General features: G+C 70.3%; 44 protein-coding genes. 18 read left to right on the forward strand and 26 right to left on the reverse strand.

Features of this window, described 5'->3' with window-relative positions; translation table 11 throughout:
* Window positions 1–124: 124 nt before the first annotated feature.
* The 5 genes from FM051_RS44820 to FM051_RS44840 form a co-directional block, all read right to left on the reverse strand.
* A complete protein-coding gene (locus FM051_RS44820; protein WP_158853185.1) occupies window positions 125–742 on the reverse strand; it encodes a response regulator in 618 nt (205 codons plus the stop codon).
* Window positions 739–1935, reverse strand: a complete 1197-nt coding sequence (locus tag FM051_RS44825) for a sensor histidine kinase (protein WP_158853186.1) — start codon at window positions 1933–1935, stop codon at window positions 739–741. The genes FM051_RS44820 and FM051_RS44825 overlap by 4 nt, the downstream gene beginning before the upstream one ends.
* Before the next feature lie 12 nt (window positions 1936–1947).
* The gene (locus FM051_RS44830; protein WP_238413128.1) at window positions 1948–2673 is read right to left on the reverse strand and encodes an ABC transporter permease; all 726 of its coding nucleotides are present in this window, start codon (window positions 2671–2673) and stop codon (window positions 1948–1950) included.
* 5 nt (window positions 2674–2678) lie between these two features.
* Window positions 2679–3587 (reverse strand): ABC transporter ATP-binding protein, encoded by a 909-nt coding sequence (locus tag FM051_RS44835; RefSeq protein WP_158853188.1) that lies wholly within the window; start codon window positions 3585–3587, stop codon window positions 2679–2681.
* 243 nt (window positions 3588–3830) lie between these two features.
* On the reverse strand, window positions 3831–4412 hold the full coding sequence (locus FM051_RS44840; protein ID WP_158853189.1) for a TetR/AcrR family transcriptional regulator: 582 nt from the start codon (window positions 4410–4412) through the stop codon (window positions 3831–3833).
* A gap of 81 nt (window positions 4413–4493) precedes the next feature.
* Between FM051_RS44840 and FM051_RS44845 the strand changes: the two genes are divergently transcribed.
* The gene (locus FM051_RS44845) at window positions 4494–4808 is read left to right on the forward strand and encodes an antibiotic biosynthesis monooxygenase family protein (protein WP_158853190.1); all 315 of its coding nucleotides are present in this window, start codon (window positions 4494–4496) and stop codon (window positions 4806–4808) included.
* A gap of 18 nt (window positions 4809–4826) precedes the next feature.
* Here the strand turns inward: FM051_RS44845 and FM051_RS44850 are convergent, their stop codons facing one another.
* Window positions 4827–5450 carry a DUF305 domain-containing protein gene (locus FM051_RS44850; protein ID WP_158853191.1) on the reverse strand — a complete coding sequence of 208 codons (624 nt, stop codon included), beginning with the start codon at window positions 5448–5450 and terminating at the stop codon, window positions 4827–4829.
* A 153-nt stretch (window positions 5451–5603) separates the two neighbouring features.
* Here FM051_RS44850 and FM051_RS44855 point away from each other — a divergent pair, with 153 nt between their 5' ends.
* Both FM051_RS44855 and FM051_RS44860 read left to right on the forward strand, forming a co-directional pair.
* Window positions 5604–7103 carry an LVIVD repeat-containing protein gene (locus FM051_RS44855; RefSeq protein WP_158853192.1) on the forward strand — a complete coding sequence of 500 codons (1500 nt, stop codon included), beginning with the start codon at window positions 5604–5606 and terminating at the stop codon, window positions 7101–7103.
* A gap of 242 nt (window positions 7104–7345) precedes the next feature.
* Window positions 7346–7960, forward strand: coding sequence for a hypothetical protein (locus FM051_RS44860; RefSeq protein WP_158853193.1), 615 nt, complete (start codon window positions 7346–7348; stop codon window positions 7958–7960).
* A 42-nt stretch (window positions 7961–8002) separates the two neighbouring features.
* Here the strand turns inward: FM051_RS44860 and FM051_RS44865 are convergent, their stop codons facing one another.
* From FM051_RS44865 to FM051_RS44880, 4 genes are read right to left on the reverse strand one after another with little or no spacing between them, the layout of a single operon-like run.
* Window positions 8003–9046: an ABC transporter ATP-binding protein gene (locus FM051_RS44865; RefSeq protein WP_158853194.1), complete on the reverse strand. Its 1044-nt coding sequence runs from the start codon at window positions 9044–9046 to the stop codon at window positions 8003–8005.
* 2 nt (window positions 9047–9048) lie between these two features.
* A complete protein-coding gene (locus FM051_RS44870; RefSeq protein ID WP_158853195.1) occupies window positions 9049–9852 on the reverse strand; it encodes an ABC transporter permease in 804 nt (267 codons plus the stop codon).
* Window positions 9840–10751 (reverse strand): ABC transporter permease, encoded by a 912-nt coding sequence (locus FM051_RS44875; RefSeq protein ID WP_158853196.1) that lies wholly within the window; start codon window positions 10749–10751, stop codon window positions 9840–9842. The genes FM051_RS44870 and FM051_RS44875 overlap by 13 nt, the downstream gene beginning before the upstream one ends.
* A gap of 3 nt (window positions 10752–10754) precedes the next feature.
* Window positions 10755–11885: an ABC transporter substrate-binding protein gene (locus FM051_RS44880; protein ID WP_158853197.1), complete on the reverse strand. Its 1131-nt coding sequence runs from the start codon at window positions 11883–11885 to the stop codon at window positions 10755–10757.
* A 312-nt stretch (window positions 11886–12197) separates the two neighbouring features.
* On the opposite strand from FM051_RS44880, the gene FM051_RS44885 reads away from it, so the two are divergent.
* The 3 genes from FM051_RS44885 to FM051_RS44895 are packed head-to-tail and all read left to right on the forward strand — an operon-like array spanning window position 12198 to window position 13667.
* Window positions 12198–12725 carry a hypothetical protein gene (locus tag FM051_RS44885; RefSeq protein ID WP_202919383.1) on the forward strand — a complete coding sequence of 176 codons (528 nt, stop codon included), beginning with the start codon at window positions 12198–12200 and terminating at the stop codon, window positions 12723–12725.
* Window positions 12695–13000 (forward strand): choice-of-anchor P family protein, encoded by a 306-nt coding sequence (locus FM051_RS44890; RefSeq protein WP_158853198.1) that lies wholly within the window; start codon window positions 12695–12697, stop codon window positions 12998–13000. The genes FM051_RS44885 and FM051_RS44890 overlap by 31 nt, the downstream gene beginning before the upstream one ends.
* 58 nt (window positions 13001–13058) lie before the next feature.
* On the forward strand, window positions 13059–13667 hold the full coding sequence (locus FM051_RS44895; RefSeq protein ID WP_158853199.1) for a hypothetical protein: 609 nt from the start codon (window positions 13059–13061) through the stop codon (window positions 13665–13667).
* Here the strand turns inward: FM051_RS44895 and FM051_RS44900 are convergent.
* The 8 genes from FM051_RS44900 to FM051_RS44935 form a co-directional block, all read right to left on the reverse strand.
* Entirely contained in the window at window positions 13664–16153 is a 2490-nt protein-coding gene (locus tag FM051_RS44900) for a polynucleotide kinase-phosphatase (RefSeq protein ID WP_158853200.1), read from the reverse strand. The two genes, FM051_RS44895 and FM051_RS44900, sit on opposite strands and share 4 nt — an antisense overlap.
* Window positions 16153–17547 carry a 3' terminal RNA ribose 2'-O-methyltransferase Hen1 gene (locus FM051_RS44905; RefSeq protein WP_158853202.1) on the reverse strand — a complete coding sequence of 465 codons (1395 nt, stop codon included), beginning with the start codon at window positions 17545–17547 and terminating at the stop codon, window positions 16153–16155. Before FM051_RS44905 ends, FM051_RS44900 begins: the two co-directional genes overlap by 1 nt.
* Before the next feature lie 142 nt (window positions 17548–17689).
* Complete coding sequence (locus tag FM051_RS44910) at window positions 17690–18910, reverse strand: cytochrome P450 (protein ID WP_158853204.1); 1221 nt, start codon at window positions 18908–18910, stop codon at window positions 17690–17692.
* Window positions 18911–19023: 113 nt separating this feature from the next.
* Window positions 19024–20244 carry a cytochrome P450 gene (locus FM051_RS44915; RefSeq protein WP_158853206.1) on the reverse strand — a complete coding sequence of 407 codons (1221 nt, stop codon included), beginning with the start codon at window positions 20242–20244 and terminating at the stop codon, window positions 19024–19026.
* 81 nt (window positions 20245–20325) lie between these two features.
* Entirely contained in the window at window positions 20326–21546 is a 1221-nt protein-coding gene (locus FM051_RS44920) for an NAD(P)/FAD-dependent oxidoreductase (RefSeq protein WP_158853208.1), read from the reverse strand.
* Window positions 21543–21743 (reverse strand): ferredoxin, encoded by a 201-nt coding sequence (locus FM051_RS44925; RefSeq protein ID WP_158853210.1) that lies wholly within the window; start codon window positions 21741–21743, stop codon window positions 21543–21545. Before FM051_RS44925 ends, FM051_RS44920 begins: the two co-directional genes overlap by 4 nt.
* Window positions 21744–21773: 30 nt before the next feature.
* Window positions 21774–22427, reverse strand: a complete 654-nt coding sequence (locus FM051_RS44930; RefSeq protein WP_158853212.1) for a TetR/AcrR family transcriptional regulator — start codon at window positions 22425–22427, stop codon at window positions 21774–21776.
* 368 nt (window positions 22428–22795) lie between these two features.
* Complete coding sequence (locus tag FM051_RS44935; RefSeq protein WP_420803665.1) at window positions 22796–23470, reverse strand: TetR/AcrR family transcriptional regulator; 675 nt, start codon at window positions 23468–23470, stop codon at window positions 22796–22798.
* 200 nt (window positions 23471–23670) lie between these two features.
* On the opposite strand from FM051_RS44935, the gene FM051_RS44940 reads away from it, so the two are divergent.
* The 3 genes from FM051_RS44940 (at window position 23671) to FM051_RS44950 (ending at window position 27550) form a co-directional block, all read left to right on the forward strand.
* Window positions 23671–25134, forward strand: coding sequence for an MFS transporter (locus FM051_RS44940; RefSeq protein WP_158853216.1), 1464 nt, complete (start codon window positions 23671–23673; stop codon window positions 25132–25134).
* A gap of 66 nt (window positions 25135–25200) precedes the next feature.
* Window positions 25201–26241: an NAD(P)/FAD-dependent oxidoreductase gene (locus tag FM051_RS44945; protein ID WP_202919384.1), complete on the forward strand. Its 1041-nt coding sequence runs from the start codon at window positions 25201–25203 to the stop codon at window positions 26239–26241.
* Between the two features lie 118 nt (window positions 26242–26359).
* Window positions 26360–27550, forward strand: a complete 1191-nt coding sequence (locus FM051_RS44950) for a glycoside hydrolase family 64 protein (protein WP_158853220.1) — start codon at window positions 26360–26362, stop codon at window positions 27548–27550.
* A gap of 45 nt (window positions 27551–27595) precedes the next feature.
* On the opposite strand, the gene FM051_RS44955 is transcribed toward FM051_RS44950, so the two are convergent.
* Window positions 27596–28558: an aldo/keto reductase gene (locus FM051_RS44955; RefSeq protein WP_158853222.1), complete on the reverse strand. Its 963-nt coding sequence runs from the start codon at window positions 28556–28558 to the stop codon at window positions 27596–27598.
* A gap of 92 nt (window positions 28559–28650) precedes the next feature.
* On the opposite strand from FM051_RS44955, the gene FM051_RS44960 reads away from it, so the two are divergent.
* A complete protein-coding gene (locus FM051_RS44960) occupies window positions 28651–29472 on the forward strand; it encodes a helix-turn-helix transcriptional regulator (RefSeq protein ID WP_158853224.1) in 822 nt (273 codons plus the stop codon).
* 3 nt (window positions 29473–29475) lie between these two features.
* Here FM051_RS44960 and FM051_RS44965 read toward each other — a convergent pair whose 3' ends face one another.
* From FM051_RS44965 to FM051_RS44975, 3 genes are all read right to left on the reverse strand, one after another.
* Window positions 29476–30432, reverse strand: a complete 957-nt coding sequence (locus tag FM051_RS44965; RefSeq protein WP_238413125.1) for an LLM class flavin-dependent oxidoreductase — start codon at window positions 30430–30432, stop codon at window positions 29476–29478.
* A gap of 131 nt (window positions 30433–30563) precedes the next feature.
* Window positions 30564–31046: a GNAT family N-acetyltransferase gene (locus FM051_RS44970; protein WP_238413126.1), complete on the reverse strand. Its 483-nt coding sequence runs from the start codon at window positions 31044–31046 to the stop codon at window positions 30564–30566.
* 299 nt (window positions 31047–31345) lie between these two features.
* The gene (locus FM051_RS44975) at window positions 31346–32653 is read right to left on the reverse strand and encodes a S1 RNA-binding domain-containing protein (RefSeq protein ID WP_158853228.1); all 1308 of its coding nucleotides are present in this window, start codon (window positions 32651–32653) and stop codon (window positions 31346–31348) included.
* A gap of 250 nt (window positions 32654–32903) precedes the next feature.
* On the opposite strand from FM051_RS44975, the gene FM051_RS44980 reads away from it, so the two are divergent.
* The 3 genes from FM051_RS44980 to FM051_RS44990 are packed head-to-tail and all read left to right on the forward strand — an operon-like array spanning window position 32904 to window position 42683.
* Entirely contained in the window at window positions 32904–36587 is a 3684-nt protein-coding gene (locus FM051_RS44980; protein WP_158853230.1) for an AAA domain-containing protein, read from the forward strand.
* Window positions 36584–40072 carry a hypothetical protein gene (locus FM051_RS44985; RefSeq protein ID WP_158853232.1) on the forward strand — a complete coding sequence of 1163 codons (3489 nt, stop codon included), beginning with the start codon at window positions 36584–36586 and terminating at the stop codon, window positions 40070–40072. Before FM051_RS44980 ends, FM051_RS44985 begins: the two co-directional genes overlap by 4 nt.
* Window positions 40065–42683: an ATP-binding protein gene (locus tag FM051_RS44990; protein ID WP_158853234.1), complete on the forward strand. Its 2619-nt coding sequence runs from the start codon at window positions 40065–40067 to the stop codon at window positions 42681–42683. Before FM051_RS44985 ends, FM051_RS44990 begins: the two co-directional genes overlap by 8 nt.
* Here the strand turns inward: FM051_RS44990 and FM051_RS44995 are convergent.
* Window positions 42631–43857, reverse strand: a complete 1227-nt coding sequence (locus tag FM051_RS44995; protein ID WP_158853236.1) for an AfsR/SARP family transcriptional regulator — start codon at window positions 43855–43857, stop codon at window positions 42631–42633. The genes FM051_RS44990 and FM051_RS44995 overlap by 53 nt on opposite strands.
* An 842-nt stretch (window positions 43858–44699) precedes the next feature.
* Between FM051_RS44995 and FM051_RS45000 the strand changes: the two genes are divergently transcribed.
* Window positions 44700–45383, forward strand: a complete 684-nt coding sequence (locus FM051_RS45000; protein WP_202919386.1) for a hypothetical protein — start codon at window positions 44700–44702, stop codon at window positions 45381–45383.
* Window positions 45384–45654: 271 nt separating this feature from the next.
* Here the strand turns inward: FM051_RS45000 and FM051_RS45005 are convergent, their stop codons facing one another.
* The 3 genes from FM051_RS45005 to FM051_RS45010 all read right to left on the reverse strand — a co-directional run bounded on the left by FM051_RS45005 (window position 45655) and on the right by FM051_RS45010 (window position 47020).
* A complete protein-coding gene (locus FM051_RS45005; protein WP_158853238.1) occupies window positions 45655–46188 on the reverse strand; it encodes a cupin domain-containing protein in 534 nt (177 codons plus the stop codon).
* Window positions 46189–46244: 56 nt separating this feature from the next.
* The gene (locus FM051_RS53465) at window positions 46245–46373 is read right to left on the reverse strand and encodes a hypothetical protein (RefSeq protein ID WP_274383883.1); all 129 of its coding nucleotides are present in this window, start codon (window positions 46371–46373) and stop codon (window positions 46245–46247) included.
* 110 nt (window positions 46374–46483) lie between these two features.
* On the reverse strand, window positions 46484–47020 hold the full coding sequence (locus tag FM051_RS45010; protein ID WP_338019534.1) for a DUF1360 domain-containing protein: 537 nt from the start codon (window positions 47018–47020) through the stop codon (window positions 46484–46486).
* A 235-nt stretch (window positions 47021–47255) separates the two neighbouring features.
* Between FM051_RS45010 and FM051_RS45015 the strand changes: the two genes are divergently transcribed.
* The 4 genes from FM051_RS45015 to FM051_RS45030 all read left to right on the forward strand — a co-directional run bounded on the left by FM051_RS45015 (window position 47256) and on the right by FM051_RS45030 (window position 50318).
* A complete protein-coding gene (locus FM051_RS45015; RefSeq protein ID WP_158853240.1) occupies window positions 47256–47429 on the forward strand; it encodes a hypothetical protein in 174 nt (57 codons plus the stop codon).
* Window positions 47430–47635: 206 nt separating this feature from the next.
* Entirely contained in the window at window positions 47636–48184 is a 549-nt protein-coding gene (locus FM051_RS45020) for a hypothetical protein (protein ID WP_238413127.1), read from the forward strand.
* A 43-nt stretch (window positions 48185–48227) separates the two neighbouring features.
* A complete protein-coding gene (locus FM051_RS45025) occupies window positions 48228–48773 on the forward strand; it encodes a DUF2231 domain-containing protein (protein WP_158853242.1) in 546 nt (181 codons plus the stop codon).
* A gap of 321 nt (window positions 48774–49094) precedes the next feature.
* Window positions 49095–50318, forward strand: coding sequence for a dienelactone hydrolase family protein (locus tag FM051_RS45030; protein ID WP_158853244.1), 1224 nt, complete (start codon window positions 49095–49097; stop codon window positions 50316–50318).
* Window positions 50319–50495 lie beyond the last annotated feature (177 nt).

A 50495-nucleotide genomic window follows, 5' to 3' on the forward strand; every position in this document is an offset into this window, starting at 1 on the left:
ACACGCTTGGACTTCCGGGCCCGATCAGGCTCGCCCGGGGATCGTGGAGGCTTCGGCACGCCCCGATTGTCCCGCCCCGCAAGAGAGAACACCCGCAACGACTCACCCTATTGCCGAAAGATCTTTAAGCGCCTAGCAGACCCCGTTCGTAGGCCACCGCCACGGCGGCGGCGCGGTCCTTCACGCCCAGCTTGGCGTAGACGTGCACCAGGTGCGTCTTCACGGTCGCCTCGCTGATGAAGAGCTTCGCCGCCGCCTCGCGGTTCGTGCACCCGCGTGCGATCAGGCCCAACACCTCCACCTCGCGGTCGCTCAACGGCTCCGCCGCGGGCGTGCGGACCTGACCCACCAGCCGGGTCGCCACCGACGGCGACAGCACCGCCTCTCCCCTGGCCGCCGAACGCACCGCCCGGAACAGCTCCTCGCGCGGCGTGTCCTTCAAGAGGTACCCGGTGGCACCGGCCTTGATCGCGGGCAGCACGTCGCTGTCCGTGTCGTACGTGGTCAGCACCAGCACGCGGGTCGGGAAGTCACGCAGCCGCTCGATCGCCGTGACGCCGTCCACGCCGGGCATCCGCAGGTCCATCAGCACGACGTCCGGCCGCGCGGCCCGCACCACGGCCACCGCCTCCGCGCCGTCCGCCGCCTCACCCACCACCTCGACGTCACCGGCGCCCGCGAGCATCCCGCGCAGCCCGTCGCGCACCACCGGGTGGTCGTCCACGATCACCACGCGGATCACCGGGCAACCTCCGCCGGGATCGCGGGCACCGACGCGGACACCGCCGTGCCGCCGCCCGGCTCCGACTCCACGACCAGCGCACCCGCCAGGCGGGACACCCGCTGCCGCATGCCGACCAGCCCGAAACCGTCCGTGTGCGCCGCCGGGTCGAACCCGGCGCCGTCGTCGCGCACGTCCAGCGTCACCACGTCCTCCATGTACGACAACGTCAACCCGACACGTGAAGCGCGGGCGTGCTTGGCCACGTTCGTCAACGCCTCCTGCGCGGTGCGCAGCAACGTCACCTCCACCTCGGGGTGCAGAGCGCGCGCTGCACCCGTCGTGTGCACCGACGCGGCCACCCCGGTCTGGTCGGTCCACCCCGTGACGACCTCGGCCAGCGCGTCCGGCAGGTTCGCGTCCTCCAACGCCGGCGGGCTGAGGGCGTGCACCGAACGACGGGCCTCGGCCAGGTTCTCCCGCGCCAGCCGCAACGCCGTTTCAACGTGACGAGGCGGGTTCTCGTCGGCCTGGAGCTGGGTGATGATGCCGGTGAACCCCTGGGCGAGCGTGTCGTGGATCTCCCGCGCCAACCGCTGCCGCTCGTCCAGCACACCCGCCTCACGGGCCTGGATGAGCAGCTGGGCGTGCAGGCCCGCGTTCTCCTCCATCATCGCCGCCAGCTCGGCCACCATCTCCTTGCGGCGCCTGGACTGCTCCGTGGTGACGTGCCCCAGCATGGTGAACGTGGAGGCGATCGTCACGATGAACACGACGATGAGCGCGTAGACCACGATCGGTCCGGGCTCGGCCGGCGGGAGGCCGCCGAACAGGGACGTCGCCGCCAGCACCCCGTTGACCGCCACCCCGGCGAACTTCCACCCGCCGGGCAGGACCTCGATCGCGTAGATGTACCCGGCGAAGGAGTAGAACCCGAACATCGGGTCACTCAGCCCCAGCACCCCGTACGCCACCAGGACACCGACGAAGAACACCGCCATCAGGCCGGGTCGGGAGCGCCAGCCCGGGTGCAGGGTGAACCACCACAGCATCCACAGAGCGGTCGCCACCGCGATGCCGACGTTGACGGCCTTGGTCTGCCCCTGGTCCGGCGTCATCACCAGGTACATCACCGTCGACAGCACCAGCACGAAGTACGGGATGGCGTGCCCGGCGACGTTCAACCGCCGTTCCCAGCTGTCGAGCGCGTCCATCACGCCCACCCCCTACTCCCAGCGGAACGACTTCGCCGCGACCGTACCGGCCACCAGCGTGATCAGGGCCGGCACACCGACCTGCACCGGATCCGGCGCGACGCCCAGCCACGACTCCTGCAACGCCTCCACGCCCGGCGGCAGGTACTCGCCGACGCGGATCAGGAACTCCGGCATCAGGAACCGGGGCAGGTACGCCCCGCCGAAGAACATGACCAGCATGAACACCACCGTCGCCCAGCCACCGGCGGACCGCGCGTTCGGCGCCCAGGCCGCGATCAGCAGGCCCAGGGCGGACAGCGACAGCATGCCCAGCAGGCACGTCACCAGGAACCCGACCGGGTGGTGCGGCAGGTCGATGTCGAACACCAACCGGCACACCAGCATGAGCAGCACCAGGGAGGTCGCGCCCGCGATCACGTTGACGACGACCTGGGCGATCAGCAGGCGTGCGGGGTGGACGGGGGTGGTGGAGAAGCGGCGCAGCACGCCCTTCTCGCGGTAGGTGGCGACGGTGGCGGGCAGCTTGTTCAGGCCCAGGAACGCCAACGCGATCACCACCAGCGTGGACACGTAGGCGTCGATGAACCGCAGGTTGCCGAACTGGGGGTCGGGGGTGCGCAACGCGGGGATCGCGCCGAGCACCAGCAGCAGGATGGTCGGGAAGAGGATGGCGAACACCACCATGCTCGGCTCGCGCAGGAACAGCTTCCACTCGGTGTTGACGATCTTCAGCATGGTGCTCACTCCGTGAACGTGCGGCCGGTGAGGCGGATGAAGGCGTCGTCCAGGCCCGCCTGCTCGATGCGCAGGTCGGCGGCGACGACGTGGTTGCGGGCGAGCATGGACGTGACGGCGTGCAGCAGGTTGCCGGTGCCGGTCACGACGAGCTGCGGTCCGTGCTCCTCGACCTTCGAGACCTCGGGCAGCTCTTCGAGCAGCGCGACGTCGAACGGCGTGGCCGGACGGAACCGGACCCGCTGCTCACCGTCCACTCGTGACACCAGCCCGGCCGGGCTGTCCACCGCGACGAGCCTGCCCGCGTCGATCAGCGCGATCCGGTCGCACAGCCGCTCGGCTTCTTCCATGAAGTGGGTGACCAGGACGACCGTGACGCCGGAGTCGCGGATCTGCTCGACCAGGCTCCACGTGTCGCGGCGGGCCTGCGGGTCCAGGCCCGTGGTCAGCTCGTCCAGCACCGCGACCTTGGGCTTGCCGATCAGCGCCAACGCGATGGAGACGCGTTGCTTCTGGCCGCCGGAGAGCTTGCGGTACTCCGTCCTGACCCGATCGGCCAGGTCCAGTCGGGCCAGCAGCTCCCGCCAGTCGGCGGAGTCGCGGTAGAAGGAGGCGTAGAGGTCCAGCGCCTCGCCGACCCGGATGCGGTCGGGCAGTTCACTCTGCTGCAACTGAACACCCAACCGGGTGCGCAGTTTCACCCGATCGCGTTGCGGGTCCAGCCCGTCGACACGGATCGTGCCGCCGTCCGGCGAGCGCAGCCCCTCGACGCACTCGACGGTCGTGGTCTTCCCCGCCCCGTTCGGGCCGAGGATCCCGAAGATCTCCCCCTCGTCGACGGTGAACGACACACCGTCCACCGCGACCTTCCGGTCGTACCTCTTGACGAGGTCGACCACCTCGATGATTGCCATGCCTCAAGCGTGGTCGCGGCGGCGTTCGTCCGGATCACTCGGCGGGCCAGACCTCGGATCAACCGATCGGTTGATCGCCCGTAGACCACCCTGAACCCCCTCAGGGGTACGTGAGCGTTGAATTCAGGGGTCCTGAACGTAGGACTCTCGCGTTCCCAACGTAGGACTCTCGCGCTCTGAACGTAGGACACACCCGACGCGAACGTAGGACACACCGCACGCGAATGTAGGACTCTCGGGTGGTCAGGGGGTTAGGCCGTGTAGGACTTGGGTGAGCAGGGCGGTTACCACCTGCTCGTTGTGGTCCTTGTCGCCTGGGCGGAAGGTGCGGGCGGCGGCTTCTACGGCGCCGTGGATCAGGACGGCTCGCAGGCCCGGTTCGGGGACGTGGGCTTCCGCTAGGACGCCGACCAGGGGTGCCAGGAGTTTTTCGTGCTCGGCGCGGATCTGGGTGCGGGCGGCCTCGGGCAGCGCGTGGGCGGAGAGGGCGACGACGGCGCTGTGGCTGCCGTCGGCGATGATCTCCAGCTCGGTGCGGAGGTAGGCCTCGACCTTGGCCTCGACGCCCTCCACCGAGTGAACGGCGTCGACCAGCTTGCGCGCCCACTCCGGCAACTCGTCGGACACGATCGCGGCGACCAGCTCCTCGCGGGAGCGGAAGTACTCGTACAGGCTCGGCCGCGACAGACCGACGCGGCGGGCCAGCGACGCGAGGGTCAGTGCGTCCGCACCCTCCGACGCGACGATGTCGCGCCCCGCGTCCAGCAGGTCCCGCAGCCGGTTCGCGCGGTGCTGCGCGAGGGTGTCGGCGCTGATCCTGGGCACGCGCCAGATCCTAGCCCTTGCTTTACCGACGCACCGTTGGAATAGTTCCCTACACAGCGTCGGGAACCACGGAGGTGTCGGATGTTCGTCGCGACCAACCGATTGTTCGTCCCCGCCGAGCGCGCCGAGGAGTTCGAGGCGCACTTCCGCGACAACATGCGCACCTACCTGCCCGGCGTTCCCGGCCTGCGCCGCAGCACGCTGCTCCGCCCCACCCGCCCGGACCAGCCGTACGTGTCGGTCAACGAGTTCGACACCGAGGACGACTTCCGCGCCTGGGTCGCGTCGGACTCCTTCAAAGAGGCGCACAAGCGCAACGCCGGCATCGCCCGCCACGTGACGGGCAACGCCGTGGAGACCTTCCAGCCGTCGGAAGACCTCGTGCTCCTCACCTGATCAGGAGCGTGACCACGGTCACGGGATGGTGATCGCCTTCATCCGGTTGATCTCGTCGGTCTGGGTCGCCACCACGTCGTTGGCCATCTCCTCGACCCGCACGTCGGAGCCGGTGGACAGCACTTCGACCGCCATCTGCAACGCGCCCTCGTGGTGGGCGGTCATCAGCTGGAGGTAGAGCCGGTCGAAGTCCGCGCCACGGGCCGCCTTCAACGCGGCCAGCTGCGCTTCGGTGGCCATGCCGGGCATGGACTCGTGGTCCACGTCCGGCAGGTCGGCGCTGTGGCCGTGCGCGGACGCGTTCTCGGCGAACTGCCGCTGCCACTGCTCCATGGCACCGATCTCCGGCCCCTGCGTGTCGTAAATCCGCGACGCCAGGCCGCGCACTGTCTCGTTCTGCGCGCGTTCCGGTGCCAGCGCGGACATGTCCAACGCCTGCTTGTGGTGCACGATCATGCGGGCCACGTACTTCAGGTCCGCCTCACTCGGCGCGACCCACCGGTCGGTGCCGATGTCGTCGGGCGACAACGTCTGCGCCTGCTCACCGGGGCCCTGCGGCACGATGATCGGCGGCTGGTCCTCCGCCTGCGCGGTGCACCCCGCCAGAACGGCGATCAGCACCGCGACGAACACGATCCGCATCCCACTCCCCCTAGTAACTCCGGTCGGCCGCCAAGGTACCCGGCGGCCCCGACGGCCGGAAGTCGAAAAGATTCCCGACGATTGGCTCTGGTTCTTAGCGTTGCGAACGGGCGATACTGCGAACCCTGCACTGGGTTGGAAGGGGAACCTGAAGTGGAAGCACGCGATTCGACGCGGCGGCGCAGAACGCCGACCGCGGTCTTGGGGGCGTTCGCGCTGAGCCTGTCGGTCCTGACCTGGGCGCCTCAGGCGACCGCGGCTCCGGACGACGCCGACTTGGCCGGGCTGTCCGAGGCACAGCTCTCGAGCCAGGAGCAGCCGGCCGCCGGCATTCCCGGCGTCGACGAGATCCGCAACAGCCGTAACGTCAAGCACCTGGCGAACCTGCCGAAGCCCGCGCCGTTCACCGCGTCCTCGACGTGGTCGGACCTGGCTTTCCAGAACGGCTACGCGTTCGACGGCAACTACGACGGCTTCGTCATCTACGACGTGCGCAACCCGCACAAGCCGTCGATCGTGAGCACGGTGCTGTGCCCCGGCTCACAGAACGACATCTCGGTCAAGGACAACCTGCTGTTCCTGTCCACCGACTCGTCGCGCAGCGACAACTCCTGCTCCAGCACGCCTCTCCCCGCGACCAACAAGGACGCGTGGGAAGGCATCAAGGTCTTCGACATCAGCGACAAGAAGAACCCGAAGTACGTCGCCGCGGTCGAGACGAAGTGCGGTTCGCACACCCACACGCTGGTGCCGGACAAGAAGGGCAAGGACGTCTACCTGTACATCTCGTCCTACGGGCCCAACGCGACCTTCCCGGACTGCCAGCCGCCGCACGACCTGATCTCCATCGTGAAGGTGCCGCTGAAGAACCCGGCGGCGGCCTCGCTGCTCTCCGAGCCGGTGCTGTTCCCGGACGGCGGCAACCCCGGTCGTGACGGCACGATCGAGGACGGCTACGTCCGCGCCACCTCGGGCTGCCACGACATCACCGTGTACCCGTCGAAGGACCTCGCGGCCGGCGCCTGCATGGGTGACGGCGTGCTGTGGGACATCTCGGACCGCGAGCACCTGCGTGAGATCAGCCGTGTGCAGGACAACGTGAACTTCGCGTTCTGGCACTCGGCCACCTTCAACAACGCCGGCACCAAGGTCGTCTTCACCGACGAGCTCGGCGGCGGCAGCGCGGCCACCTGCAACGAGAAGATCGGCCCGCTGCGCGGTGCGGACGGCATCTACGACATCACCGGTCGCGGTGACGGTCGCAAGCTGGAGTTCCGCTCGTACTACAAGATCTCCCGGACCCAGGCCGACACCGAGAACTGCGTCGCGCACAACGGTTCGCTGATCCCCGTGCAGGGTCGCGACATCATGGTGCAGGCGTGGTACCAGGGCGGCATCTCGATCTGGGACTTCACCGACTCCAGCAACCCCAAGGAGATCGGCTGGTTCGAGCGCGGCCCGCTGCCCAACGGCGCCGGCGGCGGCTCGTGGTCGGCGTACTACTACAACGGCTACATCTTCTCGTCCGACATGGCCAAGGGCTTCGACGTGCTGGACATCCGCGACCCGCGGACGGCGACGGCGAAGTTCGTCCGCGTCGGCGAGTTGAACGTGCAGACGCAGGGCGCCTACCGGGACCTGTTCCCGCGGTAGCCCGGACGGCCTAGCCGTTCAGACGCACCAGGAGGGGCCCGCCGCACACCAGCGGCGGGCCCCTTCGTCTGCACGGCCCCACGCGGTCTCGCACGACCCTGTGAACATTGCATATTCCCCCTTTAACACCGCGGTGTCGCGCACAGGTACTCCTTGGCGGTGAATTCGCCCGCAATTCGGCCCTGCCGAGAGTAGAATCGAAGGTGATTCCTCTTCACGAATTCCTCGCGAGGAGTATTCCCATGCCGGACATGACCCTCTACCGGGGTGAGCGCAACAATGTCTGGCCGGACCCTGCCGTGCGCCTCATCTGGGGTGGCATGACGATTCGGGACCCGTGGCCGGGCGCGCGCCTGCCGAACCAGACGGCCACCGGCGCGTTGCCCGCGCTCTCGCGGGCGATCAGCACCGGTGGCGGCGACCTGGCGGCGTTCTCCCGCACCCTGCGCACGGCGGGCGTCTCGTACGGGCTGACCTTCGCCCGCACGCCCATCCCCGTCGACTCGGAATCCCACCACCACTACGTGGTCACGATCCACCACGCCCGCACGTTCCTGTTGCGCTACGGCGGCGTCGGCGGCTGGACTCTGGGCGACGAAGTGCCGTGGGTGACCGATCCGACCCTGGCCGACCAGGATTACGTGGTGCTGAACGGACCGGGCGTGAGCCGGTCGACGGTATTGGGTTACGGCCATTTCGCCGACGCGCCGGAAGTCACCTTGTTCACCGACGTGCCGACCGGGTGGGTGACTTCCGTGAACGGTCAGCCGATCGGCGCACGCGGTGTGCGCGTGCTGACCGATTCGGCGTTGTCCGAAGCCGAACGGCTCAGGTTGACGAAATTGCGCCGGCCGTAGCGCCGGGCCGTCATGGGCCGGTACCACGTCGTCATGCCGGGATCACGCCTCCACGACCATGAGCCTGCCGACCGCGAGGTCGAGCGCGACGGTCGTGCCGGGCGGGAAGTCGGCCGCCCGGCTGGCCGGCTGGTCCACCCGCACGATCTGCTCGTCGCCGTCGAGCCGGACGGACAGCCTGGTCACCGGCCCGAGGAAGCTCTGCGTGAGCACGTTGCCGACCAGCGCGCCGTTGGCCTGACCGCTGTGCTGCGCGATGCCGATGTCCTCCGGCCGCACGATCACCTTCACGTCACCGGACAGTCCGTCGGCCGCGTCCGTGGCCAGCCGGAACGCGCCCAGCCGCACACAGCCCGCCTCGGCGGTGCCGTACACCGCGTTGGTGACGCCGACGAACTGCGCGACGAACGCGGACGCGGGCTCGCGGTACACGACCGCGGGCGTGTCCAGCTGCTCCAACCTGCCCTGCGACATCACGCCGACGCGGTCGGAGACGGCCAGCGCCTCCTCCTGGTCGTGCGTGACGAACAGCGTGGTCATGCCCAACTCGGTCTGGATGCGCCGGATCTCGTCACGCAGGTTCACCCGCACCTTGGCGTCCAGCGCGGACAGCGGCTCGTCCAGCAGCAGCACGCGCGGCTGGATCGCCAACGCGCGGGCCAGCGCCACGCGCTGCTGCTGGCCGCCGGACAGCTGGTGCGGGTACCGCTTGCCCAGGTGCCCGAGCCCGACCAGCTCCAGCAGTTCGGCGACCCGCCCGGCCCGGTCCGGCGCCTTGCGCAGCCGCAGGCCGAACGCGACGTTCTGCGTCACGGTCATGTTCGGGAACAGGCTGTAGGCCTGGAACACCATGCCCATGTCCCGCTTGTTCGCGGGCACACCGGTGATGTCGCGGCCGTCCACCCGGACCGTGCCCGAGTCCGCGATCTCGAACCCGGCGACGATGCGCAACGCCGTCGTCTTGCCGCAGCCGCTCGGTCCGAGCAGGCTGACCAGCTCGCCCTCGGCGAGTTCCAGGTCGAGCCCGTCGAGCGCGGTCTGGCCGCCGAACGACTTGCGAAGCCCGTCCAGTCGCAGGTACCCCATGATCAGCCTTCCTCGACGGCGGTGTCCCGCCGCCGCCTGCCGATGAACGAGAGCAGGAACAGCAGCACGAACGCGAACAGCAGGCTCAGCAGCGACACCGCGATCGACACGCCCGCGTCGCGCTTGCCGAGCAGGTTGACCTGGACCTGCAACGTGTCGAAGTTCAGCAGCGACGCGATGGTGAACTCCCCGAGCACCAACGCCACCGACAGCAGCGACGCGCCGATCAGCGCGGTGCGGATGTTGGGCACCACGATCCGCAGCAGCACCGTGCCCCAGGACGCGCCCAGCCCGCGGGCCGCCTCCGCCAACGTCTTCAGGTCGATCGCGGACAGGCCCGCGTCGATCGCCCGGTAGGCGAACGGCAGCACCAGCACCGCGTAGGCGAACGTCAGCGTCAACGGCGAGTCGCCGAGGAAGTAGTTCACCCACGCGTACAGCGGCGCCATGCCCACCACCAGCACGATCGCCGGGATGGCCACCGGCAGCAGGCACAGGAACTCCACCAGCCGGCGCAGTTTCGGCAGCCGCAGCCGGATCCACGTCATGGTCGGCACCAGCAGCACCAGCATGACCAGCGAACTGGCCACCGCCAGCTGCACCGACACCAGGATCGACTCGACCAGGTCCGGGTCGTCCACGATCCCCGACCACGACGCGAGGCTGCGCGCGCCGCCGACACCCCGGGTGGAGAACTCCGCCATCGCGAACAGCGGCAGCAGGAAGAACACGCCGAGCACCAGCAGGATCACGAACCGGACGACAGCACGCCCGGTCGATCCGGACGGTTTGGTCACCGCTGCCATCGGGCGAACCTCCGCTGCAACAACGCGTACAGACCCATCGCCACGCCGACCACCACGACCATGCCCAGACCGAGCGCCTTGCCCAGGTTCTCCTGCCCCAGCAGCACCTCGCCGGTCAGGAAGCCCCGGATCTGCAACGGCACGATCGGGCTGCCCTGCGACACCAGCGCCGCCGCCGTGGCGTAGGCGGAGAACGCGTTGGCGAACAGCAGCAACAACGAGCCGAGGAACGCGGGCAGCAGGATCGGGCCGCCGACGTGCCGCCAGTACGTCCACGACGAGCCGCCGAGGCTGTCCACCGCCTCACGCCACTGCGGGCGCAGACCGTCCAGCGCGGGCAGGAACACGATGACCATCAGCGGGATCTGGAAGAACGTGTAGACCAGGGTCAGGCCGGGCAGTTCGAACAGCCACGCGCCGGTGGCGAACAGGTCGACGCCGAACGAGTCCCTGAGGAACTGCGTGACGAAGCCCTGGAAGCCGATCGTGGCCAGGAACGCGAACGCCAGCGGCACGCCGCCGAACTGGGCGAGCACACCGGCACCGGCCACCACCACCCGGCGCAGCAGCCCTTCCGGCTTGCCAACAGCCACGGCCCACGACAGCAGCGCGCCGAACACCGCGCCCAGCAGGGCGGTGACCGCGGAAAGCTCCACGCTGCGCAGGAACGCCTGGAGGTACACGCCGCGGGTCAGGTCGGCCAGGTTGTCCAGCGTGAACGCGCCGTCCGAGTCCTGGAACGACCCGGCGAGCACCAGCACCGTCGGGTAGAGCAGGAACGTGCCGACGTAGGCCAGGAACGGCACCACGACCAGCCACGCCAACCACGTCCGACCGGGCCCGCGGCCGGGGGAGGCTTTCTCAGAACCCCCGACCGCGGTCGTGACGGGTGCGACCACCGGTCAGCCCACCGCCTGCGCCCACGTGGAGGACAGCACCTGCTTTGCCTTGTCCGACTGCTCCTGGGTCAGGAACACCTGCTCGCCCTCGGTCTTCGGCAGCTTCGCCGCCGCGTCCGCGTCGACCGTGCCGGCCGCCGTCATCGCGTCCATCCGCACCGGCCGCGACAGGCCCTTGAGGAAGATGTTCTGGCCCTCGTCGGAGTACAGGAACTCCTGCCACAGGCGCGCGGCGGCCGGGTGCGGCGCGTCCTTGTTGATCGCCTGGTTGTAGTACGCGCCGACCTGCGCGCCCGGCGGCACGACGACCTTCCAGTCCGCCTTGCCCGCGAGCTTCGCGGTCTGCGCGGCGTTGGTGTAGTCCCAGTCGATCACGACCGGCGTCTGGCCGGACTCGATGGTCGCGGGCGACGGGTCGACCGGCAGGAAGTTGCCGGCGGCCTTGAGCCGCTTGAAGAACTCGACGCCGGGCGCGATGTCGTCGGCCGAGCCGCCGTTGTCGAGCGAGGCCATCACCACGCCGGAGAACGCGGCGCCGGCCTGCGTCGGGTCGCCGTTGAGCGCGACCTTGCCCTGGTACTCGGGCTTGAGCAGGTCCTTGACCGACGCCGGGGCGGGCACCTTGGCGGCGTCGTAGCCGATGGACATGAAGCCGCCGTAGTCGGCGTAGTAGAGCCCGGACGGCTCCTTCAGCTCGCCGGGGATGTCCGACCACTTCTCCACCTGGTACGGCGCGAACAAGTCCGTGTTCGCCAACGCCACGTTCAGGCCGAGGTCGAACACGTCCGGCGCGCGGTCGCCGCCCTTGAGCTGCTTGGCGGCGTTGATCTCGTCCTGGCTGGAGGCGTCCGGCTGCGCGGAGTCGACCTCGATGCCGTACTCCGCCTCGAAGGCCTTGATCATCTCGCCGTAGTTCGCCCAGTCCGGCGGCAGCGCGATGACGTTGAGCTTGCCCTCCTTCTTGGCGGCCTCGACGAGCTTGTCCAGCCCGCCGAAATCGGCGGCGGACTTCGCGGTGGCGGCGGGGGTGTCGCTCGCGGCGCCGTTCTGGGGCGGTGGCGTGCCGCAGGCCGCGACCAGTGCCAGCGCGGTGACGCCGATGCCTGCCGACCGCAGGACTCGGATGTGGTTCACGGTCGAACCTTTCTCGGGGTGACGAGGTTTCGCGCACGACCAACGGGCGGATGCTACCGGCCGGATCGGCCCGGATGAGACCACTGCGCTGGGCCATTTGACGCCACCGCGACGCCGACACCCACTCTCCGGTTCCCGCGGGTGGGCCGATGGTGTTGTTCCCTCTCGGAAAGGGCTGACCTGCCACCACCATTTCCGCCGATAGGCCTACTCATGTTTTCCACCGGTCGTAACGCATTCACACCCTGTTCGACATCTGGTTGTCACGTGACGGAATGCCCTAACCCGAGTCCCCTTAGAAGGGCGAGGTTCATGCGTCACCCACGAAGATTCACCGCGTTGGCCGCCGTCAGCGCGCTCCTGCTCCCCGTCGGACTGCCGTCGACCGCGTCGGCCGCACCTGTCCCCGGCGAAGACGTGCTCGCGGACTTCGACCAGGGTGTGCTCCAGGACGTCAACCACGACTCCCCGGACAACGACCAACTCCAACTCGACCGGCGGAGCGCGTTCTTCCCGTTCGTCAACGTCGCCGCGTCCGCGCGCGGCACGATGCTGCGCATCGACGTGAACACCGGCGCGATCGTCGGCGAATGGCTGTCCGCGCCGGACGGGCGCGGGCGCAACCCGTCCCGCACCACCGTGGACAAGCTCGGGAACACCTGGCTGTCCAACCGGAACGAGGCAACCGGCGGGCAGGGCTCGGTCACCCGCGTCGGCGTGATCCTCGGCGGCACGAGGGCGAACGCCGACGGCACGGACAACCCGACGGGCGACCACCTGAAGGGCCCGTTCGCCTACAACACATCGAGGTGGGCGTCATCCAGTCGAACGCGTCGGTGACCTGCGACGCCGACCTGAACCCGCGGTTCGCCGGGTCGTCGCAGATAGCGAGCCTGCGGATCAACGGGGTCGCGGTGAACGTGGGCAGCGCGCCGCTGACCATCCCGCTGCTGATCGGCTCGTTGCAGCTCAACAGCACCACGACCACGTCGACGAGCGTGGTGCAGCGGGCCTTCGCGCTGGACACCGCGTTGACCGACGTGGTGCTCGGTGAGGCGAAGGCGAACGTGGAGACGTTGCCGGGCGAGCCCGGCGGCAGCCCCTGCCGGGTCTGAGCGGGCACCCCACTAGTAGCCGTACTATACGTAGGAAGGCTACTAATGGGGGTTGTTCATGAGCCGGAAGTTGCTGGTCTGGTTGCACGTCATCACGTCCACGGGCTGGATGTTCATGGCGTTGGCGCTGTTCGTGGTGGTGAACTTCGCGCTGTCCGCGCCCGGCCGCGGTTCGGCGTTCGACGCGGCTCTGCTCATCGACGTCGAAGTGCTCCAGTTCATGGCCACCACGTCGGCGTTCAGCGGGCTGATGCTGTCCGGGCTCACCGTGTGGGGCTACTTCCGGCACTGGTGGGTGCTGGCGAAGTTCGTGATCACGTTCACCCAGCTGTACGTGGGGATCTTCGTGCTCAGCCCGAACCTGCACCCGGACGGCTCGCCGCTGCTGATGCGGGTCGGATCGCTGCTGATGGCCTCGGCGCTGGCGTGCCAGGTGTGGCTGTCGGTGGCCAAGCCGTTCAAGCGGACGCCGTGGGCCGCGCCGACCAAGCCGAAGACCGCTCCGCCGTGGGGTTTCGCGCTGTGCCTGGCCGTGCCCGCGTTCGACTACGCGTTCGGCCAACTCCTGCTGGGCACGGGGGTTCCGGCGGCGTCCCTGCTGGTCGCGGTCGTGTACCCGGTCGTCCGTGCCGCGCGCACCAAGGCGCGCGGCACGGTCCGCGTCTAAAGCCGGGGGTCGACCGGCTCCGACTCCAGCGCGAGCACGGCGAACACGCACTCGTGCACCCGCCACAGCGGCTCGTCGCGCGCCACGCGCTCCAACGCCTCCAGGCCCAGCGCGTACTCGCGCAACGCGAGCGACCGTTTGGCGCCCAGACCGCGCTTGCGCAGGCGTTCCAGGTTCTCCGGCTCGGTGTAGTCCGGGCCGTAGATGATCCGCAGGTACTCGCGCCCGCGCACCTTCACACCCGGCTGCACCAGGCCGCGATCGCCGCGCACCAGGTTCGCCAACGGTTTCACCACCATGCCCTCGCCGCCGGCCGCGGTCAGGTCCTTCCACCAGCGGATACCCGCCGCGACCTGCTCCTCGTCGGTCGTGTCGACCACCAGGTGCCGGGTGCGGGTGAACAGGTCGCCCTTGAGCCGCCCGAGCACGTCGAGGTGCCACAGGTGGTCCCGGTCGTGGAACGTCCGGCCGCGTGCGGCGAGCAGCTGGAACGGCGCGATGCCGATCCCGTCCAGCCCTTCGGTCGGCCGGCAGTACCGCTGGTAGGCGTCGCGGTAGCCGGTGGCGTTCGCCAGCCTGCTCTCGGTGCGGCGCAGCAGTTCGGTGACGTCGATGCCCCGCTCGGCGGTCCGCGCGAGCACGTCCACCGCCACGCCGAGGGCACCCGTGGCCGCCGCGCCGACCGAGGCGTACTGCTCCTTGATCAGCCCGGCCGCCTTGGCGTTCCACGGCAGCAGCTCGGTGTCGAGCAGCAGCCAGTCGGTGTCGAACTCGTCCCACAGACCGGCCCTCGTCACCTCCTCGCGCACGCGTGCCAGCAGCTCGTCGCCCAACGGCTGGTCGAAGAACGCACGACCGGTCCGCGTGTGGATCACGCCTCCGCGCTCCTTGCGCACCAGGACCACCGCGCGCGAGCCCATGTGCTTCTCCTCGCAGATCACCTCGCGCACGCCCGCGTTCCGGTACTCGGCGAAGGCGTCCTCGGGGTGCTCCAGCACGTCCGGCCGCTGCGAGGTCGCCGTCGGCGCCATCGTCGGCGGCAGGTACAGCAGCGCGTGCGGGTCGATCGCGAAGCGGCTCATCACCTCCAACGCCGACGCGGCCTGCTCCGGCCGCACGCCGATCCGACCCCGGTGGGCCGTCTCGACGAACCGGCGACCGGTGACGTCGGACAGCGCGAGCACGTCCGGATCGCGTTCCGCCTCGGGCGCGACGAGTGGGCGCACCGGCTCGTACCAGACCTCGTGCGCGTCGACCGACACGACCTCGCGCTCCGGGTAGCGCAACGCGGTCAGCTTGCCGCCGAACACCACACCCGTGTCCAGGCACATGGTGTTGTTGATCCACTCCGCCTCCGGCGTCGGCGTGTGCCCGTAGAGCACGGTCGCCTTGCCCCGGTACTCGGTCGCCCACGGGTAGCGCACCGGCAGGCCGTACTCGTCGGTCTCGCCGGTGGTGTCGCCGTAGAGCGCGAAGCTGCGCACCCGCGAGGACGCGCGGCCGTGGTAGCGCTCCGGCAGGCCCGCGTGCGCGATGACGAGATCGCCGCCATCCAGCACGTAGTGCGCGATCAGACCGTCGCAGAACCGCTCGACGCGCTTGCGGAACTCCTCCGGTTCGGCCGCGAGCTGCGCCAGCGACTCGGCCAGCCCGTGCTTGACCTGCACGTTCCGGCCCCGCAGCGCGCGCACCAGCTTCTGCTCGTGGTTACCGCACACGGCGAACGCGTGGCCTTCCTCGACCATGCCCATGACCAGGCGCAACACACCCGGCGTGTCCGGACCGCGGTCGACCAGGTCGCCGACGAACGCCGCACGCCTGCCCGTCGGCGGCACGGCGTCCACCGGACGTCCCTCGTCGTCGCGCACCAGCGCGTAGCCCAGCTTGGTGAGCAACTCCTCCAACTCCGCGCGGCAACCGTGCACGTCACCGATCACGTCGAACGGGCCGGTCTCGTGGCGGAGGTCGTTGAACAGCCGCTCCGGCACGATGACCGCTTCGTCCACTTCGGACTGCGTGCGCAGCACGTGCACGCGCTTGAAGCCCTCCTTGCCGAGGAACTTCAACGACTTTCGCAACGCGGTGCGGTGCCGTCGCACGACGTGCGCGCCGAAGTCGCGGTCCGGGCGGGAGGCGTTGCGCGCAACGCAGACCTCCTCCGGCGTGTCCAGCACGATCGCGACCGGCAGCACGTTGTGCTCGTGGGCCAGCTCGACCAGGTGCGCGCGGTCGGCCCGCTGCACGTTCGTCGCGTCGATGACGGTCGTGCGGCCGGCGTCCAGGCGCTTGCCCGCGACGAAGTGCAGCACCTCGAACGCGGCGGCGGACGCCGACTGGTCGTTCTCGTCGTCGGCGACCAGACCGCGGAAGTAGTCGCTGGACAGGATCTGCGTCGGCGCGAAGTGCCTGCGCGCGAACGTGGACTTGCCCGAGCCGGACGCGCCGACCAGCACCACCAGGCACAGGTCCGGGATCTTGAGTTCCATCAGTTGTCGTCCCTCAGAGTGCTGTTGTCGTCCCGCAAGACGCTGTTGTCGTCCCGCAGGGCGAAGGCAGCGAGCTGGGTCGGCGCGCCGCGCTCGTCGTCCACCGGTCCGATCGGCAGGTGGCGCACGGTGTAGCCGCGCCGCTGCGCGACGCCGTTCGTCCAGTCCTCGAACTCGGCCCGGGTCCACTCGAAGCGGTGATCCGAGTGCCGGTGCTGGTTCTCGGGCAGCGTCTCGAACAGCGCGTTGTACTCGACGTTCGGCGTGGTGACCAGGACCGTGCGCGGGCGTGCGACGACGAACACCGAGTGTTCCAACGCGGGCAGTCGGTCCGGGTCGAGGTGTTCCACGACCTCCATCAGCACGGCGGCGTCGTACCCCTTCAGCTCCGGGTCGGCGTAGGTCAGGGACGACTGGCGCAACGTGAGCCGAGCGCGCTGGCGGTCCGACATCCTGGCCACGTGGAGCTTGCGCTCGGCGGTGGCGAGGGCGCGCGAGGACACGTCCACGCCGTGGATGTCGGTGAACTCCGGGTGTTCGAGGAGGACGCGCAACAGCGCACCGCCACCGCAGCCCAGATCCAGGACCTTGCGCGCGCCTGCCTGCTTGAGCTGGTCGAGGATCGCCTCCCGGCGCTGCACGGCCAGCGAGACCTTGGGCTCGGTGAGCGCGTTGTCCAGTTCCTCCGGCTCGACCTCCTCCACATCGGCCAGGCGGGACAGCGCGGACTGCACCAGCGGACGGCTGCGCATCAGGTAGCGGGTGGTGATCAGCTCCCGGTCCGGGTGCGTGCCGAGCCACCCCTCCCCCGCGCGCAGCAGCTTGTCCACCTCGTCCTCCGCGACCCAGTAGTGCTTGTTGCCGTCGAGGACGGGGAGCAGGACGTAGAGGTGCTTCAGGGCGTCGGACAGGGTGAGCGTGCCGGTGAGGGTGACGTCGGCGTACCGCGAGTCTTCGCCGTCCCCGAGCGGGATGGGAGTGATGTGCGTGGTCCAGCCGAGGGGTGTGAAGAGGCGTTCCACCAGGCGGTGCGGCAGGACCGGGACGCGGACGGTGAGCGGGATCGGGGTGGCGGCCACGTCCTGGTGGCTCTTGCTGCGGCCGTTCATGGCGGTGCGGAAGACGGAACCGAGTGCGACCGTCAGCAGCGACCCGGCGACGTAAGGGCGGTCGTTGACGTACTGGGTGAGCGTGCTGCCGGGCCCGCGCACCAGCGCGACCGGGTCGACCTCCAGCAGGAGCGCGACCGTGCACTCCTCTTCGTCCGCGCGCGGGTAGAAGACGTGCGCGGTGCCGGAGGACGTGGTGAACGACTGCGCCCGTTCGGGATGTTTGTGCAGCAGGTGGCTGAGATCGGTGGCCGGGCGGTGGGTCGTGGTCAGGGTGAGCAGCACGCGGTCGAGTGTGACCGAGCGGTTCTCCCGACGCCGCCGAATTACGCCAGGCGCCGATGCGTGTCCGGTGCTCCGGCGGCCACCTCGTGCAGGTCGGAGCATGGCCGAACGGGTGCCCGGCCCGGGGGCCGGGCACCCTCTGTCACCAAGCCACCGGGAGTTCCCGCAGCCCGCCGACGAGAAGCCCTTCCACGCGCCGCAGCTCGTCCGCCGGGACGGCGAGCTCCAGCGACGGCAACCGGCGCAGCAGCACGTCGAGCACGACCTGGAGTTCGGTGCGGGCCAACGCCTGGCCCAGGCACGAGTGCGCACCGGCGCCGAACGACAGGTGCGGGTTCGGGGTGCGGGCGAGGTCCATCTCGTCCGCGCGCTCGAACGCGTTCTCGTCGCGGTTCGCGGCGGCCATGCTGCACACCACGGTCGTCCCGGCGGGCACCACGGTGTCGCCGACCTCGAAGTCGGCGTCGATGTACCGCAGCATCCCGAACCCGGCGTTGACGTCCAGCCGCAACGCCTCCTCCGTCGCCGAGCGGATCAGCGACCGGTCCTCCAGCAGGCGCTCCCAGCGGGACCGGTCGGACAGCAGCATCGCCATCATCTTCGCGATCATGTTCGCGGTGGTCTCGTGCCCGGCGACGAGCAGGCCCTGGCCTGTCGCCACCAGGATGGCGTCGGACAGCGGCTGCCCCTCGGCGTCGGTGTACGTGATGAGCTCGCTGAGCAGGTCATCGCCCGGTTCCGCGCGCTTGGCCGCGACGTGGCCCGCCAGGTACGCGCCGAACTCGGCCTGCGCCTTGCCGATCTCCTCCCGCGTGTACCGGGTCATGCTGAGCAGGGTGTCCGACCAGTAGGCGAACTTGTCCCGATCCGAGTCCGGCACGCCGAGGATGGAGCAGATCACCCACACCGGCAGCGGGAACGCGAGGCCCGCCTTGAGGTCCGCCGGGTGGCCCTGCTCCAGCATCCCGTCGATGAGCTGGTCGGCCATCGCCTCGATCCGGGGCCGCAGCGCGGCCATCCGCTTGGCGGTGAAGTACCTGTTGAGCAGGCGCCGCCACTGCCGGTGCCCCTCGCCGCTCTGCGGGAGCACCGTCGCCATCTCGCTGTTGAACACCCCGCCGGACTCGTCCTCCGAGACCCTCGCCCCTTCGTTCGCGGCGGACGGCCGGGTGAACCGCGGATCGGCCAGCACGTTCTTCACGTCCTCGTAGCGGGTGACCAGCGACGCCTCGTCGCCGCTCGCCAGCTTCACCCGCGCGACCGGGCACTTCTGCCGCAGCTCCGCCCACTCGGTCGGCGGTTCGAGCACCGTGGGGTTGTCGATCGGGTAGTTCAGCGGCTGCTCGTCAGTGATGTAGCCCATCGTCCACTCTCTTCCGGGTCGATCTCGCGGATAACAGCAGTCAGTCGGACAGAACTAAGTCAGACACTTGCTTTAAACGATGCCCATCGGTCTCGCAGCGGAACGTCGGCGGACTACCAGGCGACGGGCAGTTGGTGGACCCCGTAGACGAACCCGTCGTGCTTGAACGGGAGGTCCTCGAAGTCGGTGGCCAGGCGCAGACCGGGCAGACGTCGGTACAGGGTGCGGTAGACGATCTCCAACTCCAGGCGGGCCAGGGGCTGGCCGAGGCACTGGTGCACACCGAACCCGAAGGCGACGTGGTGGCGGGCCGGGCGGGTGATGTCGAGGCGGTCGGGGTCGGGGAAGGCCTCCGGGTCGCGGTTGGCGATCTCGTTGGGCATCACCAGTCCCTCGCCGGCACGGACGAGCTGCCCGGCGACCTCGATGTCCTCCATGGCGAAGCGACGACGTCCGCCGTGCGTGATGTTGAGGTAGCGCAGCAGTTCGTCGACCGCGCTGGTGGCGATCGCCGGGTCGTCGGTGTCGCGCAGCAACGCGAGCTGGTCTGGGTTGCGCAACAGCGCCACCGTGCTCAACGCGATCATGTTGGCGGTCGTCTCGTGACCGGCGATGAGCAGCAGCACGGCCATCTCGGTCGCGGCCTGGACGGTCAACTCGCCCGACTTGATCCGCTCGCCGAGCCGCGAGATCAGGTCGTCGCCGGGCTTGTCCAGCTTCGCCACGACCAGACCACCGAGGTACTGCCCGAGCGCGGTCGTGCCGGCGGTGCGCTCCTCGGGGGTCGAGTTGCGGCTGATGATCGTCTTGCTGTTCTGCTGGAAGAAGTCGTGGTCGCTGTAGGGCACGTCGAGCAGGTCGCAGATCACCAGCGACGGCACGGGCAGCGCGAACGCCTCGACCAGGTCCACCGGGTTCGGCCCGGCGAGCATCTCGTCGAGCGCGTCGTCGACGATCTTCTGCACCGCGGGCCGCATGGCCGCGACGTTCTTCACGGTGAACGCCGAGCCGACCATGCGCCGCAGCCGCGCGTGCTCGGGGTCGTCCATGCCGATGAAGCTCAGGGTCCCGTTGCCCGGCGCCGACCGCGGGTAGTCGGGATGGGTCATGTCGGCGCTGACACGCCGGTCGCCCAGCACGGCGCGCTGGTCGGCGTAACGGGTCACCAGCCAAGGGGTCGAGCCGTCCCACAGCCGGACGCGGGTCAGCGGCGTCTCCTCTTGCAGCGTCCGCAATTCCGGGGCCGGGTCGAACGGACACCCCTCCGCCCTGGGCATCGGGTACTCCGGGACCTCGGCCGTGTTCCGGTCGGCGGGGTCCAACGTGCTCGTCATCGCTTTCCTTCCGGTGGGAGACACACCTGCCACCGCACGGGTCGCGCACGATGACCGGTGGGAGTGGAGGGCGTGCAACCGCTAGAAGTCCGCCTTCTCGACTTCCACGGCGGTCACGTGCGCCCCGGTGAAGTCGCGCAGTTGTCCCAGCACGCGCTGCCGGAGCTGACGTGCCTGCTTGGGCATGTTCCAGCCGAGAACGCCGACGGCCTCGCCGTCACGCTCGTAGAGCGCGACGAACCGCCGCGCCGCGACGTCACCGTCCACGACGGACACCTCGGCGTCGGCGGGCAGCACGCCGTGGATCTGCAGCTTGACGTCGAACTGGTCGGTCCAGAAGTAGGGCACGGGCACGTAGGACCGCCGCACGCCCAGGATGTTGTCGGCCACGACCGCGGCCTGCTCGGTGGCGTTGGTCCGGTTCTCCAGGCGCAGCAGGGTCCCCAGGCCCTCGTGGTGCCAGCGCGCCACGTCACCGACCGCGTAGACCCCGTCGGCGGCACGACACCCCGCGTCGCACACCACGCCGTTGTCCACCTTGAGACCGCTGTCCACCAGCCAGTCGGTGTTTGGGATGGCGCCCAGGGCTACCACGACCACGTCGGCAGGCAGCACCTCGCCGGTGTCCAGGCGCACGCCGGTGACCCGGCCGTCCCGCCCGGCCAGACCGAGCACCGCGGCACCCAGCCGCAACCGCACGCCGCGCTCGGCGTGGACCTGGCCGAGCAGGTCCGACACCAACGGCCCGAACTGGGCCGCCAGAGGCGCCTGCTGCGGTCCGGCGAGGGTGACGTCCAAGCCAAGGCCGCAGGCGGTGGAGGCGACCTCCGCGCCGAGCACGCCGTCGCCCACGACCACCAGTCGGGTGGCGGTGAGCAGGTCGGCCCGCAACGCCAGGGCATCGCCGAGGCTGCGCAGCACGTGCACACCGCTCAGACCCGCCTGGTCGGGCAGGACCCTCGGCCGCACCCCCGTCGCCACGACCACGGCGTCGGCCCGCAGCACCTTCCCGGACGCGGTGCGCACGCTGCGCGTCGCCACGTCGAGAGACGCCGCCGGATCACCGAGGACGAACCCCGCGTCCAACGCGTCCAGCACCTCTTGGCCGCGCAGCAGGGCGCGTTCGGGCTCCCACGCTCCGGCGAGGACCTGCTTGGACAGCGGCGGCCGGTCGTAGGGCGCGTGCAGTTCGTCGCCCAGCAGGGTCAGCCCACCGGTGAACCCCTTGCGCCGCAACGCCTCCGCGGTGGCGAGACCGGCGGCGGAGGCTCCGACGACCAGGACGTCGGACGGCGTGCTCACGTCCGGTCCGCCAGCATGATCGCCGCCGCGGGGCACACGTCGGCGGCTTCCCGGACGGCGGTGTGCAGGTGCTCACCCGGTTCGGCGTCGAGCAGCACCACGATGCCGTCCTCGTCCCGCTGGTCGAACACGTCCGGCGCGGCCAGCACGCACGAGCCCGCGCCGCAGCACTTGTCCTCGTCCACGGAGACCTTCATCTGTCGCACTCCTTCGATCTGTTCTCGTTGTCACACGCCGGTCGGGGTGACCGGCGCCGGCCACAGCCCCACGATCGCGTCGATCAGGCCCGTGGCGGTGGCGTCCCATGTGGACTTGGTGGTGGGTTTGCCGACGGCCAGAGCGGCTTCCCGCTCGGCCAGCGTGTGGGACATGAGGTTGCGGGCCATCGCGCTGCGCTCCAGGTGCACCGGCAGCGGCAACGCGGGCAGGCAGCGGTTGAGCCCGTCGACGATCCGCTGGATCGGCTCCGTGCTCAGCGCCTCGTCGATGATGATCTCCCGCAGACCGGGGTCGGTCATCACCTGGGCGCCGAAGCGGGCGAACCAGGTGGGGTTGCCCAACGCGGCCAGGTGCTCGGTGAACGGCCGCACCATGCAGGTCACCCAGTCCCGCACCTCGCGACTGCCCTCGACCTCGACCAGCATCCGCTCGCGCACCCGCTCGATCGGCACGGAGTGGCGGCGCACGATCGCACGCACCAGATCGGCCTTGGAGCCGAAGTGGTAGCCGACCGCGAAGTTGTTGCCCTGCCCCGCCGCCTCACCGACCTGCCGGTTGGACACCGCGGACACCCCGTGCTCGGCGAACAGCCGCTCGGCGGCCGTGAGGATCAACTCCCGGGTCCCCGCCGCCCGTTCCGCCCGGTTGCCCGTGGCCACCACCGCAACCTCCTCCGTGTCGGCGTCGACGACCCGACCTGTTCCGAAAATTTTGAGTCAATCGACTGACTTAAGTATGCCCGACCATCGGCGGCGACGCAACGTGATGAAACGACTCCTAACGGAACTAACTTCACGTTGCGGTCGAAACGGTCGAACCCCGCATCCGCGGCCGGTTTGACGAGGCGTTCGCGGGGCACTGGGCGACCGGCTCACGTCCCCGACCCGGTCGCTGCGCGTGCGCAACGCCCGGTTCCGCACCGCCACCGGCCGGGCGCCTCGCTACCCCAGTGCCCGTGAAGGGTGGATCGCCACCGCGGCCGAACTCGGCCACGCCGCACAGCGGTCACCCCCGAGGTGCCACCGGTCGGTCAACGCCCGGAGTCGCCGGTGCACGGGGCCGTCCACAGCCCCGTGATCGCGTCGATGAGCCCCGTGGCGGCCTCGTCCCAAGTGGACCTCGGCGTCGCGGCGCCCTCGGCGAGGGAACGCTCGCGCTCGGCGCAGACGTGCACGATGAGGTGGCGGATCATGTTGCCGCGATCCTCCCGAACGTCGGCGGGCATGTCGGGCGCGAACTCGTAGAGGTTGACCAGCACCTCGCGCAACGACGGCTCGGCGAGCGCTTCCTCGGCCATGATCTCGCGGAAGGCGGGATCGGTCATGATCTGCGCGCTGAACCTGGCGAACCAGGTGGGGTCGCCCAGTGACGCCAGGTGCGCGGTGACCGGGCGCACCAGGCAGGCCACCCAGTCCCGGACGTCGCGCGACCCGGCGGCGGCGGTCACCATCTCCTGCCGCAGCGACTCGATCCGGGGGGTGCGCCTGCGCACGATGGCCCGCACCAGGTCGGCCTTGGTGCCGAAGTGGTAGCCGACGGCCGCGTTGTTCCCCTGTCCGGCGGCGGCGCTGATCTGGCGGTTGGACACCGCGTACAGCCCCTGCTCGGCGAACAGCCGTTCCGCCGTGGTGAGGATCTGCAGCCGCGTGGCTCCTACCTGCTCCGCCCTCGGGGTTCTGCCGACGTCCGTCACCACGGCCACCACCGTACAGGCAGCTCGCGCGAGTCACAGGTCGCGGCACACGGGCGCGGGCGAGCGGGCGGCCTCCCGTCCGCGGTCTTCCTCACGGGTGACCTCCTCCACATCGGCCTCGTCGCACTCCCCCGGCGACACCGGGATGATTAGCCTAAGTCAATCAACTGATTTAATTCTAGTCCGCCGCTCCTTCCGACGGAGGCCCCGCCATGTCCAGTGCACGTGTCCGCACCGCCGACCCGTCCGCCCCACCGGGCGCGAACACCGTCGTGGTGGTGCTCGCCTTCGCGGGCATCGTCGTGGCGCTCATGCAGACGATCGTGATCCCCCTGATCCCCCAGCTGCCCCGGCTGCTGAACGCCTCGGTGTCGGACACGGCGTGGGCGATCACCGCCACGCTGCTCGCCGCCTCCGTCGCCACGCCGACCGTCTGCCGCCTGGGCGACATGTACGGCAAGCGCCGGATGCTCCTGATCAGCCTGGCGCTACTGGTCGTCGGTTCGGTCGTCGGCGCGCTGAGCGACAGCCTGGGGCCCATGGTCGTGGGGCGGGTCCTGCAAGGCATGGCCGCGGGCGTCATCCCGTTGGGGATCAGCATCATGCGCGACGAGCTGCCCCCGGAACGGCTCGGTTCCGCCACCGCCGTGATGAGCGCGTCGCTCGGCGTGGGTGGCGCGCTGGGCCTACCGGCGGCGGCGCTGCTGGCGGAGCAGGTGGACTGGCACATGCTGTTCTGGGCCGCCGACGGTCTCGGCGCGGTCGCCGCCGTGCTGGTGGTGGTGCTGGTCCCGGAGTCGAGCGTGCGTTCCGGCGGCCGGTTCGACATCGTCGGCGCACTCGGCCTGTCGGCCGCGCTGATCTGCCTGCTGCTGGTGATCTCCAAGGGCTCGACCTGGGGGTGGACCAGCGGGCTCACCCTGGGCCTGGTGGGCGCCGCCCTGGTGGTCTTGGCGCTCTGGGGCTGGTGGGAACTGCGCACGCCCGGTCCGCTGGTGGACCTGCGCGTCACCGCCCGCCGCCAGGTCCTGCTGACCAACCTCGCCTCGGCCGTGTTCGGCTTCGCGATGTTCGCCATGTCGCTGGTCCTGCCGCAGCTGCTGCAACTGCCCTCCGCCACCGGCTACGGCCTGGGACAGCCCATGGTCGCGGTCGGCCTGGTGCTCGCGCCGTCCGGCCTGGTCATGATGGCCATGGCCCCGGTCTCCGCCCGCATCTCCAGGGCCAAGGGACCCAAGACGACCCTCATCGCGGGCGCACTCGTCGTCGCGGCCGGCTACAGCCTGAACCTGGTGCTGATGACCGAGATCTGGCACCTCGTGCTGGTCTCCAGCACGATCGGCGCCGGCATCGGCCTCGCCTACGGCGCCATGCCCTCGCTGGTCATGGCCGCCGTCCCGATCACCGAGACCGCCGCCGCCAACAGCCTCAACACCCTGATGCGCTCGATCGGCACGTCCGTGTCCAGCGCGGTGGCCGGCGTGGTGCTGGCACAGATGACCACCCTGTTCGGGTCCACGGCCCTGCCGTCGCAGAACGGTTTCCGCGTGGTCCTGGCGGTCGGCGCGGGCGCCGCCCTCACGGCCGCCGCCGTGGCCGCCCTGCTCCCCCGCCGGCCGGCCGACGCGGTGACCGAGCGCGACACAGCGGATACACCCGCGGCGGTCGCACACTAGACCACGGCATCCCGGGCAAGTTGCCAGATCGGCAACAAGGTTTGCCGATTTGGCCGCTGGGCTCGCATGGTGGCCGTGGAGGTGGTCACGGTGACCGATCAACTGGATGACAGCTATGACGTGGTGGTGGTCGGCGGTGGTGCCGCCGGGTTGAGCGGGGCGCTGATGCTCGCCCGGTCGCGGCGGTCCGTGGTGGTGATCGACGCGGGCGAGCCGCGCAACGCCCCGGCCGCGGAGGTGCACGGGTTGCTGGCCCGGGACGGGACGCCGCCGACCGAGCTGCTGGCACGCGGCCGGGCGGAAGTCCGCGGCTACGGCGGGCACGTGGTGCCCGGTGACGTCGACGCCGTGGTTCGCGGGAGAACCGGGTTCGCGGTGGCGCTGACCGACGGCCGGACGGTCCGCGCGCGCCGGTTGCTGGTGGCCACCGGGCTGGTCGACGAGCTGCCGGACGTGCCGGGACTGCGGGACCGGTGGGGCCGGGACGTGGTGCACTGCCCGTACTGCCACGGTTGGGAGGTCCGCGACCAGGCCATCGGCGTGCTGGCCAGGAGTCCCATGTCGGTGCACCAGGCGTTGCTGTTCCGGCAGTTGAGCGCCGATGTCACGTTCTTCTCGCACACCGTGCCGCCGACCGACGAGCAGGCGGAGCAACTGGCCGCGCGCGGCATCAAGATCGTGGACGGCGAGGTGGCGTCCCTGGTGGTGGACGACGACCGCCTGGTCGGCGTGCGGCTCGTCGACGGCACGGTGGTCGCCCGCGAGGCGGTGGCGGTCTCAGCGCGGATGGTGGCGCGCGCCGGCTTCCTGGCGACGCTGGGACTGCGGCCGGCCGAGCACCCGTCCGGCATGGGTGAGCACATCCCCGCCGACGCGACCGGCCGCGCCGACGTGCCGGGGGTGTGGCTGGCGGGCAACGTCACCGATCTGACCGCACAGGTCGGCGCCGCCGCGGCGGCGGGTGCTGCCGCCGGGGCCCAGATCAACGCCGACCTGATCGCGGAGGAGACCCGCCAGGCGGTCGCCGTCCACCGGGACCCGTTCTCCGCCGAGTCCGAAGCACGGCTCTGCGAACTCGTGATGGGCGACCGCCGCCACGGCCTGTGACCACGCCGGTGCCGGGCGGCGTTGACAGCACGGCGTCGCCCGGTCAATTATGAGAGCGCTCTCACGCAAATGGCCGCCGCTCCTCGTCCTCTCACCCCTGCTCGAAGAGGAGAGCCAGTTGCGCTTCACACGGAAGATGCTCGCGTTGTCCACCGCCGTCCTGTCGTTCGCGGCAGGCGCGGTGGTCGCGGCGGCGCCGGTCGCGAACGCCGTGCCCGCCACGATCCCCCTGACGTTCAAGAACAACTCCGGTCGCGGCGACCAGATCCACATCTACACCCTGGGCACCCTGCTCTCCACCGGGCAGCAGGGCTGGTCGGACGCCGGCGGCACGTTCCACCCGTGGCCGGCGGGCGGCAACCCGCCCACCCCGGCGCCCGACGCGTCGTTCGCGGGCCCGGCCAACGGGCAGTCGCTGACGTTCCGCATCCCGAAGATGTCCGGCCGCATCTACTTCTCCTACGGCCGCAAGCTGGTGTTCCGGCTGACCACCGGCGGTCTCGTGCAGCCGGCCGTGCAGAACCCGACCGATCCCAACGCCGACATCCTGTTCAACTGGACCGAGTACACGCTCAACGACTCCGGGCTGTGGATCAACAGCACGCAGGTCGACATGTTCTCCGCGCCGTACGCCGTGGGCGTCAAGCGCGCCGACGGCTCGGTGCCGACCACCGGGCGGCTCAAGCCGGGTGGCTACAACGGGTTCTTCAACGCCCTGCGCGGCCAACCGGGCGGCTGGGCCAACCTGATCCGGACCCGCTCCGACGGCACCGTGCTGCGCGCCCTGTCCCCGTCGCACGGCCTCGGCGTCGGCCTGCTCCCGGCCAACACCATGAACGACTACGTGAACCGGGTGTGGCAGAAGTACAGCACCTCCACGTTGACCGTGACGCCGTTCAGCAACCAGCCGAACGTCAAGTACTACGGCCGGGTGTCGGGTGGCGTCATGAACTTCACCAACGGCGCCGGCGCGGTCGTCACCTCGTTCCGGAAACCGGACTCCGACAGCGTCTTCGGCTGCCACAAGCTGCTGGACGCGCCGAACGACCAGGTGCGCGGCCCGATCTCGCGGACGCTGTGCGCCGGCTACAACCGCTCGACGCTGTTGACCAACCCGAACCAGCCGGACACCGGCAGCGGCGGCTTCTACCAGGACGTGGTCACCAACCACTACTCGCGCAAGATCCACGCCCAGATGGCCGACGGCAAGGCGTACGGCTTCGCGTTCGACGACGTCGGCGCGCACGAATCGCTGGTCCACGACGGCAACCCGCAGCAGGCCTACATCACGCTCGACCCGTTCAACTGAGGCCGGGACCGCCGCCCGGGACGAGTGACCCGGGCGGCGGCCCGTTCAGCGGGGGTCGACCCTGGTGGCGGTGTCGCCGAAGACGAACGGCGAGGGCTCGCACTCGGCGATGAAGTCGCCGGGGAACCCGAGCTGGAACTCCACCGCCGCCTCCAGCCGCCGGATCGCGTCGTCGGGCAGGGTGAGGCCGAGCGCGCCGAGGTTCTCGTCGAGCTGCGCGACGCTGCTCACGCCGACCAGCGGCAGCACCGACCGGAACTTGCTGCGCGTCCACGCGAGCGCCACCTGGGCCGGGCGGACCCCCAACTCGTCGGCCACCTCCTGGACGGCCTTGCCCGCCGCACGTTCACGCGCCGTGAGCGACGCGGGGTCGACCCGCTTCGACGCGGACAGCTTCCCGGCCGCGAGCGGCGCCCAGGCGGTCACGCTCAGCCCGAGCGCCTCGGCCATCGGCAGCAGTTCGCGCTCGGCGTCCCGGTTCAGCAGGTTGTAGGGCACCTGGAGGCCGGCGAACGGTGTCCAGTCGCGCCACTGCGCGAGGGTGTTCGCGCGGGATACGACCCAGGCCGGGGCGTCGGAGACGCCGGTGTAGAGGATCTTCCCCGCGCGGACGGCGTCGTCGAGCGCGCGCATGGTCTCCTCGACCGGGGTGTGCCGGTCCCAGATGTGCACCCAGTAGACGTCGATGTAGTCGGTGCGCAGCCGGCGCAGGCTCCGGTCCAGGGACAGCGCCAGGTTCTTGCGGTGGTTGCCCGAGGCGTTCGGGTCGGCGGCGTCGCGCGACAGCGTGTACTTCGTGCTGATGACGAACCGGTCGCGGCGCTCGACGATCGAGCCGAGCAGTTCCTCGCCGTCACCGTAGGCCGAGGCCGTGTCGAGGACGTTGCCGCCCGCGTCGGCGTAGGCGTCGATGATGCGTCGTGACTCGTCGGGGTCGCCGAAACGCATGGTGCCCAGCAGCAGTTCCGAAACGCGCAACCCGGTCTGACCGAAGAGCCGGTACCTCATGTCCATGTCCACAGCCTGGAACGGCGGGTCGACCGGAGGGAGGCCCCGGCAGGGACCCTCTACGCGCGCGGCACGACCTAGACTCACCGATCATGAACGCGTTGGGTGGATTCCTGCGTGCCCGGAGGGAGGCGATCACCCCGTCCGAGGTGGGGTTCCCGACCGGCACGCGCCGCCGCACACCGGGACTGCGCCGGGGTGAGCTGGCCGTGCTCGCGGGTATCAGCGTCGAGTACCTGACCCGCCTCGAACGCGGACGTGACCGCCACCCGTCGGCGCAGGTCCTCGGGGCGCTGGCCGATGCGTTGCGCCTCTCGTCCCACGAACGCGCGCACCTGCACCGCCTGGTGAAGGCGGGGGGCGGTGTGCTCTGCCCGGCGGCGACCGCTCCGCGTCCGGTGCGTCCCACGATGCTGGCGCTGCTCGACCGGCTGGAGCCCACGCCCGCGTTCGTCTCCGACGCGCAGGGCGACGTGCTCGCCGAGACCGCCGGTTTCCGCCGGCTCGCCGCACCGGTGGGTCTGTTCGACGCCGACCGGCCCAACCTCGCGCGCTTCGTGTTCGGCGACGCCAGGGCGCGCACGGCGTTCCCGGACTGGGAACGGGTGGCCGACGAACGGGCCGCCGCCCTCCGTGCCGCGGCCGACCTGGGCGACGGCGCGGCCGCCGTGCTCGCCGAGGAGTTGTCGATCACCGCGGGCACCGAGTTCGGCCGCCGCTACACCGCCTCGGCCGTCCTGCCCGCCGGGACCGGGGTCGAGCAGTGGCAGCACCCCGAGGCGGGCACGCTGCGGCTGGCCTACGAGAGCCTGACCGTGCCCGGCGACGAGGACCACCGACTGGTCGTCTACCTGCCCGCCGACGCCGCCACGTCCCACGCCCTCTCGGCGCATGCCCTGGCTTCCGCGCGGTAAGCCCTACAGCACCGCCGCCAGCCGTTCCACGGCCTGCACCGGATCCGCGCCGATGGGGAAGAGCACGGCGCTGTCCACACCCGCCGCGAACAGCTCGTCCAGCCGCGCCCGCGCGTCCTCGGGCGTGCCGGTCACCGCGAGCTGCCGCACCCACTCCTCCGGCAGCCGGCGCACGAACTCCTCCCGGCTCCCGGACTCCCGGCGCAGCGCCGCGAACTCGTCCGCGAACGGCAGCGGAGCCAGGTGCGGAACCCAATCGGGCTCACCGATCCACTCCAGCCCGGCCCGCACCGCCTCGACCGCCACACCCGCGTCCGAGTCAACGGCGGCAACGTTGTAGCCCACGAGCCGGTGAGGGCGCTGCGCGTCGACGTACTTGAGCGCCGCACGCGCGTACTCCGGCGTCGTCGGCTCGGCCAGGATCGTCCCGTCCGCCACCCGCCCGGACAGGGCGAGCGACTTCGGCCCCCGCACCCCGGCCAGGATTCGCGGCGCGTCCCCGGGCACACACGCGTCCTCCAGCCTCACGGCGTCCAACGCGACGTATTCACCCGGCTCGACCACGTCCCCGCGCACCAGCGCGATCACCGCGCGGAGGTACTCGTCCAACAACGTCAGCGGGCTGGCGGGCCACTCACCCACCGACCGCATCCACCCGGGCATGCCGTGCCCGATGCCCACGTCGACACGCCCCGGGAACAACTGACCGAGCGTCGCCACCTCCATGGCCGCGAACGCCGCGTTGCGCGCACCCACCGGCAACAACCCGATGCCGACCCGGATCCGCCCCGTGGCCGCCAACACGGCCGCCGCCTGCGCGACCCCGCCGCGGAACCCCAGGTCCTCCACCACCCACAGCTCGTCGAACCCGAGCTCGTCCGCACGTCGTGCGAACGGCAACACCTGGGAGGGGGCGAGGTCGCGGGGGAGCATCACCCCGACCGATCCGGAACGACTCAAGACAGATCCTTTCAGCAGGCCAGAACTTGATCGTAAGACCGCCCGAGGTGATCCCCAACCACGACGGGAACCCCGACGCCGAGGCGACGCGGGATCGGCAGCGGCGCACCACTGCCGATCCCGCGGGGTGGCTACCGCCGGACCGGTGCCGTGACGCCGTACCGGACGGTGTTCTGGCCGGTGCCGGTGTCCGATCGCTGGAAGCCGGCCTTTTCGAGAACCCGGATCGAGGCGGGGTTCGACAGCTCCACCTCGGCACGGACCATGTGGACGCCCGGTGCGGTGAACGCGAACCCGGTCAGGGCACGCGTGGCCTCGGAGGCATGACCGAGCCCCCGCCGTGAGGCCACGATCCCGTACCCGATCTCGAGGGTGCCGTCACTGGGCGGCCAGAACAGACCGATCGAACCGATCAACAGGCCGCTGTCGCGCTCGGTGATCAGCCGGTGCCCGTAGAGACCCAGCCACGCGGGCTGCTCGGCGAGAAGCCCGGCGATGACCTGATCGCCCTCTGCGGGGAAGTCCTCGGCCCAGTGCGGCAGCCGGACACCGTCCACGACGGCAGCGGCCTCGCCGGCGGTCCACGACCGCAGCACAAGCCGGTCGGTGGTCACATCAGTACCGGTAACGGAAAAGGAGGAAGACACGTGAAAACTCCTGGTCATCGGGATGACCCGGACCGCGCGTCAGACCCGCGCGGACCGGACGAGGGCACGCTGAAGACGGCTGCCGACAGCCATATCCATCAACCCCCTCGTCAGTGAGCGACCAGGTGATCCTCACTCGGCCGGGACGCTAGCAACCTCACGCGGGCCCGACAAACCGTTTCCACCTCCGGTAGTCGGACCACAGCGCAAGGCGCCCTGCGGGACCTGGTGTGGCCCGCAGGGCGCCTCGGCCTTGCTCGGACAGCTCAGCTCGTGGCCGCCCGGTCCGTCGCCAGTTCGGTCGCCAGTTCGGTCGTCAGCTCGGTCTCGTCGAGTTCGCGGACGGTGATCCTGTCCCTGACGGTGTCGACGGTGTCGATCTCCACGTCGAGGACGTCGCCGATCTCGATCTGGCCCACGTTGAGGTCCGCGCGCGTGCCCTCGGTCATCGCCGTGCAGTGCAGCATGACCGGGCGGGAGCGGTTGGCGAGGCGGAGCAGGATGTAGCCACCCTTGCCCTCCGGCAGGGCCTTCGTGACCTCGCCCTCCAGCCGCTGCCCCTTGACGAACCCGTTGTCCTCCGCGGACTTGCGCTGGACGGGGATGAACCCGCCCTTCGCCTTGGGCGAGGCGACCGCGCCCAGCGGCTGCAGCGCGATCAGTCGCTTGTCCTTCTCCATGCGCGTCACCATCACCTCGACCTCGTCGCCGATCCCCAGCTGCCTGCCCGCCAGGACCGAGTTGTGGACCAGGCCCGAGATCCCGTGGTCGAGCAGGACGAACGCGCCGAGCTTCTCCGAGCGGCGCTGCACCACCCCGGTGAACTTCCGGCCCACCGGGAACTCGGCGCTCAGCTGGTGCCACGGGTTGGTCGTGCCCGGCAGGAGCGTGTACTTCACGCCGCCCGCGATGTCGACCTCGAACGCACCGCTGAGCGGGTCCCCGACGGCGAACAGGCGACCCATGTCCGGGATGATCCGCTGGTAGTCCACGTCGGCGTTGCCGAGCACCCCGCGACGGCCGTCGAGCGCCTCGACCACCACGAACTCCTTGGTGACCGTGACGACCCTCGCCTGCACCGGGTCGGTGCCGCCGGAGGCCATCGGCAGCAGCGCCATCTCGACGCTGCGCTCGGCGCGGATGGAGGTGAGCTGGTTGGCCAGGGCGATCTTCATCTCGTCGATCGCCAGGTAGTGGTCGCTGTACTTGATGACGCGCACCCGGCCGCGGATGTCGGTCGGGATGTCGTCCTCGTCCTGGGTGAGGTAGATCATCCGCTTGCCGATCATCGCGGCCATCATGAACTCCATCGCCACGTTCGCGTTGCGGCCGGTGAAGTCGATGAGCACCACCTCGGCCTGCTCGATGCCGCGGTAGACGGCGCCCATGATGGTCTGCGGCCCGTAGATCGAGTCCGCGCGCACCGGCGTCATCCCCACCCCGGAGATCACCGGCACGAGGGCGTTGCGGTGGAACTCGTCGTGGTCGAAGCCGTTCCGCACGCCGTACGGGCTGGCCACGAACGCGTTGCCGTCGATCGTCCGCTCACGGCGGGTGAAGTCGAGGTCGCTCATTGTCGGTCCCTTCGGATGGGGTCTCGCTGTCGTGCTCGACCCGATGGGGACCATGTTTGTCGGGCCGATCTGAGACTTCATTGGATGTCCCGCTGAGTTGTGCGGCAACACCGACACGAGCACTCAGCGCAGACTCAGTCGGCCATTCAGGTGCCTTTCACCGCGGTTATCTCCCCTTTCTCGGAGAACAGGTACCCTGGCGCGGGTGATCGGGTCACACTCAGCGCCACACGGTTCGGACTCCGCCGACATGGCGGTTCGGCTCGTCGAGCACTTCCTCTGCTCCGATGCCACCGCGGAGTTCGGCCCGTACTTCCCACTGGGCGAAGAACGCCCGGTCGCCGAACCGCTGCTGCCGGGCAGGCACTACCGGCTGCAGATGCTGGACCGGACCGACCAGCGGGTTGACGTGCAGGTCTTCCTCGGCATCGGTGAGCTCGGCGGCCTGATGTGGGAGCAGGACATCCGCGCACTGCTGAGGATCGCCGGGTCGGCCCACCCCGCGTTGCCCGAGGTCTTCGACGGCGGCTACCGCTCCGCGGAACAGACCGCCGCGGTCGGGATCGAATCCGAGGGCATGGCATTCGTGGTCACCCGCGGTGCCCGCAAAAATGCGGGTCCGGCGGATGTTACTTATTTCAGGTCACGAAAGGAAGACGCTGTCCGGAAGTTTCGGTCATTGGTCGACGGACTCGCCACGCTGCATGGCCTCGGAATGACCCACCGCAGTCTCAGCCCGGCCGCGATCGACGTTTACCGGAGCCAGAGCGAGGAAGACAAGGTCCCGAACTACCGATTCGCCAGGTTCGAGCTGAGCGCACTCGTGACGGACCTGTTCCGGCAGCAGACCTTCGACTCGGTGGTCGACCAGGGCCGGCTCCGGGAGCTGTACATCACGCACAGCCGCGGCACCATGGCCTACGCGCCACCCGAACGCCTCGCCTTCGTCCTGGCGGACGACGACTCGAACCTGGTGGAAGACGAGAGCGTGGACGTCTACGGCCTCGCCGCGATCATGTGGGAGTGGTTCCTCGGCGAGTTCCCGGACGACCAACGCCCGCCCGAGATCGTCGAGCCGCCCACCGCGCGGGAGGCGGTCGAACTGGCCGCGGCCTACCGGCGTTTCCGCGACTACCTGCGCAAGAGGTTGCGGGAGGACGAGGAGGTCCCGCCGGAACTCGCCACGATCCTCGGCGACATGCTGTCCGAAAACCCCGCGGACCGCCCCGCCGCGGCCGACGTGGTGATGATGCTGACCGCGGGGTACGACCGGATCATGTCGGCGTGGAGCGGGGGCGCGGACACCAGACCCCACACCATCCTCTTCATGCCCAAGCAGTCCGCGTCCACGATCCACCTGTGGAACTGGATCAGCCAGCACCCCTCGACACCGACGGGCGCCGGGCAACTGGTCGACTTCATCACCGACGACCTGCACCGCGCCCGGATGGCCTACTCGCCCCACGGGGCCGACTCGTTCGTCGGCGGCGGCGAGCGCGAGGCCAAGCGCGCGGCGACGATCGTGCTCCGGGGCGAGCAGGCCGTCTGGTTCTGCGAGTTCTACCGGTTCGAGGACGAGTACGGGAACCCGACCGAGGTGACCGACCGCGCGCTGGTGATCAAGTACGTGGCCAAGCGCTCGCAGCCGTGGGTGGAGGAGAAGGTCCGCAAGCTGAACTGGGGCGATTCCCGCGCGGTGCCGCCGGTGAAGCTGGAGTCCACGTTGACCGACCAGGAGGTCCTCCGCGGCAGGGTGCGCGACCAGCCGTCCTGGAAGCGGTTGACCGAATCGCTGCGCCCCAGCGTCGAGCGGTCCGAGGAGGACCTCGCCTACCAGCGGGCGATCGACTGGCTCATCGACTACCAGGACGTGGAGCTCAAGGCCCGGACCTACCCGTACGAGGTCGTCTCACGGGAGGTGGAGACGGGCGAGGTCCTCGTCCGCTACGACGGCGAGCGGGACCAGAAGCGGATCGTCTCGTCCCCGCTGTTCGTCAAGTACGCCGCGTCCCCGTACCTGCGCGACGAGTTCGGCGCGTTCTTCGGGGCGTTGCAGAACGACGACGGCGGCGCGGGCGCCGACCTGCTCGGCGACGAGAACGGCAGGCCCAAGGGGTTCCAGGGCACGACCGACGTGCTGCGCCGGGAAGGACCCGACCGCATCGTGCTGCGCTGGAACCGCCACACCCGCATCCCGGACCAGGGGTGGTTGCGGCCGAGCGACGACCGGGGCGCGATGGTGGCGCTGGAACGGCAGCGCGACGCGCGCTACGAGCTGTTCGACTTCGCCACGCTGCGCGGCCAGATCCGCCAACCGCACACGATCCGCACGCTGGAGCACCACTGGGCCGCGGCCGGTGAGGGCCTGCTCGGCGACGGGCCGAAAGCCGTGCGCGAGATCCTCGTCTGCGAGCCGTTCATGGCTCTCCAAGGGCCGCCCGGGACGGGCAAGACCACGGTCGCCGCCGCCGCGATCGCCGCCTACCTGCGCAGGTCGCCGACCGCGCGGCTGCTCGTGTCGGCCCAGTCGAACTTCGCGCTCGACAACCTCGCGGACCGGGTGCTCGCCGCGATCGGCGCCCTGGACGACCGAGGCCGCCCGGTGGACGTCGCCGACGCGTCGTCGGGCCTGATGCCGCTGCGCGTCACGTCACGCGGCCCCGACGCCGAGGGCAGGGTCGCCCCGAGCCTGCGCCTCTGGATGCGCCACGCCTCGGCGGAGCGCCTGGCGAAGGGCGTGCACCGCCACGTCACCCGGGTCATGGACGACCGGACCATCTCGATGTCCGCCGAACTCGCCGACGTGCTCACCGAGTGGCGGGACCTGGTCGGCACGGAGGGCGAGTCGGTGCTCCCCGAACTGTCGGACCGCGTCCACCGCGGCGCGAACCTGGTCTTCGCCACCTGCGCCACCTCAACGCCCGAGCTGCTCTCGCCGACGGCCGACGCCGTGTTCGACTGGGTCGTGGTGGAGGAGGCGGCCAAGGCCTGGCCGACGGAACTGGCGATCCCGCTGGTGCGCGGCAGGCGGTGGACGCTGGTCGGCGACCAGTCCCAGCTCCCCGCGCACCGCCGCCAGGACATCGCCCGGTTCCTCCGGGCCTGCGTCGACGACCCCCACCAGGAGATGGCGGCGCTGGGCGTCGACCTCGACCGGTACCTGGAGGCCTTCGACCTGTTCGGCTCGCTGTTCAAGCAGACCGGCACGTCGGGTTCCCGGCAGGCCCCTCCCCTGCTGCGCATGGGCACGCAGTTCCGGATGCGCGAGCCGATCGCCGAAGTCGTCAGCCGGGTCTTCTACCCGGCCGAGGAGCAACCGGAACTGCCGTCGGCCGACGGGCTCCCGGTGGGCGGCCTGGTCACGAACACCGCGTCGCAGGCTCCGCCGATCCGGTTCCAACGCCCCGGCGTGCTCGACGGGGAGTCGCTCGTCTGGCTCGACACCGACGGCATCCCCGACTGCAAGGACGAGCCGCACTGGTCGAACCCCGGCGAGGTGGCCGTGGTGCACAAGCTTCTCGAACGGCTGCAACCGTTCCCGCGCAGGCTGGAGGGGGATTTCGGCGAACAGCCGATCGCCGTGCTGAGCCCCTACCGGGAACAGGTGAAGCTGCTCCGCGGCAGCAGCCTGATCCGCGACCACGTGAACACGATCCACGGCTTCCAGGGCCGAGAAGCGGACATGGTGATCGTCTCGCTCGTCAGGGACACCTCCCGCCCCGGCCGCACGCTGCACCAACTCGGCCACCTCGCCCAGCGGGAGTTGGTGAACGTGCTCTTCTCACGGGCACGCCGCCAGCTGGTGATCGTCGGCAACTTCGGGCACTTCTCGTCCATCAGCGGCGCGGGCGGGCTGTGGCAGCAGGTCTGCACGGCGGTGCGGCTGTACGGCAAGGTGGTACCGGCCGCCGAGTTCGCGGGTGGTGCGCGATGAGCAACGCCGAACGGGTCACCATCTACATCCCGTGCGACGTCGTCGCGATCCGGGTCAAGCTGGGGTTCGCCGACACCCTCACCCCGACCGAGAAGATCGTCCTGAAGGCGGTCCACGCGGGTACGACGACCCTCGGCGACCTCGCCGCCGTGCTCGGGCTGCCGCAGCGGATGCTCGTGGACATCGCCCAGGACCTGTGGAAAGCCGGGTACCTCCTGGTCGTCCGCTCGAAAGCGGGCGTGCGGGTCTCGAAGGAAGTCGCCGACCACATCGGCAAAGGGACGCTGGACACGCTGGCGAGCGCGGAGGTGGTCGACACCACCAGGAACCTCATGGTGGACAAGCTGACCAACGAGATCCGCTCGGTCACCGGACGGGACACACCGGGCCAGCGCCGCTTCGCGGTCCCGGTGGAGAACAGCCCGACGCGCCTGGCCGATCTGACGACCACGGACCTGCTCGCCGCGATGGAACGCGACGTGGCCCGCGAGGCGCGGTTGCGGCGGGAGCGCGAGGACGGCTCGGAGAACAAGGAGCAGTCCGGGTTCGCCCGCGAGCAGCGGGTGATCAGCGCCCACCTCTCCCCCGCCGGCCTGGAGTCGGTCGGACGGCGGTGGCTGCCGGTGGAGGTGCGCCCCGCCGTCGACCCGATGGACGACGCGCTCACCGTGACGGTGGTCGACCCCGCGTTCTCCCAAGCGCAGCGGACCGCGATCGAGGAACAGCTCGGCCGGCTGGCGGCGGTGCGCCCGCAGGACGACTTCTTCCGCGCCCTGCGCGGGCAGGCGCCGCCCGGCCTGGTGGAGGCGCCGAGCCTGGCGGAGGCGGCGGTGCGGCTGCGCGAGCAGGCCGTGGTCGCCGCGACCATCCCGGCCGGCCAGCGCCGGAACTGGCACCTCTCGCTGCTCGACCTGGACCGGCGGCTCGACGCGCAGCTGAACGAACTCGCCAGTCGGGAGGTCACCGCGACCGCGGTGGTCGGCGACCGGCACACCGACGCCCTGGTGGAGCTCATCGGCGAGGCACGCGCGCAACTGGTGATCACCGCGCCCTGGATCAGCTACGCCGGGTTGTCCGCGGTCCTCCCGGCGTTGCGCCTGGCTCTCAAACGGGGTGTCGACGTCTTCCTGTTGTGGGGCATCAGCCACGACCAGGTGCTCGAGGGGCGGGTCTCCGGCCTGCTGTACGACACGACCCTGCGCAGCGCGACCGGCCCGTCCGCGGGCAGGCTGCACGTGCCCGGCACGGGATCGCACAACCGGGTCCTGTCCGCCTCGGGCGACGACACGATCGCCGGCTCCTCGCGCACCCACGCCAAGGTCGCCGTCGCCGACGCCGAACTCGCGTTGGTGACCAGTTGGAACATGCTGAACACCCCGGACGCATCGCAGGAGATCGGTGTCCTGCTCGCGGACGCGCACGGCGGCCCGTGCCGTCCGGTGCGTGACGTGCTGCGGTGGGCGCGGTCGATCGTGCCGGACTACAAGACCAGCAACCTGGTGCTGGTCACGGAACAGGACTTCGCCCTGCGGGAGGGGACGTCGCGGCAGTCGCGCGATCGGCCGGCCAAGCGCCCCGACGTCCCGGCGACCGACCGCCGGGTGCCGCCGTCGGAGCCCGACGACGGCGAGAGCCAGGCCTCGGCCAACGCGGCCAAGGGCTGGAGCAAGGCGTGGGTCGACCACGCGGACCGCCTCGCCGCCGCGCTGGCCACCCGCACCGGCGCCGATGCCCGGATCGTGGTCGACGGCACGCACCGGGACACGCTCAAGCAGGCCGTCCGCAGCGCCACGTTCCGCCTGGCCATCACCTCGGACCAGCTCAGCGCCCAGGTCGTGGACGACCGGTTCGTGGCCGCGCTGCGGGCCGCGCTCGAACGCGGCGTCGAGGTGGCGGTGCGGTACAAACGCCCCCACGAGGTCGACGTTCCGCCGCCCAACGCGAACGGCAGACCGGCCGCGCCGCCGCCGACCCGGGCCGAACTGGCACTGGCGGAACTGCGCGCCGACTTCCCGGACCTGTGCACCGTCGAACGCGTCAACCTGCACGCCAAGGTGCTGGTGTGGGACGACGAGGTCGTGGTGGGCAGCTTCAACTTCCTGTCGTTCGAAGGCTTCTTCAACTCCGGCGCCACCTACCGGCGGCGGTCGGAGGTGAGCGCCCGGATCACCAGCCGGGCGCTCGCCGACCAGCTGGCCCGGCAGGTGGGCCTGGTCCGCCCCCGGCCCGCCCGGACGGAGCTGCCGCCGGCACCGGTGGCCCAGGGCGCCTACCTGACGGTGCAGCTGATCCTGAACGACGTCGCGGCCGGGGTGGAGCCGGCGACCACGGTGGCCAAGCACCTCGTGACGGTCGCGGACCCCTGGCCGGTCCTGGAACGGCTGGCCGAGGACGCCGATCGCGGCCTGCTGCGGGTGGCGGCGGCGACGTGCCTGTCGCTCGACGGGACGGCGGCCACGCAGCCCGGTCGCCGGCGCTGGGTCCGCTGGCTGGTGGAAGACCTGTGGTCGGACGGCCGTTACGTCGAGGCGCTGGTGCTGCGCCGCCTGGTGGACGACGAGACCGCGCGTCCCCGGCTCTCGGTCGCCGTGCTCGCGGCGGCCAGGGGAAGCTCGGTGTACCCGGCCGCGTCGAACAACGCTCTGTCCCTTTTGGACAATCCGACCGGCGACACGCCGCAGCACCGGATGGCGGAGGCGGCGGTGCTCCTGGCCGCCTCCGTGGAGCAGGTGTTGTGGACCGGTGGCGTCGACGCGCGGGACAACCTGGAACTGGTCCTGTCCGAGGTCGTCGACGACGCGTCCGAGGACGACCAGGGCATCCGGCCGTGGAAGGAGCTCGGGGAGGCGGCCCACCAGTACGCCGTCGGCTCGTTCGCGATCCCGGTGCCGGTCGAGGCGATCAGGCTGGACCTGGCCCGGCGCCAGGAATCCGACGCCCGGGACCGGGCGTGGGCCCGGCTGCGCACCGCGTTGGACCGCGCCGAGCACACGCACTTCGACCACACCGCCAGCCTGCGCACCCACCTCCACCTGTTCAACGGCGCGAACGGGTTGTTCACCCGGCTCAAGGACGTGGTGGCCGACCGGCGGTCCACCGCCCTGTCGCAGTGGGTCGCGGAACCCGCGTTGCGCAACGTCGGAGCGCTCATCAACGCGGCGGCGGCGGTCGCGGCGCCCGGTGTCGAGCCGATGCACGGCACCTACCGCAAGCGGTACACCAAGTTGCTGGAGAGCGTGATCAAGGAGGCGAAGGCGGCCGTGGCCGGGCTGGCGGACTTCGCCGACGACGGTGATGTCGACACCGAGACGGCACGCCTGCTGGCGGTGGCCCGGCCACTGGCCAAGGCGGTGGCCCGGGGCCGCGCCGACCTGGTCGCGTTCGTGGACAACTCGGCCGAGGTGGAGGCCAGGTTCCTGACCACCGTCATCGAGTCCTTCGACGAGCTGGCCGTGTGGGCGGAAGGGGAGGCCGGCCGTGTCTGACGAACTGGTGCTGGACGTGCTCGCCGAGTGGCCGCAACGCTGGCGCTACCCGGCGTTGGCCAAAGACGCGGCGGCCGGGCTGCTGGACGTGGACACCGCCACCCGGTACGTCCTGGAGGGTCTGGCGCGTCCCCGCACGCCCGCCGAGAGCCTCGCGGACCTGGTCGGCGAAGGGCGCTTCGAACAGGCCGATGTCCTGCTCATCGAACTGCTGGACGTCGAGTCGCCGCAGGACGGCGCGGCCTGGCTCGGCGCCGGGGAGTGGTCGGCGGCGGAAAAGGCGTTGGCCGGGGCCAGGGACAAGGCCGTGGCGGAGGTGTCCCGCGAGTGGTCGGACCTGGCGGTCCGCGCCAAGTCGGTCGACGTGGACCTGCCGGGTGAACCCGCCCTGCTCGACCTGGCCAGGAAGTCCCTGCCCGAGGCCCGTGACGTCATCGCGCGACACGACGAGGAGGTCACGGCCGCCGAACGCGAGTTGGGCGAACGGATCGAGGCCAGGCTCGCGGACGCGCTGGTGACCGCCGGCCGTGAGCCCGCCGTCCGGTCGTGGGAGAACGCGGTGCGGGAGTGCCTGCGGGCGGGCGAGTTCCGGGTCGCGGACCGCCTGGTGTCCGGCGGCCCGTACGGCACGACGGAGGCGGGCCCGCGCGCGGTGGCCCGGCCGCCGCTGACCTGGCCGTGGCCCAACCACCCGGTGCCGGAGGTGCTGGGCTGGTACGGCGACCCGTGGGCCATGCCGGGTCCGGACTTCGCCCGGTTCCGCATCGAACCGGGCGACGACGCCCACGCGTTCGAGCTGATCGGGCACATCGCCAGGATCGCCGAGAACCCGGACGCGCCGTCCGTGCGTGACTTCGCCACGGCCCTCGCCGCGGTGCTGGGGGAAACGGTCGCGCTGGAGGTGGACGAGGTCGACGGCAAGGCCGGTTTCCGGACCACGCTGTTCGGGCTCTCCGACCCCCGGCTGCCGAACCTGCCGATGCTGGGCTCACGCGGTGTGGCGCTCTGGGTCGGCGACGAGCGGGCCGGCGACGACAGCTCGCCGCCCGAGAGCGCCGAGCCGGTCATCTGGTTCCGGCCCTTCCTGGTCGCGCCCCAGTCCGGCAGGCCGGAGGTCACCACCCTCGACATCGCGACGCTGCTGCGGGTGCTCGCGCCGGACGACAGGTTGCCGGTGACGCTCCCCACCGAGCGGAGGATCAACCTGCTGCGCCTGCTGGTGCCCCACCTCGCGCCGTCGGTCGTCCTCGGGCACGTGCCCGCCGCGCTGGGTCGGGGCGCGTCACCGCGCGACTCGCTGGCGTGGTTGTTCGACCTGTTCGGGTTGCTGCCCGACGGTCCGGTGCTCGACTCGTTGTTGCACGACAGCGACGAGCACCCCATCGTGCTCGGGCAGTTGCTCGCCGCCGTGCTGCGGCACCGCCCTCGGGACGGGCGCGTCGGGCCGGCCGAGCTGGCGGTCGCCCGCACCGCCGAGGTCCGGTCGGCCGCCCGTGCCCGTGTCCTCGACGCGCTCGCCGACCAGCCGGCGGCCAAAGCCGTGCTCATGCTGATCCTGTGGCAGTTCGACGGCGACGAGAGCGTCCACGTGGACCGCGTCGTGGACGGTATCGGCACGGTCGAGCTGCCGCAGGACATCACGTCCTGGCTGCGCGATCGGCTCCCGGTCGGCAAGGCGCTGGACACGCTCGCCGCGCACGGGTTGGTGCGCCCGCTCGGGGACGGTGTGTTCGCATTGCCCGGCCCGGGGGTGCGCGACCTGCTGCGCGGCCTCAACGGACCGCGCGGACTGCGTGACGACCTGGTCGCCGCGCTGGACGAGGCCGCGGAGCGGCTCAGGCAGGCCAGGCTGGCCAACGCCGCGTTGATCGCCGAACGGGTCATCCGGCTCATCGGCCACCGGGTGGACAACGACGTCATCGCCGTGCTCGGTTGGCTCGACCGCGCTCGCGCGGCGACCACCGACCCCGACGTGGCGACGTTGATCGACAACGCGATCGAGCGCCTGGGCACGTTCGGCGGCGGGACCTACGTGGCGGCCTACGAAGCGGCGCTCGCCCAGCCCGAGGCGGTGGAGGTGCACGACCTGGTCCGCACGGTCATCGGGGACGTCGAATGGCACCTGTCCCCCGGCTCCAGGCTCGCCGACGTCTCGGCGGACACCCGTCCCGTGCTGGTCTGGACCAATCGCTACATCATGCACGAGAACCTGCGGAACCTGGTGCTCAACGCGTCACGCGCCCTGGGCCGTCGGACGTCCCAGGACCAGGGTGTGATCGCCGTCGACGTCCGCCGAACGGCCGCGGGCGACCCGGCCACGCCCGCGGGCATGAGCTCGCCGTGCGTGGTCATCGAGGTCAACGACAACGGGCCGGGATTCACGCCGGAGCACCTGGCCCGGTACCGCGGGATCATCGAGCAGGGCGACGCCGCGCGCGATCTCGGCTCGGGCACCCGGCACGGGACCGGCATCCGCCAGGCCGTGGCCTGGCTCGCCGACTACGACGGCCGGCTGGAACTGCCCGACCGGTCCTCCGCCCGCTTCGACGGCGGCTGCGTCAGAATCTGGCTCCCGGCCTACCAGGACCCCAGTTCCGGTGGAACCTCATGACCTCCGCCTGCAACGCGTCCACGTCCAGTGCCCCGGAACGCAGCTTCAGGCGCAACGCCTCCGCCTCTCGGCCGCACTTCTCCACGCTGTCGCGCCTCGTGCTCCGCCCACCGGTGAACAGCGAGTCGCTCTTCACGTGGTACTCGTCGCAGTCGATCCACAGGTTGAGCCTGTTCACCCTGCTCCGGTCGTTCATCGCGACCAGTTCGCGGGCGACCTGCAGGAGGTCCTGGCCGTTGAGCCTGCCCGCCGAGTTCTTCTGCACGATGTCGACCAGCCGGTACTTGACCCGCATGTCGCCCTGGTCGTGGTAGCGGGGCGGCACCGCCACGCTCATCAGGGCCACCGGGATCTCGGTGTGCCTGCGGAGGTGTTCGGCGATCACAGTGGTGCCGTAGCCGTCCGAGTTGTCGGTGAGGTGGAAGTCGACGAGAGCGCCGTCCACCGCCAGGCGGTCGCGGATGTCGTTCCACTCGGTCAACGAACTCACCGGCACGATGTCGAACTCGGAGTCGAGGATCTCCCGGATGTCGGCCATGATCTGGTCCTCGACGACTAACAGCCTGGGTCTCAGCCGGTTCCGCCGTGTGGAGGCCGAGCGCACGGTCGCGAGTTCGGGTAACGCGGGGAACAACGACGCGAAGCGCTCGGCCTCGACCGACCCGCTCAGCTCGGGGTGGCGCACGAGGTGGTCGATCAGCGTCGCACGCGTTCGGACGACCCGCTCCCACGGACCTCGCAGCGGACCGCCCCACCCGATCGCCGGGTCGTCGCGCCAGAGCCCCATCAACCTGTCCAGCTCGTCGATGGTCGGTTCGGCGGGCAGCGCGGCGACAGCGTTGACGAACAGTTCCGCGTCGATCGACTCGATCGATTCCGGGGCGAGCACGTAGCGGTTCTGCCCTTGCCGGAGGTCCTGGATCGCTATCCCGCACTTGTTGCGGAGGTCGGAGACGCGGCGGTGGAGTGCGTCAGCCGTGATGCCGTCGGTCGGGAGCAGGTACGCGAGGTCGTGCTGGGTGATGCCGCGTTCTCCGCTGAGGGCCACCAGCGCGAGCACTTCGGCGCGCGCCCTGGTGAGTTCCGGAACCGGCACACCGGCCCGGTCCGCCTCGACCGCGCCGAGCACCCTGATCGCAACTCTGGAATCCTTGTCGACGGCACGCGGCGGCATCGAACCAGGATAGCCATCGGCAAGGCCGAGCGGGGGCACGGTAACGGCCCTGAGACATTCGAGTAGGCGCCGGGGAACTTTCGGACTCTTCCGTGGAGCCGCCGCTACCGCCCCGCTGGAAATCGCTTTAACACAACACGACCCAGCGGAAGGCGCATTATTGCGGATTGCCGATTCGCGACCGACATCTCCGCGCACCCTTTGGGGCGCCTCGGAGCCCGACATGCCGACCACGTGGCGGATGTCCGGGCAGACGAGGTCAGGGCATCACGTCGCAGGTCTCGGTGATCATGACGCCGCGGCGGTCACCCCCGTCGTACCTGCCCTAGATCGTTTCCGGGTGCCGCGACGGGGACGCAGTTCGCGGTAACCGGACAGATCGACGGCGACACCTGCGATGCGTACCGCTTCACCCCATGCAGGCGGATCGTCGTCACACCGGGTCGGTTCCACAGCCCGAAGAACTGCGGCTTCAGACTCGATCCGGCACTTCGCAGACAGGGTTCCGGTAGTGGATCGACCACGTTACGTGACTATTTCCGTCCGGTTACACCACGGGTGCACCGCACTGGTGACCCGCTTGGGAAAAAGTTCGCGACACAGTGACCGAGGAGACACCATGTCCACCGATCCGCGAGCCTCGCACACCGTCCGAGTCAAAGAGTTGACATCCTTCCCGAACGAGTGCACCCCCTGTTTCACCGCCTGCGCCTGATGCACGATGGGATTGCGCTGCTCGATCGGAGATCTGCGATCAACCTCCCCGAAAGCCACGCGAAACACCTCTCACAGGAAGCGATATCCATATGACAGGCACGCAGTACACGCTCCGGGTCAACAACATGTCCACCAACTTGGTCGACATGTGCGTGTTCCAGAAGGACCCCAGCATCGGCGTACCCGACGTGATGTCACTGGCGTGGTTCGCCAAGTCGAGTCACCCGACCACGCAGCAGACGTTCAGGTGGACCATCGACTACTCGTTCGTCTGGTCTGAGACCGGGACCCTGAAGCCGGGGGTCTTCTTCGACGCCTCGCAGACGTGGCCCGCGGATCCGGGTGTCGTCAAACCCTCGACGCCTACCGTCGCCGGCAACCAGATCGGATTCGGCCGCCCCGAGGGAGCGTACACGTTCACGTCCGCGCCCACGCCCGGTGCGGAGGCCGGGACGCTGTACGTCAAACAGGGCAGTGACCTCCCCCTGAGGCAGGCTTCCGTCGGCATCGGCATGTCGGGGGCCGGCGCGTTCGCGGTGCAGGCGCAGCCCAACCTGAACCTGAATTTCACCCCGCACCCCACCTACTTCCTGGCGGCGGGCACGTACCAGCAGGGCGAGGTGCTGAACGTCGGGACGATCACCAACGTGCTCCCCGTCGAATTCCCCCCCAACGTCTACTCCATGACCGCGACGCTGAACCCTGACAACAGCTGGACCCTCGTGTCCACCGCGGAAATCAACGCACTGGACACCAAGGACGAGATCGCCGAACGCCGGGGCGCACTGGCGCTGGTGGCGGGCCAGTGATCGAACACCTGGAGACGAGGGACGCCGCCACGGCGCATCCTCCAGGCGCGTGCACGAAGGTCCGGGTCACCCCGATCGGGTAATTCGCTTCCAGCAATCGGCACCGGAAGCGCACTGCGGTGAATGCGACCGACGACTTCACATCCACCTGACGGCCGGACCGCCCGACGCGGGGACGGAAAGGGACGTCCGACATCCATCCGCGGACGCCGGACGCCCCTTCCGAAAACGACCGCGGGTCGGCACGCCGCTACGGCGCCTGCCGTTGCGTTCAGTCAGTCCTCGGTGGGTGTGCCCTGCCGGCCCCGTGCGGGACGAGTTGTTCCTCGGCGTCGGTCGGGATGCGGTGCAGCAGGCCGTCCTCGTGCTCGGCGTACTGGCCGGTGCGGGTCAACGGGGGCGAGTACGCGTGGATGGTGACGGTGGGGCCGGCGTCGGGTTCGCGGCGCATGCGGTGGATGAAGGTGTTGTCGAAGCTGAAGCCGTTGCCCTCGGGCACGGCGGTGCCGGTCGGTCTCCGGCCCAGGCGCAGTTGTTCGTGCCGGATGCTGCCTTTGGCCACGTAGACGGCGCCGCTGGAGCGGTCGTGGTCGTGGTAGCCGGTGTCGTGTTCGTCGTCCATCCAGGCGATGGCCCAGATGCCGAGGTGGTCGTTGGTGAACACGTCGACGTAGGTGCGTTCGGACGTGGTCTCGCGCAGGGTGTCCTCCCACAGCTCGGGCCGCTTGGCCACCGCCTCGGCGATGCGCGCCAACTCGGGTGGCCCGATGTCCTTCTCGGGGACGTCGAAAGGCAGATCTCGCATGGGTTCGGCTCCTTCTCGGGCCGGGTCGGCGGCGGCGGTGTTCGGGTGCGGGTGGTTCAGGACCGGAAGACGCTGCGGGTGCAGCCGTCGTCCTTGGTCTTGAACAGCTCGTAGCCGTGCGGCACCTGGTCCAGCGGCATCACGTGGGTCGCCAGGTGCGGCGAACGGCGGCCCGCCCGCCCCACGCGGCTGCCGCGCCGGCGCCGGTCAGCACCGCGGCCTTGGTTGCTGTCCTCATGCTCCGCCTTCCCATCCAGTCCTCGCGGTGTCCTGCGGTCTGGCATTCCGGTCCGCCTCAGGACCGGTCCGCCGCCCCTTGCTTGGCGCGGTCGTAGGCGAGGTGCAGCCAGTCCGACGCCGCGACCGCGGTCAACGCCGTCATCAGCAGCCCCGTGGCCCGCGGCGCGAGAACCCGGCCCGCCGTCAACGCACCGGCGATCCACACCCCCGAGCAGAACGGGCAGGTCGCCAGTTCCCCCACCGCATGCCGGGCTCCGGCCCGCACCGACTCGTTGACCTCCGCCTCACCCGCGGCACCGTCATAGCGCGTGAACGGCGCCCGCAGCACGCTGGTGACCGCGCTCTTCGTCACCAGCCGACTCGCCTTGTGGGTGGCCACCGACAGCAACACCACATCCCCGGTGGACCACCGCTCCGGCAAACGAGCGCCCCGCCGCCTGCCGACGGCCGCCGCAACGCCGACCAACCCCGCGTATGACAAGAGCGACGCCGCGTAACCGCCCAGCGGGCGCTGCTCACCACCGGCGTAGGCGGATCGGACGCGGCGCCACCACTCGCCCATCGACATGGACGCGGGGTTGCCGGTCCGCACCCCACCAAACCCGCGTGGTCCCAAGGCGACGGACGCGTCCAGATGCGACAGTCCTCGGTCCCGTGACACGGCGACTCACCGTGAGACGACCCGGCGGTGTCAATCCGCGGTGGGAGGGATGCGCGCCCGCCGGCCGGGTATCCGCTGGGTTCCCGACGGGACGAGGTCGATTTGTAGGACTGGGACCTGTGGGGACCGGGGCCACACCGGTGGCGGCACGATGAAGGAGACGATCATGACAGAGCCCCGACGCGATGAGGAGACGGTGGAGCGCGGTTCGGTCGAGGAGGCCACCGGCGCACCGCTCACGGACGTGGAACGCGAGGTGTCCGAGCGACCGCCGAGCGACGACGCCGCCGGCAACCAGCCCCACGGGGATGACGGGCCGAGCCGAAGCGGAACCCCCTGACATGGAACGCGGCCCGACTCCCGGCGAGCCGAGCCCGACAGAACCGGCGATCACGTATCCGCCTGCGACGCCCATGCGTTAGACCGCTGCTCTCCGTAGTGGGCTACGCGTGGTGCCCAGGGTGCGACGGACCGCGCCGAGCATGGTTCAGTGCGGTCCCGATGTGGCGCGGTTCTCCTACGACGAGGACCACGACGCTCACGGGAGTGGTTCTCACGACCTGCGGGTACCTCCTGATCGTGGACGAATTCCTGGGCATCTACCTCAGAGACCAACTCGCGATGGGCGTGCTGTGGCGGGAGGTGGCGCGCCGCGCCCAGCGCAACAACCGCGGCACCGAACTGGGCGAGGCGCTGGCCGGGGTCGCCACGGCGATCGCCGAGGACGTCGAGACCTTCCGATCGATCATGCAACGGGTCGGTGTGCGCACCAACCCCGTCAAGACCGGGCTGGCGATCGGCGCCGAGCGCCTGGGACGGCTCAAGCGCAACGGCCGGCTGGCGTCGTATTCACCGCTGAGCCGGTTCGAGGAGCTGGAGTTCCTCACGATGGGGATCGAGGGCAAGAAACAGCTCTGGACGACCTTGCGCGATCTCGCCGGGCTCAAGACACGCCTGCCCGACGTCGACTTCGACCACCTGATCGACCGGGCCGCGCATCAACGTGCCGACCTCGAACCCTTCCGGACACGCGCCGGAACCGACGCGTTCGCCATGTCCACCGCGAAAGCGACGACGCCGAAGGAAGGACGGTGAACAGGGCGGTTCACTGTGCCGGCGCGTCGGGTACCCAGGGCCCATGGTCGTACGTCGGACACTGCACGCCGCCGAGTCGGTTCGCGCCGTCGACGGCCCGGCCGACGCGATCGCGCGGGCAGTGCGGCGGGTGCTGGGCCGCGGCAAGGCCGACCGGCTGCTGCGCGGTGCGTGGCTCGGCCACCCCGTGCACCCGCTGCTGGTGACCGTGCCGATCGGCGCCTGGGTGTGCTCCGCGGTGCTCGACGTCGGGTTCGGCCAGCGCACCGCCGCACGGCGGCTGGTGACGATCGGGCTGGCCGCGACGCCGCCGACCGTGCTGGTCGGCCTGGCGGACTTCTCCCGCCTGAACGTCACCCAGCGGCGCGTAGGCGTCCTGCACGCCGCCGTCAACACCCTCGCGGCGAGCTGCTTCCTCGCCTCGACCCGGTGCCGCAGCGACCGATCCGCCCGCGCGTGGGGACTGGTGGGGCTGGTGGTGCTCAGCACCGGCGGCGCACTCGGCGGTCACCTGTCCTACGCGCAAGGAGCCGGTGTCCACCGGTGGCCGGAGGACACGCACGTCCCGGCAGAGAGCCGGTCCCGATGAATCCCGTCAGCAGTCGCTCGGTCGCACGCTGAGCCACCCTTCCACCTTGTCGGAGACGACTGTTCGACGGCCCGCCGTTGCCACGCGCCGCAGCAGCGATCACCCACGCCGACCGCCTCTGCCATAGCGCGCGACTGCGACCGCTGGAGCAGCTCACCGGAGCCAGGGTGCCCGCATGGTGGCGTGCGCAGACCGGCGGAGGCCCTGCCGAAGGTCACCGGGTGTACCGCCGACTGCGCTGTTCGGCGGCTGTGCGCACGGTCCGGCCGGTGTCAGCATCAGTCCGCCGCCGCCGCGAGTCCCGTAGAAGGGGATGACGCTATGAAGCGGCGCACGTTGGCTTCCCTGCCCGCGTTGTGGTGGCTGCAATCGCAGACTTCCCCGCCCGCAGCGGCCAGTGGCGGCGACGAGTCGGCACAGGCCGGGCGGTCGGCGGCGGTGACGGTGTCCGAAGGGCCTTTCGAGTCTCCTGCGGTGGTGCCCGGAAACATCCCGGTGTTCGCCGAGGCCCTCAAGGAGGAGTTGGACTTCCCCTTGGCGTGGGGAACATCCCCCATCCGGGATTTCCCGACGTGGCGCCGGACGGCCCGGAACAAAGTGGAGGAACTGCTGTGCCAGGGGCCGGACCGCACGCCGTTCGAACGGGAGATCGTCGACGAGCGGGCTGCCGACGGCTACCTCCGGCGCCGGGTGCTGTTCAACGTGACCCGCCACAGCCGGGTGCACGCGACGATGCTGGTGCCCGACGGGAAGGGACCGTTCCCGGCGGTGCTCCTGCTGCACGACCACGGCTCGAAGTTCGACATAGGCAAGGAGAAGCTCGTCGCACCGTGGTACGACGAAGCCCGGCTGTCCTCGGCGCGGGCGTGGGCGGACAAGTACTTCGGCGGCGTCTTCGTGGGAGACGAACTGGCCCGCCGCGGGTACGTCGTGCTCGCGGTCGACGCGCTGGGGTGGGGTGATCGTTCGGGTCTTTCCTACGAGGCGCAGCAGGCACTGGCCTCGAACTTCTTCAACCTCGGCTCCTCGCTGGCCGGTCTGGTGGCGCACGAGGACGTTCGGGCCGCGGCCCTGCTCGCGACATCGCCCGAAGTGGACCGGCGCAGGGTCGCGGCCCTGGGCTTTTCGATGGGGGCGTTCCGGGCCTGGCAGGTGGCCGCGCTGTCCGATCACGTACGCGCGGCGGTGGCGGCGAACTGGATGACCACCCTGAAAGGGATGATGGTTTCGGGGAACAACACCCTGCGCGGCCAGTCGGCCTTCTTCATGACCCATCCCGGCCTGTACCGCCACCTGGACATCCCGGACGTCGCCACCATCGCGGCGCCCAAACCGATGATGTTCTCGGCCGGCGAGTCGGACCCGTTGTTCACCGTGGAGGCGGTCAGCGCGGCGTACCGGAGGATGCGCGCCGTCTGGCGGTCGCAACGCGCGGACGAAAAGCTGCACACGAAGATCTGGCCCGGAACCGGCCACGTCTTCACCCCCGAGGCGCAGGCCGAGTCGTTCTCCTGGTTGGACACCCGGGTCAAGAATGCCCGTTGAAGGCCACCTGCAACGGCGAGTGCGCTGTCACCCGGCCGCCGGTGCCCTAACCCGGATCTTTCGTGTGGGTGACGGCCTGGCTTGAGACCGTGACCAGTGACTGTTGCGGGTCCTCCTTTCGGTGTTCGGCATGGTCGAGGTGGCCCGTTGTCGGCCGGGTGCCGGCGGGTTCCACTG

This window comes from Saccharothrix deserti (assembly GCF_009769385.1).
Classification (GTDB): Bacteria; Actinomycetota; Actinomycetes; order Mycobacteriales; family Pseudonocardiaceae; genus Actinosynnema; species Actinosynnema deserti.

What these genes read in the sequence shown, in the direction of transcription:
- FM051_RS45005 (WP_158853238.1), bottom strand. Translation starts at nt 46,188, where the DNA reads ATGCGAGATCTGCCTTTCGACGTCCCCGAGAAGGACATCGGGCCACCC.
- FM051_RS44980 (WP_158853230.1), top strand. Translation starts at nt 32,904, where the DNA reads ATGGCGGTTCGGCTCGTCGAGCACTTCCTCTGCTCCGATGCCACCGCG.
- FM051_RS45015 (WP_158853240.1), top strand. Translation starts at nt 47,256, where the DNA reads ATGACAGAGCCCCGACGCGATGAGGAGACGGTGGAGCGCGGTTCGGTC.
- FM051_RS44850 (WP_158853191.1), bottom strand. Translation starts at nt 5,450, where the DNA reads ATGCGGATCGTGTTCGTCGCGGTGCTGATCGCCGTTCTGGCGGGGTGC.
- FM051_RS44825 (WP_158853186.1), bottom strand. Translation starts at nt 1,935, where the DNA reads ATGGACGCGCTCGACAGCTGGGAACGGCGGTTGAACGTCGCCGGGCAC.
- FM051_RS44885 (WP_202919383.1), top strand. Translation starts at nt 12,198, where the DNA reads ATGCGTCACCCACGAAGATTCACCGCGTTGGCCGCCGTCAGCGCGCTC.
- FM051_RS44865 (WP_158853194.1), bottom strand. Translation starts at nt 9,046, where the DNA reads ATGGGGTACCTGCGACTGGACGGGCTTCGCAAGTCGTTCGGCGGCCAG.
- FM051_RS44845 (WP_158853190.1), top strand. Translation starts at nt 4,494, where the DNA reads ATGTTCGTCGCGACCAACCGATTGTTCGTCCCCGCCGAGCGCGCCGAG.
- FM051_RS44955 (WP_158853222.1), bottom strand. Translation starts at nt 28,558, where the DNA reads ATGAGGTACCGGCTCTTCGGTCAGACCGGGTTGCGCGTTTCGGAACTG.
- FM051_RS44870 (WP_158853195.1), bottom strand. Translation starts at nt 9,852, where the DNA reads ATGGCAGCGGTGACCAAACCGTCCGGATCGACCGGGCGTGCTGTCGTC.
- FM051_RS44985 (WP_158853232.1), top strand. Translation starts at nt 36,584, where the DNA reads ATGAGCAACGCCGAACGGGTCACCATCTACATCCCGTGCGACGTCGTC.
- FM051_RS44915 (WP_158853206.1), bottom strand. Translation starts at nt 20,244, where the DNA reads ATGACGAGCACGTTGGACCCCGCCGACCGGAACACGGCCGAGGTCCCG.
- FM051_RS44995 (WP_158853236.1), bottom strand. Translation starts at nt 43,857, where the DNA reads ATGCCGCCGCGTGCCGTCGACAAGGATTCCAGAGTTGCGATCAGGGTG.
- FM051_RS44940 (WP_158853216.1), top strand. Translation starts at nt 23,671, where the DNA reads ATGTCCAGTGCACGTGTCCGCACCGCCGACCCGTCCGCCCCACCGGGC.
- FM051_RS44975 (WP_158853228.1), bottom strand. Translation starts at nt 32,653, where the DNA reads ATGAGCGACCTCGACTTCACCCGCCGTGAGCGGACGATCGACGGCAAC.
- FM051_RS44900 (WP_158853200.1), bottom strand. Translation starts at nt 16,153, where the DNA reads ATGGAACTCAAGATCCCGGACCTGTGCCTGGTGGTGCTGGTCGGCGCG.
- FM051_RS45030 (WP_158853244.1), top strand. Translation starts at nt 49,095, where the DNA reads ATGAAGCGGCGCACGTTGGCTTCCCTGCCCGCGTTGTGGTGGCTGCAA.
- FM051_RS44860 (WP_158853193.1), top strand. Translation starts at nt 7,346, where the DNA reads ATGCCGGACATGACCCTCTACCGGGGTGAGCGCAACAATGTCTGGCCG.
- FM051_RS44895 (WP_158853199.1), top strand. Translation starts at nt 13,059, where the DNA reads ATGAGCCGGAAGTTGCTGGTCTGGTTGCACGTCATCACGTCCACGGGC.
- FM051_RS45000 (WP_202919386.1), top strand. Translation starts at nt 44,700, where the DNA reads ATGTCCACCAACTTGGTCGACATGTGCGTGTTCCAGAAGGACCCCAGC.
- FM051_RS44925 (WP_158853210.1), bottom strand. Translation starts at nt 21,743, where the DNA reads ATGAAGGTCTCCGTGGACGAGGACAAGTGCTGCGGCGCGGGCTCGTGC.
- FM051_RS44910 (WP_158853204.1), bottom strand. Translation starts at nt 18,910, where the DNA reads ATGGGCTACATCACTGACGAGCAGCCGCTGAACTACCCGATCGACAAC.
- FM051_RS44830 (WP_238413128.1), bottom strand. Translation starts at nt 2,673, where the DNA reads ATGCTGAAGATCGTCAACACCGAGTGGAAGCTGTTCCTGCGCGAGCCG.
- FM051_RS45025 (WP_158853242.1), top strand. Translation starts at nt 48,228, where the DNA reads ATGGTCGTACGTCGGACACTGCACGCCGCCGAGTCGGTTCGCGCCGTC.
- FM051_RS44835 (WP_158853188.1), bottom strand. Translation starts at nt 3,587, where the DNA reads ATGGCAATCATCGAGGTGGTCGACCTCGTCAAGAGGTACGACCGGAAG.
- FM051_RS44945 (WP_202919384.1), top strand. Translation starts at nt 25,201, where the DNA reads ATGGTGGCCGTGGAGGTGGTCACGGTGACCGATCAACTGGATGACAGC.
- FM051_RS44960 (WP_158853224.1), top strand. Translation starts at nt 28,651, where the DNA reads ATGAACGCGTTGGGTGGATTCCTGCGTGCCCGGAGGGAGGCGATCACC.